The following is a 51,683-nucleotide window of genomic DNA, read 5'->3' as shown; positions in this document are numbered from 1 at the left end:
TTTGTAGAAACACTACAAGTCTGTTTAGGTTCAACTATATCGCGCTTTACTGCATTACGCAGACTTGTAAAGCTGACTATATATCCTGCCGCTATCGCTCCCAGAAATGTCAGTAAAAAATAAATAAAGGCCACTTTGATTCCAAAGGTAGCTGCAATTAATCCAACCACAACAAAGTTTGTTAAAGGAGCTGAAATCAAAAAACTAAATACAGTTCCAGTAGCAATTCCCATTTGCACCATGCCAATCATAACTGGAATCATTGCAGCACTACAAAAAGGGGTTAAAATTCCCATGAGCGCCCCGATTATCGGGCCTTTACTTTCATGCTTGCTTAACTTTTCTTGTAGCTTCTCCTGTGGCACGTAATGCCGGACAAGGCCAGTAATAATTGCGACTGCGGCAATTATCAATAATAGCCCGCTTCCTATATGCAGGAACTCATCCAAAACTATTCCCCAATCACTTTCTTGCATAATAAATTATCTCCCGATTAATGACATCATTCCAACATACGCACACATGCATGTATGCGCATGTTTGCGTATGTTATGGTTGGTTCAGAAGCCTGTCAAGTAGGAAGTTGCTCGATACGCGAATGAGTTGAGGCTTCTAGCCCGGAATTCTCATGGTTACCCAGCCAGTTTTATTGGGTGCCTATGAGAAGTACGGGCTAGAGCGATAATCAACCATATTTTCCGGATACCCCAAAAATCATCGTGGATACTCGACCATGTATCAGGAAGGAAGCCTGACGCTGGGTCTTTTCTTCGCCATCGAGTCCTACCCTGGCGCCATTCCTGAGATGGACATGGCACAGCAGATTCGCACGGCACAATTGGCTGAAGCTCATAACTTTGCAGCCCTTTACTTCAGGGATGTATTTCTCAATGTCCCGTCTTTTGGCGACGTGGGTCACATCCATGACCTGTGGCCATTCATGGGCTACGTCACGGCACAGACGTCGCGCATCGCGCTCGCAACTGGCAGCGTCATCACCACTCTGCGTCATCCCTTGCTTGTGGCCAAAGCAGCAGCCTCGATCGACCGCTTGTCAAATCAGCGCCTGGTGCTAGGTATCGCCACGGGTGATCGGCCAACAGAGTTCCCGGCCTTCGGTCAGACAATGGATGCGCGAGCCACGTTGTTCCAAGAAGCATTGACTGTGTTGCGTCAAGCCTGGCGTGAGGACTTCCCGGAAATCTCCACGCCCCGAGTGAACTTGTCGGGTGCAGATACGCTGCCGAAACCGGCGTTGAGAGACATTCCCGTGATGGTGACTGGTCATTCACGCCAGTCGGTCGAATGGATTGCCGAGCATGGGGATGGCTGGCTTTACTATCCCCAAAATATCGCGCAGCAAGCCATGACAATCAAGAATTGGCGGTCGCTGACACCAAGATTCAAACCCTTCACGCAATCCTTCTATATTGACCTGTCGGAGAATCCCGATGAACCCCCATCGCCCATCTTCCTCGGGTTTCGGGCTGGTCACCGATTCTTTACTGACTACTTCAGCCGCTTGCGCGATATTGGGGTTAATCATATTGGCCTCAACCTGAAATACGCGACACGTCCGGCGCATGAGATTGTTCAGGAACTTGGCGAGCATGTCGTACCGCACTTTCCGGCGCACGCTACTGCCCATTTGGAGGAGGCGCAGGATGCTGCACGGTCATAAAATTTTTGCCTGGGATCTCGCTTTTACTTCTTCGGCTGGTACCTATGCCTTCGATGTCCAATGCGAAATGCTGGCTGACATCGGTTATGACGGCCTGACCTATGCCGTCTGGTCAGGGAGCCGATGGGAAACCGCAAAGCGTCTATCCACCGTGAAAGATCGTTTCGGTTTGGAGGTCTTTAGCGTGTATGTGGTGATCGACCTGGATCAGGGCCCACAGCATCCCATCAACGCAGGACTCTTGCGGATGCTTGAGGAGATGGAAGGCGTGAAGGCTGTCAATCTTGGAATCAGGACGGCAGGCCACGGTTCAAATCATCGAAAGGCACCGGACGACAAGGTATTGCAGGACTTCCTTGGTCGGGCACTTGAGATTTGCGCACGGCGCGGAATTGACATCCTGCTGTATTTTCATCTGGGCTTCTGGATGGATCATTACTCCATTGCGGCACAGATCTGCTCGGTCGTGAACCATCCGAATCTCGGCATCGTGTTTCCAAGCTATCACTGGTATGGCTACGAAACCAATGCAGGCAGCCCGACGGAGGGCTATCAGGCCGTAGACCCGACGCCAGCGTTAATGGCGTCAACACCCTTCATGCGGGAATTGACTCTCAGCGGCGCAACCCGCAGCCCACTTGGCTGGAGTCGTATTGCCACTTTCGAGGCGCTCGATGCAGGAGAACTCGACAACTTCGCACTTCTTGGACTTGCCAAGTCGTTCGGTTATACCGGCCCCGTCGGCTATGATGGCACATTGGTCGGGGGGAATCCATACAGCACGCTCAAACGCTCCTATGACGCGATGGACGAGATGTTGGGTTTGCTGACAAAGCACCCTGGTTGGGCTAAGCGTGAAACACACCCGTAACCCATGATTGAGCACATCTACATGTCCCAACACCCTTTGATTGCTGCCCAATTGAGGCAGGCGATGCGCGGCGTGGCCTCCACGGTGACGCTAATCACGTCGATCGCTCCCGATGGCCACGGACACGTAATGATCGCCAGTTCATTCGCATCAGTCTCACTGGAGCCGCCCACGGTTCTAGTGTGCATTGGTCAGCAAACCCGTATCCATGGGCCGCTGCTGGCTTCTCGACGGTTCTGCATCAATGTACTCCGCGCAGAACAGGAGGTACTTGCGGTGCACTGCCGTAGCGCCACGGGGACCGACCGTTTCGATCATGAAGCCTGGCGATTTGATGAAGTCAATGGGTTGCCCTATCTGCAAGGGGCGCAGGCTTCGCTGTTCTGTGAGCTGATTGAACACCATGCAGTCGGCACCCACTCGGTAATGCTGGCCAGTGTCGAGCGTGTGCTCACATCTGCATATGCCGATCCACTCGTCTATCTGGATGGCCGCTTCCGGGCCATAGATCCAACCCGTTGAAGATATGCAGCGAAGAATTTCACAACTGCCTCGGCATATCTCTAGACAGCCTGCCGGGTTATGTGGCTGAGACTCTTCGAGCATTAGCCAATGCCCATTCCCCGCTGCCGTCCGATTTCCCACGCCACGCCGCCACCGCGCACCGTCGCGGCAAGTCGCTGCCCCAGTCGCTGTTCAATCACCGGCTTCCACGGCACCAGACTGAACCCCATGCCGTCGTCTAGCATCGCGTAGCGCCCGCTGGCGAGCATGAGGCTGCGCCGGTAGATGCCAGCCACGCGCTGCCCGTCGGTGACGGGCCGATGCGCTAGGCCGATTTCGGCGGCAATATCCTTGGCGGCCTTTGCCAGTTCCCGATTCCGCAGCGTCCCCAGCAGGTTCCGGGCGAGGATCACCCGCTGCCCACGCCGCTGGGCCAGCCCCTGTTCTTCAAGGAAGTCGGCGCGCTGCTGCAAGGCTTCCTTCGTCTCGCCGCCAAAGCCCAGATCGCCCAGCCCCTTACCGCCACCGATCAACTGCTGGTCCAGCCAGGTCGCGCCGATCACGCGGGCCTGCCGCTCGATGGGCAAGTGCGATTTCAGCTCCACCGCCACGCCGCCCAGGCGCTGTGCGTCGTTCTGGCGGCCACGTTCGGCCAGGTCGTCCGGCACCTTCCATAGTCCATCAGCCACACGTTCCACGATGCCGGCCCGGCGCAGGGCTTCCAGTCGGCGGACATGGGCCGCGACGACCTCCTGCGGGTCGCGGCCGGGCTTGGCTCGGCCTTGCTCGATCGCCAGGTGATGATCGGCGCGGTACAGGCCATCGCTCGCCAGCGCGGCGATGTTCTTGTCGGCCGCCCGCACCTCGGTGGAACCGCGTACCTCCACCACGGCTCCGGTGGGATAGTTCGCCAGCTCGACGCGGGCGTTCAAAGCGACGTAGTGGGCCTTGCCGTCCACGCCGTCGATGACCAGATAGCCGCGGTCGTGCAGCTCGTCGGCCAGCCCCTTGCCGGCCACGCGGCCGACGATGGTGCGGCCGTCGTCGCCGGGCTCAAACACCGCCAGCTCGCGCGGCTGGCCGCTCATGGCGCGCTGCATGGTGCGGATGATGTCACCACGCTCGCCCAAGGCGCGCAAGGTCTTCTCCGCGTCGGCATGCACGGCCCAGGTGCCGGGCTGCGTCTCGTCAGCCAGGCCCAGGCGCTGCAAGCGTTGGAGTCGGCCGATCAGCAGCAGCCGCTGGCGTTGCAGGCGGGGCTCATTGAAGCGCTCGATCTGCACCCGGCCATCCTCGCCGGCCTCACGCTGCAATGTGCGGTCGAGGCTCGTCCACCGCTCCTGTTCCACCTCGCGCTGCAAGGTCTGCTGAATCTCCAGTTCGGTGCGCGGCCCCAGCCATTCCGTCGCCAGTTCGGCGGCGCGATGGCGGAAGCCGTGGGCGATGTAGTCGCCCGCGATGATGAGGTCTTTGCCGGTGTCGTCGCGCCCGCGCACGATCAGGTGGGTGTGCGGGTTGTCGGTGTTCCAGTGATCGACTGCCACCCAATCCAGCCGCGTCCCCAGGTCGGCTTCCATCCGGTTCACCAGATGCCGGGTGTAGGTGCGCAACTCCTCAAGCTCGGCACCGTCTTCCGGTGAGACGATGAAGCGGAAATGGTGCCGGTCGTCGTCGGCCCGCTCCTTGAAGGCATCGAGGTCGGCATCGTCAATCTGCGGCCCGTAGGCCCGGCCCGGTTCGCCATCGCGGCCGGCGCCGTCGCGCTCGATGTAGCGCAGGTGCTTGGCGAGCGACTGCGGGCTGGCGTTGCGTTGATTGACCAGTAGGGTCTTGATGGTCACGCGCCGCGACATGGACGTCAGCTTCGCCCCGGCGAAGCGCGCCGCCGTATGGCCGCGCCCCAGGCGCGAGCCGGGCCGCTGGCCGGCGCGTGCGCCGCTGCCGCCGGCTGCGGAATGGCGCATCGAGGACTTGCCGCCGCTGGCCTTGCCCGCCTGCTTGAGTACCTTGGAAACGAAGCTCTGGCCCTGGCCTTTGCCCCGGTTCTTCGGGGCGCTCGGACGCACCCGGAAATCGTCGTCGCGGCGGGCGGTCATGGCTGCGCTCCCTGCAAGCTCTGGCGTGTCCTGTCGTGCGAAGCACGGGGACATGCCTGCATTGGCGCGGGCCTCGCGCCCCAAGCGGCACGGTGGCGAAGCCGCTCCGTGCCGCGCCACCCCCATGTGCAGACAGGCTTTCTACGCGGCCTGGTGCCGCGTCCTTTTGTCTTGCCTTCCGCCTTTGCCCTTCGCTGTCGCTCCGGGCGTCGGCGGCCCGGCGGCGCTGCGCTGCTTGCAACCCGCCCGCCGGCGAACGCGCCAATGGCTGCAGGCCGGGCGCGTTCGAGGCAAGACGCCTGCACGTTGGACGGCTGCGCCGGATGTTGCGCGAGGCGCGGCGCGGATGCGCCCGCGCTGCACGCGCGACGACACGGCGGCAGCCACCGGAACGACATGCCCGATGGCACGATGAGATGCACGGCAACGTGCAGCGAATCGGCGGCCATCATGGGCGTGTTTCCAGCCAGACCGGATACGCGACGCCGATCACGGCGGATGCGCTGACCGGCCCGAAATAGCGGCTGTCGAACGACGCTGGATTGGTCACGCTCAACAGGAACAGCTCGCCCGATTCGAGGCGGCGGCAAAGCTGCAAGGATGGCAGCGGCCGGCCCAGCCGGTCGGCAGGCAGCGCGGCGGCCGCAGGCACGCCGTCGATGCGTACCTGCCCGGCGACGATGCAAACGTGTTGCGGCGCGACCGCGCCCACACGTTTGAGCAGCGGAACGCGGGTCGGCAGGTAGCCGCGCTGCGCAGCCAGCATGGCGGCCCTGTCGGGCAGCGGCACCAGCACGATGCTGTCCACGGACAACGGACGTGGCAGCGAGGCGGTGCGCGGGTCGAACGGTTCGATGCGATACCAGCCGACCGCCACGCTGTCGGACGGGTTGTAGGTCAGACGCGGCAGCGGCGACACGAAAGCCGCCCAGGCCAGCGCAGCGAGGCCGACGGCGGCGAAGCCCGCCAGCACGATGCGAACGCGCAGGCGCGAGCGAGGTTGCGGCGCGACTTCGTGCGTGCATGGGGTGTTGGATTGGGTCGTCATGGCAGCGCCTTTCCGGCCAGCCAGGCGGCGTGCCGCTCGGCGGTGTATTCGGGCAGCGCCAGGCGGGCCGCCAGACGGTTGCCCAGCGTGCGCCAGTACGCTGGCGACACGTCGATGGCGGCGATGCCTTGCCCTTCGATGCCGTCGATGCGTTCCAGCACGGCACGCACCGCGTTTTCGCCTTCGGCGTGCAGCAGCAGGCGTGCGCCGGGCCGCACGCCGGGGATGCGCTGCATGTCGTCCAGCGGCGTGGCGGCTTGCATCACCATGAGCTGCCAGCGGATCGTGCCGTAGTCGTTTGCTTCCCAGCGCACGCGGCAGAACATTGCACGCGGCAGGAACACCGCGCAGCGCCGCCAGCGGTCGAGCCGCAACGTGCGTGCCGGTTCGCCGAAACGCAGGTAGAGCTTGAAGCGCGGTTCGATGTAGGCGAGCGATACGCGCGTCAGCGGCACGCTGCCGGCCTGGCCGGCGAGCGTCGAAAGCGAAGGCGGCGGCGCAGCAGCCGGTGCAGCCGTCGCCGCGTGAGCGGCAGGCAAGGCGGATGCGTTCATGGCAGGTTCTCCGGGCGCTTGTCGGGGAACTCCCGTTCCAGCAAGCCGCGCAGCAACTCGGCCACGGTCACGCCCTGGCCGAAGGCGGCGATCTTGATGCGTGCACGTAGCGCGGGCGTCACGTCGAGCGTCAGGCGGGCCGTATAAAGGTCGCCCTTGTTGAGCGCATCGGCATCGCCCTGGCGAATCCACGCCTCGGCGTGCGGATTCGCGGGCGGACGTGCGCCGATGCCGACGCGCTTGCTGCGCGGGCTGCTCATGTCGGCCACCGCAGCAGTTCATCGGTGAGCACGGCGATCTCGCGGGCGGCGGCGCTGTCGGGCGCCGTCTCGCGGGCGAGCCGGCCAGCGGCCACGCTGTCGGCGAAGACGATGCGCTGGCGCACTTCGCTGCGCAGCGCCGGCAGCGGCTGTTCGGCCAGCGATTGCCGCGCTTCCCTGCCGATGATGGTGGTGCTGACGCGCCGGTTGATGACGAAGGCCGCGTGCAGCGCAGGCCGGAACACCTGCGCTTCGCGGATCAGCGCCACCATCTCGGCGCTGGCCCACAGGTCATACGGACTGGGCTGCACGGGAATCAGCACGCGCTCGGCCGCCAGCAGCGCGGAACGCGCCAATGCGGCGATGCGCGGCGGGCCGTCGATGATGACGTGATCGGCGCGGCGGGCCAGCTCCGGCGCTTCCTGATGCAGCGTCTCGCGGGCGAGGCCCACGGTGCTGAACAGCCGGGGCAAGCCCTGCTGGCTTCTGCGCTGCGTCCAGTCCAGTGAGGAACCCTGCGGGTCGGCATCCAGCAGGATGACGTGCAGACCGCGCATCGCCAGTTCGCCCGCGATGTGCGTGGCGAGCGTGGTCTTGCCGACGCCGCCTTTCTGATTGAGAAGCGCGAAGATCATGACGCGGCCCTCCCTGCTGGAAAGCCGGGCTTTGCCTGTCCTGCGAAACGGGGTTCGCCGTGCCGTTTGGCGGTTGTCCACCGAAACGGCGCGCTTCTACTAAAAGTTATGTATTTACTGTTAGGGAAGTTAAGGGGCGAGAAAACCCAGCAACGGCGCGGGTTTGCAGCCGATTTTTTTGCCTGATAGCACGACGATTTGTTGCCTGATAGCACGAGTCCTCTGTTGCCTGATAGCACGAGTGAATTAACAGGTTTTCCCGCAGTTATCCCCGTGCCGTGGGCGGCACGGGCCGGAATGTCAGCAGTTCGGTTTTCTCGCCAGGCATCCGCTCGATGCCCAGGACGTAGCCGGGCAGCGATTGCCGCGCCACCAGCGCGCGCAGGTCGGCGGCGAAGTCGTAGAAGCGCGCCACGCTGCCCGACTTGCGGTACAGGTGCTGGAAATCGAATTGCCAGCCATGTTCCTGCCGGCCGCCATGCTTGCGCACCAGGCGATACAGCCACCGCTCGATGCCGCCCGTGAGCCGGAAATACGTCGGGTGGATGGTTAGCACCAGGGCCGCGTCCACCACGCCCGCATAGAACCAGTCCGGCAGGATCAGCTCGATGCCCAGCGGCGTGCCGCTGGCGTCGGCCAGCTCCTTCCACTCGTTGATCCACGAGAAGCGATGCAATCGCCTTCCCGTGGTTTCTCGAATGGACGTGGCCACCGTGGTCGATTGCAGCCGGTCGAGCGCGGCCTTGAGGCGCTGGTAGTCGCGCAGCGACGTACCGCGCCCGATGAAGCGCAGGATCTCGTAGGGACGCACCTGCATCAGCCGCGAGGTCGGGATGCCCGCGTCGCGGGCTTCCACGATCTGGCTGGCGGCCCAGATCAGGATGTCGGCATCCCATATCGTGGCGATGCCATGTTCCTGTGTGCCTTCCACGCGGATGGTGATGCTCCCGCTGCGGAAATCGATCGGCGCGGTGCGCCGCGACTTCGCCAGCGAGAAGAACGGAAAGGCCATCAAGTCCTGGCTGTCGCGCGGCGCCATGTCGCCCGGCAGCGCGCGGAACAGGTCGAGCTGTTCGCGCTGCGGCAAGGCGTGCCCTGGTGGGCGGAACATGGCGATGGCCACCGACGATGCGCCGATCAGCGCGCACGGCTGTCAGCCGAGTGGTGCTCGGCATATTCGGGGTCGGAAGTGGTCTCGAAGCTGCGCGTTTCCGCCCAGGCATCAAGGTCGGCCACGGCGTACATCACACGGCGGCCGAACTTGCGGAACTTCGGGCCGCCGCCGATCACGCGCTGTTTCTCCAGCGTGCGCGGTGACAGGCGCAGGTAATCGGCAGCTTCATCGTTGGTGAGATAGCGTTGGGGGTGTGCGGGTGTGGCAGCGGGAACGGCGGCAGGCCGCAAGGGAGCGGGTCGCATGGGATGTACCTCCATCGGTAGGTAAAGCCCGGCCACACAGCGCGACCGGATGGAGGCAGTCTCAAGAAACTTGGGGTTCTTGCTCAGGGACGTTCTGCAGGGGATGCGAAACGTCCCCCCTCATGCGGCGGAACGGGGGGAAGTTGCGCCAGACGGCGATAGCCACCGCGCATCAGCCCATTGGCCCGGCGCACCAGCCGCCGCACGCGGGCGCGCAAAGCGCTGTCGGCGTGCCAGTCGGCGGCAACGGCATCCACACCAAACAGCCCTTCGGCCACCTCCCGCAAGGACGCACCCGCCAGGGTCGCGTCCAGCGCCTGAAGCGTGTGCAGTTCCAACAATGCGGACAGCGGCGGACGTGGCCGGACGGTCGCCGCAGGTACGGCACCTGCGGCTACGGCGATCTTGTTCAATTCGCTCACCAGGGCTGCATAGCGTTCGCAAGGTGCGACGCAGGCCCGGATGGCATAGGCGTAAGCCATGCCGTCGGCCAAGCCTGGCGCGAGCACGAAACGCAGGCAGCAGCCGGGCCAGCGTGCCACCAGCACCAGGCGCTTGCCGTCATGGATCAGGTGTTTGTGGCCCGGCAGCTTCCAGAACGCAAAGCACAAGGCATCGGGCGGCGGATCGGCATCCGGGTAGAGCTGCACCACGGCATCGTGATCGGGGAACCAGGCCGGGTGTGCATCCCGCGCATCCAGGGCGGGATCTTCCAGCAGGCGCAGCCCCCAATGCCCGGCGGCATCCGGTTGGCGACGACGGCGCAGCCAGTCGCGCTGGTAGTCTGGATGACGGCGCAGGTACTCCCAGGCCAGCGCCGGGCCATCCAAGTGCAGAACGTAGAGATAGGCCGCCGTGGCATACCACGGCTCGGCACTGCGATCAGCCATACGGCAACCTCCCTGTGCTGGGGATGCGTCGCCACGGCGAAACGGCGTGCTACGAGGCCATCGTCAAAACGTCATGGGTGAAGCGTAAACTGGCAGTGTCAAGACCGATGAACTCCGATACGTTGCTGAAATCGTCCGAGTGCGACGGCGGCAACGCACTCCAATGGCATGCCGCGTCGGTCAGCTTGCCGCAGCCCGCGCCAGGCATCATGACCGTTTCGATCTGGCACGCACCGCTTCGGTGCAACACTGCCAATTCAGACCGAACGGGTCACAGACCAGACCGAAATAGACACAGTGCGCCACCGCTTCGCGGTGGCCCTCAATCGGTGATCGAGCCGTTGTCTTCGGCCAGCCGCAGGTATTCCGACAGCCGCCGCACCGGCTGGAAATAGCGATCCCGCATCACGGACTGCTGCCGCGGCCCGACGATGGCGGCCAGGTCGGACAGCTTCACCGTTCCCAGTGCAGGCATGCCAATCCCCAAGCCGATCAGGCCGTGGGCAGTATCGCCATCGGCTGGGTCGAGCGAAGCCAGCAGCCAGGTGGCATGCGCATCCGGGGTGAACAGGCGCACCACGGGCTGCGGGTCGGTGTCCTGCCCGGCAGCGCGGGCCTGGCCGTTGGCCAGCAGGCGCGTGCGCTCGTCGGCGGTGATGAGCGGGGTCATGGCTGCACTCCCACGCATGCACGAAACATCAGGGACGCTTTACCGCATTCCCTCGAAAGCGCAGATGCGCAAGCCCACGCATCCGCAAAAGCGTAGAAGCACGAAGGCACATGCACGGAAGTCAGGAAAGACACGGATCAGGCTCTCCGCTTTTGCTGAAAGCCGCCAATGCGGATTTCAGTAAAGGCACAAACGGAAAAATGAACACTATAGATTGTAGCCCTATAGGGCGCAACAGGTTGTCATTCTGGATTTTGGGGAAAGTTCAGAATGACAGCATTCAAGCCATCGTTGCCCGATGCACTACGGCGGATCAGAAAGGCGCGTGGCCTGAGCCAGGAGGCGTTCTCGGATGTGTCCAGCCGAACTTACCTCAGCTCTTTGGAGCGAGGGCTGAAAAGCCCAACATTGAATAAAATTGAAGATGTTTGTGCCGTGCTGGATGTTCACCCACTCACGCTGCTGGTCCTTGCGTATGCAGGCAGTGATCCCAAAAACGCCCACGAACTGATGGATCACATTGCTCGGGAAGTTTCATCATTTTCCGAGCATCTGAATAAATAAAAGGAGGTGAGTCGTGTTCAAAATTACCGGACTGGATAAGCTTCAGAAAAACCTGAAAGATGCGCAGCGCGCCTTGAGTGAGTTAGACGGCGAACTGGGGGTCGTAAACTTTGATCCAAATGATCCCGCCAGCATTGAGGGCGCAATTCAATCGGTCAATCGAATGATCGACGACCGCTTAGGAGAATATTCTTCGAACCCTATCGTTGGCCCTCTCGCAGAACAAATGAAGGAAAAGTATCGGGAGAGTATTCTTGAAAAAGCGGCAGAAGCTAGATTGAAGTCGGATGGGGATGATTGATGGCTAAAGACTTATTCTCGGAAATAAACAATGCAGTTCTAGATTTGCAGTCCTCACAGCTTCAAACTTACGAAAGACCTCTCAAAAAATTGGCTCAACTGCTACGACATCCCGACCTTGAGCCATACAACGCCGAGCTCACGGAAGGTCTCGACGTTGAGGCGTTCATCGCTGAAAGTGAAAAGTCTGGGGGCAGCATGATTGGAAGCGCCCAGCTTGCTTGGCCAGACGACCCCAAGCAGGCGCTGGGGTTGACGTTGCTTTTAATCGAGAAGCTGGCGGCAGATCCCGGCTACGCTACCAATTTCGGACACCATTTTTTCTATTCCGGAAAAAAGGTCATTGCTGGAATTCACGCACTTACTGGCCAGCTAATCATTCCCTTTGTGCGGGATTACAAGAGTTATATCCAGACCAAGGGGAGCACGGATACCATGTTAAAAGCTCAATTTTCGCGCAAAGTCTTTATCGTTCATGGTCACGACGATGGTGCTCGTGAAACAGTGGCACGATTTCTTGAGCGAATCGGGCTTGAAGCCGTCATCTTGCACGAACAGGCTAACCAAGGACGAACAATTATCGAAAAAGTGGTTGCTCACAGTGATGTTGGTTTCGCAGTAGTTCTGCTTACTCCAGACGATGAGGGCTGCGTAAAAGGAGGAACACCTGAGCCCAGAGCCCGTCAGAATGTGCTTTTGGAGTTGGGGTACTTCATTGGTCGCCTAGGCAGAGACAAGGTATGTGCTCTCAAACGCGGGGCGGTGGAAATTCCAAGCGATTTCGCCGGTGTTGTTTGGGAGACGATGGATAGCGGCGGGGGCTGGAAACAGGCACTCGCGCGTGAGCTTGAAGCTGCCGGTCATAGCATCGACTGGAATAAGGTCATGCGTGCATAGAGTTGTGCCCCGCCGTAATGGGCGGGGCGCGGTGAGCGACTATCAGGCGGCCTTGGGCTTGCTGCGCGACCAGATCAGGTCGTGCGTGCCGTCCTCGCCTTCGATCAGGCGGGCATAGACCGTTGCAGGGAACGATGGATCGTCAAGGGTCACGGACACATAAGGGCGTCCGGCCTCGCTGGTCTTTTTCCACGCTGCGCCGATGTCGTGGCCAGCCGCTTGCAGGCGGTAGTCGGGTGCGCTTTCGTTGTCACCCTTGTCGTTGGGAACCAGCTTGACCTTGACGTTGAGCGTCAGGGTGCGAAGCGTGCCGGTGAAGCCGTCTTTCTCTGCGGTGAAGGTGCCAATGTTAGCCATGATGATTTCTCCTTTCGGGTTGAACAAGGTCGCGCCAGTGCGTCCTTGTTGTGATCCGCCCGGCGGGGGATGGGCTGGCCGCACCGCGGAGCGGTCGCAACAACGTGGAGAACCTGGAGGCGAAAAGAATTTGTCCCGCGAGGAATGCGCGCAGCGTAGGGGAAATTGTTTTCGCCGCAATGTTGCGGTCATAAAGCCCAATGCGCAGCCGCGCCACCGCCAGGATTCACGACAAGCCAAGGACGCACGGGTCGCCTCTCCCGAATGGAGACATGACCGACTCGGCATCCCCGTATGACAACCTCACCGGCTTGTTCCCTGACGCGGCCAGGTCAATGCCCCAGCAACAAGGTACGAGCGCTCCTGCCACAACTTGCGGCCACATGCTTGATGCGTGGCGTGGAAGCTCCACATCGAGGCCAGGTGGTGTGTCGGTGAACCGTCCTTCGTGACGTACAGGCAACGAACCGCCAGCGTCGAGCACGGCACGCTTTCGTGCAACCTGCCGCAGCAAGCCGGGGCGTAGCCCCACAAGCGCCGCCCATTGCGGCGAGGTGCTGTCGGAATGTCGGCGGCGCGTGCGCCGCTGCACTTGCATGGCTTCAATGGTTTTTGCGCAAAAAGCGACTTGTGCGCGGCCCCTTTGCCGCCTGACCGAAGGCGGTAAAGGGGCGTTTTGGCTTTGAGCCTTGAAACCGGGCGCGGCCACCGCCGCGCCCGGATTTTTGGCATTCCCCGCGCCCAAGACGGAACGGCTTGGGCGCGGAGCTGCTCCCTATTCTTTGGTTTCGATGATCCACCACACGGCACGCGGCAAGGCGCGGCCCGTGATGGGGTGTAGGTCGGTCAGGTCGGCACGGGCTGTCCAGCCGCGAGGCGGACGGTAGCCCCGCACGTCGCTATCGCCATGCCAGCGGCGGGCGCGTACCGTGCCGGGGGCATAGGTCGCGGCCATGCGCGGGCGGTTCGTGGTGTCGTGGCTCATGGGGGAATCCTCGGCATGAAAGCGCCCCGGCCGGAACCGGGGCGCTATCTGTGGTACGGGGTCAAACGGCCAGTGCCTCGGCCTGCGTCTGCTCATCCGCCACGGCGGCGGCTTCCTCCGGCGCTTCGGCTGCCTCGTCCGTCACCACCTCCTGCGCGGCCTGCTGCGTGGCTTCGGCGGCGAAGATTGCGGGCATCCAGCCAGTTCCATCGGCCAGCCGTTCGGCTTCGCTGGCAATGTCGCCTTTTTTCAACTTCGCCAGCCGGGTGACGTGCTCCGGTGCGAATTCGCCCACGGCTTCCAGAATCGCGGCCTTCGGCACATGCTGGAAATAGCCGTCTGCGGTCGGTTGCCACCATGCCGCCATGTCCAGCGCCACGGCCTGCGCCAGTTCAGCGCCGGGCTGGTGCTGCGTGGCGCGGAGCGTCACCACATCGACCGTGGATGCCACGCATACGGCCAGCAGGCGCACCAGTTCATCCTGCGACTTAGCCAGCAGTGCGGCGAACAGTTCGGCGCTGTCCTCCGGCAAGGCTTCACCCGCTACCTGTTGCAGTTCGCGCAGTGCCACGGCGGCGGGCGATTCCGGCCAGTCCGGGGCCATGCCTTCCAGCCGATCCTGCTGGGCCAGCTTCACGCCCAGCGGCAGATCGTGGCCGTAGTGGCTGCCTTGCAAGACAGTCTGCACCATGCCATGCACCAGTGCGGCCAGCGCTACCTGCGGATGCCGGGCTACTTCGATTTGCAGCGCGGCGGTACGGTGGGCACTCAACCGCTGCGCCAGCCGGTCGGACATGGCGGCGGGCTTGGGTGCTTCGTCGGTTTCCTCGCCAGCATCATCGTTCCCGGCATCGCCCTCGCTACCGAAACCTTGCCGCAGCCGTTCAAGCGTGCGCAGTGCCTTGGCCTCGGCTTCGCGCAGCAGGCCACGATGAATCACGACCTCGCCGTTGCGGTCAATGGTGACGATGGCACCGGCGGCAGCTTTGACGGCTTCCCCGTAGTCCTGCAAGCCATCTTCCAGCGTCTGCAACTGTTCGCCCAGGTGTTCGCCTTCCTCCTGCAAGGCGTCGGCCTTTTCTTCATCGTCGGCGTTCAAGGCGGCATCCACGGCCTCGGCCAGCGCCTGCATCTTGGTTTGCAGTTTCTCGATGCGTTGGGCTTCGCGCTTGTTCGGGTTACGGCGCTGCCTCGGGGCGCGCTGGAAGGCTTGCAGGTCGGCATGGGTCGCGCCGGGGGTGGCATCCACCCATGCCCAGCCTTCGGCCTTCACCTCGGCGGCAAGGCTGACCAGCTTGTCCTGCGCCAGCCGTTCCAACAGCGTGGCATCGGTCAGATACACGCCGCTATCGGCTTCCGCGAACAGATCGCGGCGGGTGCCACCGCCTGCGGCCTCGTAAGCATCCAGCCCAACGAAACGCACCAGCGGATGCCGGTGGGCATCAATCTCGCGCTCGGTCAGGCGGTCGCGCAGGTTATGCGGGCTGCGCTGCCATGTCGGCGCATCGTAGAACGCGGCTTCCTGTGCGGCGTGATCGTCGGTGATGGCAAGGGCCATCAACTGGTCAAGGCTCACGGCCTCGGCGCGGTAGTCTTCCAGCAGGCGCGGCGACACGTTGGCGAGTTTCAGGCGGCGCTGCACCACCAGCGGCGTGACGCTGAAATCTGCGGCAATGTCCTCGATGGGGCGGCCTTCGGCCACCAACGCGGCAAATGCCTCGAACTGGTCGGCGGGGTGCATGGCTTCGCGCTGCACGTTCTCGGTCAGGCTGGCGGTGCGGGCGGTGCCATCGGCCACCAGCAGGCAAGGCACCTCCCATTCCTTGCTGATGCGGTGCTTTTTCGCCAGCAGCTTCAAGGCTGCGAGGCGACGACCTCCGGCCACGACTTCATAACGCTCGCCGTCAGCGGTGGCGGTGACGATCAGGTTTTGCAGCAGGCCGACACGCTGGATGCTGGCGGCGAGTTCAGGAATCGACATGCGCGGGGTCTTGCGCACGTTGCGGCCCGTGGGGCGCGATACCAGCCGCGACAGCGGCACCAGAATCAGATTCTTGCTCGGGTCGGCGGCTTCCAGCAGCACGGCAGGCGCGGCACTGGCCGTGGCGTGGATGGCTTGGGCTTCGGTGTGGTTGATGGCGTTCATGGTGAAAACTCCTTGCGATGATGGAATACAGCAGCGAATGACGCGGCAAGGGTTGCTGCCTGCCCCTGCCGCGCAGGGAAATCAGGCTTTCAACTGGCGCAGGCCATCGGCCAGCAGCCACAGAGCGCGATTGAGGCGAATATCGGAATCAATGCCCTGCACCGGGCGGGTCTGCTGACGGCGTCCGTTGGCGCTGCGCCCGTGCAAACCGCCTTTGGTCAGGTTCTCTTGGGTGCGGTTGAACACGCTCCACAAGTCCGGGCGGTGGTCGTCGAACCGGCGCGGCATCAGGATTTGCGACTCGGTGATGGGTGCGGGCTTGTCCGGGTCGTCGTACTTGAGCGACAGCGCGGCGCGGGCGAACACTTCGGCCTCGCCTTCGTCCAGCGTGATGGCCTGCATGGATTCGCGGGATTCCAGCGCACGGTCGAAGCCATGCAGCACCTGATAGGCACCTTCGATCACTTGCCCGGCCACGTCGCCCTTATGCGGCACGCGCACATCGGCCACGGTATCGCCGCACACCAGCCCATTGCTGCATACGAAACGGAACATGCCGGCCAGCATCTGGTAGCTGCTGGTGCCATCGTGCGAGTTCAACAGGATGATTTCGTTGGCTTCGCCTCGGGCGTTGATCTGGCTGGCATGGCGCAGCCGGATCATGTGCTTGGTGTAGTCGCGCCGGTCTTCGTGGCGGGTGCGGGTCTGCGTCACCATGAAGGGCTGAAACCCTTCCTTGCGCAGTTCGGTCAGCACCGTGGCGGTGGGGATATAGGCGTAACGCTGGGAGCGACTTTCGTGGGGCGCTTCCGCAAAAATGGATGGGGCCACGCGGTGAATCTGGTCATCGGACAGCGGGGAATCGCTGCGCAGTACCGGGGAACGGGAAGCGAAACGGGATGCAAGCATGGTCTTTCTCCTGACGAAAAGGGTTTGCTGTTCAAACCGCACACCGGATTCCTAGATTCGGAGCCCAGCCTTTCGGCTGTTCGGTGCGGTTGGCACGAGGAACCCGGTTGGCCCTGTTGCCACCGTCTTTCCTGAGTTCATCGCCCGCGACGGTCAGGAGCCCACGGACGTGGGCCGTCAAGGAGAAAAGCGTCAGGGTGGTGCGGCCCGCAGGCGCAGCCGAGGACACGGCCTGGCGCGCCTTGATGGCACGCGGCCACGGGCTACAGTCGCGAGCAAGGTGATGGAGTCAGGAGAGACGGCTGGACATGGCAACGGCCGCCGTGATGTGCAGACCGCACGCAAGCGAAGCGCGCAGGCCCGAAGCTGGAAGCCGGGCCGTAGGCGTCAGCCGAGCGAAGCGAGGGAACGATGGAAGCCCGAAGGGGCGAGACGCCGCAGGCGGCTCGATGCGCAGCACGACAGCGCGACCGGCCATGCTTCTGGGCCGGGGACGCCCATGAATCAACGGATCAGCAGGCTTTTTGGCACACTGTGATCAAAGAGTCGTTCTTGCAACTTCAACGGGACATTGACGTTCAGCAGAGGTGGCAGGAAGACACCAATGGCCGCCAGCCCCAGGAAAGGCGCAAACGCGCCCGCCCCTTAACACTAGGTCGAGCGCGCGTTCTAAATGCGCTATACATCCGAAGACGAATCACTCCAGGGACAGCATCGAAACATGACCACCGTCTATATTGATGAAAGCGGCCACAGCGGGGACATGGTCAACAGCGGCAGTGCTTACGACTTCAAGGGCCAGCCCTACTTTGCCCTAGCCGGCATTGGTCTTGAGAACGGTCATGACTGGGAAGATCGCATTAATGAGCTGCGAAGCCGTCACCGCATTCCTGCTGGCGAACTCAAGTCCAAGTCGCTGACAGCCAAGCCAAGATTCTCGGCCGAAGTCATCCATGGATTGCTCGATCAACGCGCTCCGCTTTTCATCGAGGTGGTCGACAAGCGCTTCTTTATCTGCACCAGCATCACCTCGTTCCACCTCTTGCCAGCATGCCTCGGCTATACCGAGTCGGTGAAGCTTCACTTCATCAAGAACACGGTGGCAGACTTCCTGTACTTTCACGCGTCCGAAGGCGTCCTCGATACATTCGTCGCCTCGTGCCTGGCGCCGGGTGACGGGACGCTCCGCGCCTCATTCGCCGTGCTGCGCGACATGGCCACAGATCTGGGCTATACCGGCTCGGCCGTGCAAATCGCGGAAGGCATTGCCCACATGGTGCAGGAGGCTGAAGCCGAATACGACGAGCAACGTGTTAGCGGTGGCGAGGCTTGGTCGCGGTTTCTTCCGCCCCCCGACCTTAACAAACATGCGAAACAGGTCTGGATGTTGCCGAACCTGACGTCATTCACGAGCATCTACGCCAGGATGAATCGCTATTACAGCAGGCGCTTGGCCGGCATCCGCTTGGTACACGACCAGCAATTGGAGGTGGAGAACATTCTGCGCCAGGGAAAAATGACGGCCGAAAACCTGAGCCACTCGGTCGATCTGCCCTACACCCCGCAGTCTGACTACCGGTTCGAGGAGGAAGCCAGCATCGAGTTTGCGCAGTCGCATGAGGCCATCGGCGTGCAGCTGGCCGACATCGTCGCGGGTACTGTGATGCGCTACTTTCGCGACACGGACGCCGGCGCACCCGTGTCGAGCGAACTGCGCGAAGCCATGATGCGGCTCATTGACGAGGGCGATGAACGAAGGGGCTACGGCCTTAATCAAGTCGTAGCCACTGCCAACGTCCGGCATGCCGAATAAGTGAATCAGCCGCGGTGACGGCCCCCGTACAGCGAAACGTCAAGGCAGCGAGGCGTCCAGCGCAGCTTTGAAGGTGGACGCGTTGTCCCGCAGAACGTGATCCAGATTTCCGAATACATTACGAAGCTCCTGCCGGTAAGCGTCCTTTGTAGGCAAATCCGATCCGACGATCACGGCCTTCAGGAATGACGCTGCGACATCAGCCATCCTCGGATCGCTCTGGAGCCTTACATAACTGCGAATAGCGATTTCCAGCAGATGCGTCTTGAATGACGCCGATAGCTTCTCACTCGGAATGATGTGTTGCAGCATCGCCCCCATTACCTTGGTGGCTTGCTTGGAGATATAGTGGCGATCGAAATCAACGGCACAACGGGTTGCCTGTGGGATTTCGGAGTCATCTATGCGCGCGCACTGCTCAGCCCAATCCGTAGAGACGCCAACCATGCGGCCGAGAAGGTAGTGAAATGGCGTTGGCCACTCCAGATAGGCCTCCTCGTCGGATACGCCAGACATTTGCTTGAGGATCTTTTCGGCGAAGTCGTCAAAATAGTGCAGCCACATATGGTCTTGCAACCCTTGGTGGATGCCTTCATGGACCATGATCTCAAAGAGCGTTATGCCTGAATTGATCGGGCAACGAAAACGCCCGACCTCTTGGTAGGAGCCCAATGGTTCGTTTAGCGTTTCGGCCAATTGCTTGTCTTCGTCCAATCGGCGGCGTACAGAATCACCTATCGCAGCCTCCACGTCGTTTTTTACCGCCATCGCTGCATCGGCGAAGAAGAAGCGAAGTAGCCGATTGCTTTCAGGCAAGTACAGACGGCTTCCGCCATTGAGATTGCGGTTGTTCTTCAGCTCAACGTAGAGGCGGCTCCCCTTTGCATCCAACAGCGCGTCGATGTAATGCGCAATGAAGTCGGAGCGTATCGCTTCGTCCGCCTCCAGCAGCTTGAGGCAGAAGTGTGGGTGCGCCTGCGCCAAGTGAATGGTTAACTCAGGTGAGGTGACCAGATTCAGGAGGGTCTCCCGGGCTTGTAAGCTAGCTTGGTCTCGCTCTGCACATCTGGATTTCAATGTGTGCAGAGAACGGCGCCACTGCTGGCGCCATGCTGAAGGAGGTTTGGGGGGCTCCCCGCGCAAGAGTGCCGCCAGTTCATCCTTGGAATTACCCCCGTTGTCGATCCAGCACACCAGCCAAGACTGTTGCCGGGTTAGGGAAATAAGAGTGGGCAGTTGGGGTTCGACCAGCAATACCAGTTCGTCATAGCGCTTGGTGAGGTGCAAGTTTTCGATCAATTCACGAAAGACGTGCACTCGCCCCCGGGCCAGCGTCGGAAAGCGTGTTCGCCAAAAGAAGTACAGTGCCACCGAGAGCAGCAGCAGATACACCGCACTTGAACTGTCGAGCCCCCATTTCCAAGGTCCCAAGCTGTAGTACAGCCCAAGTTGCTCCAAGACCGGGGCGTACATCAGGTAGTGGACAAGAAAAAACACCGATCCACCCACGACCCAATCCAACCATGTAGTGCAGAAGCGAAGCCGGAGCCGGTTAGTGGGAGAGATGAGCGCCCACACAGCGGCGATGACTCCCAATATGGTGAGCAGGCCAGTAGTGTCTATAGGAGCGGAGGCCGTCATTGGAGCTATTGCATCCTTCCGTTGGTCGATGGAATCGCACCTAAGTGCAATTTGCGTCCATACCGGCGCAAGGCATCTAGGTGATAAAAACCGATGTTCGTTCCCAAACATCGGGCAATCAATCTAAGCATTGAGCGTTCAATGCTGCCGCAGTTAGCGATCCAGCCTAACCCTCAATCGACGTGCGCGTTCGCGGAAGGCCTCTTCCCCGCCCTCCAGAATGTCGCAAACCGCCTTGCGAATAGCAGTGTTCTCAAGGCCGCCAGATGTGTATTTGAGTGGGGGCAACCCACCAGCAGGATGAGGGCCAGCGTCGGCGACAATGATCTGGTCCGCATCAGTGTTGATGACGAGATTGGCATTGTGCGTGACCATGATTACCTGGCGTTTGGCCTTAGCCGCGATAAACAGGGCGACCAACTCCTCGAACACAGATTTGGGGTCCAAGTTCTCCTCTGGCTGATCAATGATAAGTGGCCGATCGTCAGCATCGTCCAGTGCCAAGTAGAGAAGAAGAAGTACGATACCCCGTGTTCCAGGCGACAGCTTTCGGATATCCATTCCGTCATAGACTATTTCGTATCGCACCGAGATGTGATCGGTGGCGAAAAGCCAGTGAGCGAACTGCTTCAACCAGCCACGAAACTCTGCTTGTTGATTCTGGCCAAAGGGAGCCTGGCTCAGAAGGTCGCGCATGTATTGCGAAATAAAATTCGTCATCGCTGCCTGCACGTCGGCAGCCGAACCTATTTCCCATGCTGATCGTAGGGTTTTGTCCGCCAGAGCGATTAACGCGCCGCGGCCTTGGAATGGCCCTGCCTTCCGTCGGTCGAGAAGGTCTTCTTCAGCTACAGCTCCCCAGGCAGCAACGTCAACGACGCGGCGAACCGAGAAACCGAGCTTGCGAAGGGTGCCGGTGGACGCATTTAAGCGCGCCATCAGGGGGCCATAAAGATCGGCGAGCGAATTCTGCTCGTTGATGATCGCCTGAAATACTCGGCCATAAGCCGCTTCCCGCTCGCTCTGGAGTTCCTTACGACGCGCGCCAGCGCCTTGAGCGTCGGTTAGGCGTGTTTGAAGGCTAATGAGCGCGGCGTTCTCTTGGGCGATGCGCTTTGACAGGGTGGAGTACTGACCGCGAACGACATTGTCGGCGCTTACCAGCACCTCCAGCCGGGCCATTTCAGCCAACAGCGTATTAAGGGTTAATTTAGAGATGTCAGAAGTGTCTGGGAAGAGCGGTGTGTTCGGGTCGCTGGCCGAAATGGCCGGACCTGTGAGTGCTGCGATTTGCTGATCGGACCATGTGACATAGCTGGTCAAACTCGTATCGACATCGCCTTTATAGATCAGCAGGAACTCATCCCATTGCTGCTGATTGAGACCGCTGTGAACATGTCGCTCCTTGGCTTGGCGCAGCAGCTCGGGGGCCTTGGTATTGCGAGTGCTTACCACCTCATCCTGCAGCGCAACGAATGTCCGGCGCTGATTGCCGTAGGCTTGGATCGTTCCGCGCAGCGTCTGCACGGCCTGTCCAAGCTGGGTGTGGCGATTGGCCTGAGCCTCAGTTCCCTTCACGACAAGCTTGGCGAGATCTTCGTTGTAGCTTTTGATCTGGCCGGTCTTTTGCGTGACTTGCAGCGCTAGGCCTGTGGTAGCAGCTTCCTTTTCAATCTCCGTGGCAATGCGCTCGGATAAATCGGCGATTGCCTCAGCCTCCCGTTCTCGGGCCTGCTGAAAACGGGCGGTGCGGAAATCCCTCAATTCAGCAAAGTCGATAGCGCCGTCAAGATCATCCTGTGGATGGGCATCAAAGATCACACGCTCTATCTCCGCGATGAGTCCATCGGAGACGCCAGCAGAGGAGCAAAGCTCCTCTACAAATTGCTGAGATAAGTAGCGCGCTCGGGGAAAGGCAAGATGACCGTTTGCATCGCGCCCGTCGAGGAAGCGTGTGACTGAAGCACCTCCACCCCATGTCAGCGTTGCAGTCGCCTGGCCAAGCAACTGGCGTGCACGGACGAGAAATGACGGGCTGATGTTTGCGCTCGCATTCCAAGCGGCTGGAGTGATTGCGTCACAGCCGGCGGCAATCATGTCAGCAAGTGCGGTCTTGCCTGAGCCGCGCGCGCCGATGATCGCGACAAGCCCAGGATTAAGTGGCATGTCCGGAGTTGATGCCCAACTGGCATCTCCGATAGCTATGTTCGAGATTACTTGGGAAGGCATGGCCGTGGACGGCGATTCGCTTCCGACATAAGCACGACCTTCGGGGTCGATACAAGCCTGGCGCAGGGCGTCGAACTCTAGACCACCCTTGATCCACGAATAACGCTCTTCAACCGGCTCGCCTACGGTTTTCTGGTCGTGGGCATCGCTGCCGTGGAGACAGGGCTTGCAGCCGCCATAACGCTCCTTGAGTTGGTCGAGCGGCACACCCTTGCGACCAGACCAGAATTCGCGCTGTGCCGTACTGCTTGAGAAGATGATGTGGGCGAACTTTTCGATCTCCTGACGCATGGTTGCGTCTGCGGCTTGGCGTAACCCCGAAGTTCCGTCGCCCGTCGCGCCAGCAACCGCGATGAGGATGTTGGTCTTCGCCCAATCGCTCTCTCGCATAACCCGGCGGAGCTGGTCAAAATTCACTTTGAACTGCGTGGCGCCGTGCGAAAGCGCAGCGCGGTCGTCGATGATGCTAGTGTCGGCTTTTCTGCCGAGGGACATCAGATCCAGGCGGGTGCAGTTGAAGGTATCGCCATGCGCCTGGAACTGAAGGCGCTGAAGGATGCGGTGCAGTTCTGCGACGTGGTTCGGATCTTCAGGACTGACTAGGAGATGCACGTTGACAAAGCCAGACTTTGCAGCGACATCTAAACGCAATTCGACGTTGGGAAAAATGAGTTGTATATCTTTTAAACGGCCAGCCGCCTTTTGCCTTAGCACCTCTTCGTACGTGTCGGTAAGGTAATAGTCAGTCACCGCCAACGCCTCAATTTTCGGCGTGACTGTCTCAAGCTTTTTGAGATAGGCATCCCAAGGGGAGTCGCTGCCAAACTGATTATTTAGAACGGTTCCTGGCGCATGGATGTGCGGTTCCCAGCGACGCCATTCAGACCCACGACCAATCATTTGCTCATCCTTTGCGGCCATAGACCGTCCTTGTGACCATCTTGGAAGACTTGCTCGGCGTGACCGAAGCAAGCAAGTTTGTAACACTTTATAAGATTTCTGAAGGGATGAGCACTCAACTACATAAAGTGATGCCGGCTCAACAGGAGCTAGAGCCTGTTATGAACCACTGGCAGAAGCCAGCAGTCGCGCGGCATTGGGCAGCATGAACACGGAAAAGACGAGGAAGTGCAGTCCGCTGAGCACTTCGGGCAGCCGTTCATAGTTCCGAGACAGTCGTCGAAAGCGCGCCTGCCAACCAAAGCTACGCTAGACCACCCAGCGCCTGGGCAGCAGTACGAAGCCTTTCTTCGCTTTAGGCAGCTTCACGATCTGCAGTGTGATGTCATGTTCCTTTTCGGCCTCTCGCGCTTTCTCTCCGGTTAGCTCCGGTCGGCCCATGCCAGCTCGATTGTGTGGCCCGCGGCCGCTGCACTGCGGCGCAGATGTGGTCGACCTGGGCACGCTCGCGTTCTTCGGCCGGCGTAAGGTGCACTGCCAGCAGGTGATAGCCAGCGAAGCCATTCTTCGCCGCTGACGTCCGTCGGGTAGGGCTTGCGGCGCAACACCGCACTCTAGCCTCACTGCTATTGCGGCGCTTAAAGTTCAGAAAACGCTCTAAGTGGCTGATTGTTTCGAACGCTTTAAGCATCGGAAAAGCCGCCAGCGCGAACCGTGGCGGCTTGGTACAACGCTTTGGAGATCAGGCTATTCGTGCGTAGGTTTTTCCTTCCAAGACTCGTTTCACTTGGTCCACGTCTTTCGCCCCGATGCGCACGTAAATTTCCTCGGGCGTGTGGTTTTTGGCGAGCTCGCGTATCGCCTTGACTTGGACCACCGATAAGCGCCCGTCCCGCCCGCAAATCTGCGCTATCGCCCAGTCGTTGTCCTTCCACTTTTCGGCGACCCATGGCGCCGGTAACCCCAAGCGGGGATGGTCATTCAACCACTTGTGCAGAATCTTGTCGCGGTCATCGGGCAGAGGAACGACGCCTTTCAAAAGCAATCCGTTTTCGCGCAGGTAGTGTAGGCCGCTCTTTCCGCCCGGCACCATGTTGAGCCGGCGTTCGTCATCCCAATGCCCTTCCACCAGGAACTCTTCCGCCTCGTAGAGCTGCTCCACATCGTCGGTGATAGCCATCACCTTGTGGTGCACGTACGTGAGACGCCCACCCTCTTGCTCTTCTCGAAATCGGCGATGGAAAAGCAATGGACTGCCCGTCTCAATCGCGCGACGGTGCTCGGACCAGCGCTTTTGCCAGCTACGGGTGGACACACCCACATAAAAGGACCCGTCGTCGGGGTATGACGCACCAGCGCCGAAGATGTGCTGGTAGAGGACATATGCGCGTTCGGGGTAGTGCTTGGGCGATAGCAGGAAGTGCGCGGGCACCGAAAATACAAGGCTAGGGCTCCTGATGGTGCTTTCGTTAATCTGCGTAGCTCCGCGCATGGCCGCAGCCAAGTACGCGGGGTCAGTAACGACTTCCACCGAAATCGTAGGCTGGATAGCTAACTCGCCTTCACCTAGGGCGCCGAGACCGTACTCTGGCTTGCGGTCCACCGTTCTGTGCCCATCCATGAGCTTCCGGAACGGAGAGATGAACCCCGGACGGTCGCCCATGAAAATCATGCGCACCACGGGTATCACTTGGCCTGGCTTGAGCCTAAACACGCCGTGGGGATTCGCAGCCACCCGCGCCCATTCCCGCCCGTATTCGGAGGACCGCACGAAGTCTTCAAGCAGCTGCTCAACCTCGCGCCGCCTTCCGATCATCGACTTCGGCGCAAGATGCTCCCACCAAGCCTTGTTTAGCTTCATCGCGTCACCGCTTATCCTTCAAAATCCGGCCGGCCAATCCCATCGTTGGCGTGCCGTTTGAGAGCCAAGCTTGCACGTGTGTGGCTCCTACTTCCAAACCAGCGCCCAACGCGGCATCGCCTTGCGGGGCATCACAGCACCCCAGCCTCATTACTATTGCGGCGCTCAAAGTTCAGAACACGCTCTAACGCGCACAAGCCATCACTTTGAATGCCAGGAGCATGCCCTGAATAACTACGTGAACCAATGAGGATTGAATTACCATCCTCTCATTTTGAAGATTCGGCCGTGATCCCCCTCATCATGTAGCGTGACGACGATTTCACCCGCTGTAAAAACAGGGGCATCATCTTCTGCTCGTACTGGCAAATCGGAGTCAATCAGCGTGATGACCGGCTGCAACCCTAAATCTGCATAACGACGCACAACTGTCATCAAGTTCTCTTTCTTTCGGTCGTCCAGCGATTCCAGCACACCGTCGTGATACACAAAGCGCGGGAACTTCTCACTCAGGTGCGCACGAAGCACAGCCATATCAAAAGCAACACACAGCAGCTTTCGGTAAGTGTGTCCCAAGTCAGCGCTCGTGGCGTTGCCAGAGCCATCGAGAATTTCCGCCTTGAAATCCAGATGACCTGCCTGATTGAGCGCCACGCTCAATAGCGCCTTGCGATCAATGACTTCCTCAACAATCTCGCTGAAGAAAACGCGAATCGTGGAGAACAGGCTTGCCTGATCAGAATTCTGCTTATCCACGTCGGCTTCGATCCGCGCCTGCAAATGGTCGCGCTCTTCCGTCAAGGCTCTAATCTCTGTACGCAACTCCTGAAGACGATGCAGATGGCCTTTCTGGTGTTCCAGCGATGTGATGTCCGCACGCAGCGTCACCATCTCATCCGAAAGTAACTTGTATTTGGTGAAAACATCCGTTCCGCTTAGGAAGGAGAGCATCTCTGAACGTTTTTTTCCCAAGGAGTTCAGTTCTGCGTTCACTCGCTTCAGTTCCCCCTCGATCTCCGCAAATTCCTCTTGGAGATAGCCGCGCCGCTCATCTGTGATAGCTCGGTTGAAGGCGATCAATTGCTGGAAATCTTTCTTGATCTGTCCCTGGAACAGCACGCCAGCTTCGCCAAACAACCTCTGGGCTTCATCAGGGCTAAACAGAATCTGATCCTCCTGCAATGATGCCTGCACCTTCTTCCTGTTTTGACTCAAAGAATAGCGTTCCGAGTTCAGCGCAGCGATGCGCTCATCAACTTCTTCCACCACCTTCTTGGTGCGATCCTTGTCTAGAGCGCGAAAATCGAAAGCATCCAGCAGCACTTGCTTCTTCTCCGCATCTTTTTGCTTGAGCAGAAGAATGCCCTCAATCTTGCTGATGTCCTCGATCGACCCCCCCAATTCATTCTTGATGGCTTGCGCCGTCTCCTGCTTTTTGGCGAGCTCATGCTCTTTTGCATAGTGCTCGGCAATAAGCTTGGCATCAAAGCCAAGAAGGTGTGCAAGGAATGGCTTCCAATCAGCATGTTTGGAAGCGAACTTGCGAAGTTGGAAAACTTCGCGGAAATCCTCTTGTGACCGCAACAGATAGCCAAGCGCTTTGCGGTACGACCACGGCTTGAGAGCACGCCAGTCGAGCAGGCCATCAAGCAGTTCTCGTGCACGTTCAAAAGGAACGTCCCGATGACCCCATTCCGCGAGCGCCAACGCCGACAAGTCCTGATGGCCTGCCTCATGCTGCTTAAAGGCGATTTTGGTCGCGTCTTCTACGCTGCGTCGGATCGTGATGAAGGAGCCGTCCTCCAGTTCAACTTCAAGGAAAAAGACGAAATCCTTGAACAATTCAAAATGCTTGAAGAGGAAGAACTTAGGGTCTTTTCCTGCCAAGAATCCGAAGTCCAAAAGACGCCCCAGCGTGGTCTTCCCAAGATTGTGTGTGTCCTTGTTCCGATTCTCCGGCAGACGGATTTCCGCCATGACGACATTCAGTCCAAGAGCAAAGTCCACGGGCTCAAACACATCCGGCTTGTTGGAATAGAGTTTAGATAGCTTCATTTGGCCCTACGTATTCGACTGCGTCCGTCTTAGGACGATATTCAATCAGGCCCATCAGATAGAGAAAATTGAGTGCAGGCAGGAAAAGCACGTCGCCGCCGACAACGTGCTTCTTTGCAAATTTGCGCAGCACATCGTATTCATCGACGCGACGATCTTTCAGCCGCGAAAGGAGCAGAAGAGAAACATTAATTACTGTGCGATCAGGATGTGAGTGCTTGGTTGGCCGCAGCATCATCCACCTCCCCGATGTCACAGTTCCAATACATGTAGAAAAGAATGGCTCTCGTCAGTCGCTTGTGGGCGTGTTGCCGAAGAACAGGGTCGCGACTGAACAACAGATCCACCAGATATTCCATGACTTCGTCGAAGGTCTGATAGTCCTTGCGCTTCGCAAGGATCTTGAGCTGAAACTCATCGACCACAGATTCGTACATGCGCAGCAATTCGATATTCTCTGGCGCAGCCAGAAAAGTGCGAATTTGCGCCGTTTCCTTCAGGTATTTACGCCGCTGCTCCTTTGCATATGCTGCCGTCATATTGTTGAGCGCGTTCTTCTCCTCATACGTCACGCGCACGGTGGGCGGGTCGTCGAGTAACGCTGTCAGGTCATCCTTTTGGCGCGCAAGCGCCTGAACAACCTCGGCAAGATCATCTGGACTGACAATCAGAGGCGAGTCCACCGCATCCAAATTCGCCTCCAGGGCCACTTCTGGAAAGCGTTTCAGCCAAAGTTCTAGTTGTTCCAGGCCGCAAAGATAGATAGACGAAGCAGGGACGCCGCATTCGGCGGCGATGTGGTCACGGATTTCTGTCTCGGAATTTCCGGTCAGGCGGCGATTCGCAAACAGCATGTAGTGGTCGAGTTGCTTGGCCTCGCGCAGCTTCTTGATGCGTGGCACTTCTTTGCCGACCACCGTGTTGCTGCTAGATGTACTGTAGAAATCCAGTTCCGAAAAGCTGCGGTTGTACCCGTTGGTATGCTTGGCCTGAACAATGACCGTGCCCACCCACGGGGCGGCCTTACTGGGGTGCAGTTCCGCCGTGCCGACAAATTTTGCGTCGCGCCCGCCATCCGGCCCTTTTGCGAATCCCTGAACGGCGATACCGAGCAAGCGTTGGCACAAGAGCACGATCAGTACCTCGAACTGATCGTCGCTCAAATCTTCATAGGCAAACTTCATTCTCCCCATCTCCCTCTATACAGACGCCACAGACTCATGCGGCAACCGTAATGCACGCCGAATGTGCATGCCGCGCAGGCTGCACCACAATCTCTACGCGCTGGTCCAGTGAAACCAGTGCCTGCATCAGCCGTTCCAGTGAAATGTTCTGGAGCTTGTAGCGGCGGACTTGAGACACTTTCGGTTGAGTCATGCCCGTGATCGCAGCAATCTCCGTCTGGCTCAGGCCGCGATGGTCAATCAATTCATTAAGCTTGAGCGCGAGCGCTGCCTTTGCCGAAAGCTCTTCAGCATCGTCAAAGCCCAAATCTCGCAGCACGTTGTCAGTGCCTTGCGGATGGTCACTACGCTTCATCGTTTATCTCCCGCTCGTCTTATGACGGGCCACCATGGCCTTCAACCGCTTCTCGATCAGTTCCACGTCCGGCTGCGGCGTGGCGATGCCGGACTTGGACTTCTTCTGGAACGCATGTAGTACATGTACCGCATCGCCCATCTTCACTGTATAGACTGCCCGGAAGGTGTCGCTTCGGTGGTCTTCCACCAATTCGTACACACCGGAGCCCAACCCTTTCCAGAGCTTGGCCGAAGGCGGCGTGCTGCCCAACTGGACGATGAACAACGCGACACCCATGTCCTTCTGTACGTCGATGGGAAACTCCTTGAAGTCCTTCTTAGAGGAGCCTTCCCAGTACAGCAGCTTGCGTTCCTGAACCAGGATTATATCCGTTCGGGTATGAATCGCAAGAAGTTGGCCTAGCTAGCCGCTGTTTCCACCGGATCAGTTCGCCGCGCCCCGGTGATGGCTTGGCGTCGGTTGGCCACCAGTTCGGCCGCCTCCCGGACCGGCTTGTCTTCTGTGTGGACGTAGCGCATGAACATCGCCACGGTCTTGTGCGCCGTCAGCGCCATGCCGACCTTGACGGGGATGCCCGAATTGGCAATGTCGGTAGCCGAGCGATGCCGGATGCCGTGCGTCCCCACATGGGTCACGCCGGCGCGCTTGAGGATGCGCGTCCAACCGCCGTAATACTCGCCCGTGGTCATGTGCTTCCCGGGATGGTTCGGGGACGGGAACACATACGGGCAACCGTCCTTCCGGGGCGCGGTAGACAGCAGACGATGGGCTTCCTCGCTCAAGGGCTTGGACATGCAGCCGGTCTTACTGTCGGGCCAGACCACGCGCCGGTTCTCCAGATCAACCCAATCCCATTGCAGCGCGACGACTTCGGAGCGGCGGCCCGCAAACTCGAATTGCAGCCGGATCGCCAGCGGCAGGATCGCGTGATCCTGCCCCAGGCCGTCGGTTTCCAGAAAGGCGAGATACCGGAACAGCTTGCCCATTTCCTCGTCGCTTATGAGGTGGGTGGCCTTGCCGTTGGGATACATCGGGACATGGCGGCACGGGTTGGTGCCGTCAAGCCGATAGCCCCACACCTCGGCCAGATTGAACATCTTACGCATGACGCTGAAAGTACGGTTCGCCTCGGCCGGCTTGTGGACCATCTTCTTCATGGCCGACGCCACGTCGGGCCGCTTCACGTCCTGCACCTTGATGCGGCCGAGCATCGGGACGATGCAACGGTCGATGACCGCCTGGTACCCGCGCTGCGTGCTGGGCTTGTTACGCTGCTTGGAGTGGTCCTCCATGAACTTCTTGCACAGTTCCGCGACCGTGGGGGCGGATCGGGCGGTTGCCTTATCGGCGCTGGGATCGCCGCCCCGGCGCACCTGCGCCAGCCACTCCTGCGCCAGCGAGCGAGCCTGCTCAACGGTCAACTCCCCGAACAAGCCCAAGGCGGGCTTGCGGCGCTCCCCGGCGTTCGTGCGGTACTGGAGCATGAAGACCTTGCGGCCCGCCGGTGTAATCTTGCACAGGAAGCCGGGCACCAGCGTGTCCCTGAGTTCGACGGCCTGCGCCTGGGGTTTCGCCGCCTCCACGGCGGACTTGGTGAGCTTGATTCTTGCCATGATGACTCCTCGGAAGGACCCGATTCCCAGGAGCCTTGTAGGGGCCAGCAGAGGGGAAGCTAGGTCAGGTTTCGGAAAGCACCGGCATATGTTGGACTCGCCTAAGTTATTGATAAACCTGCTGTATGGGGCTTCGGCGTAGTCCAGCGAAGTTCGGTACGGGAGTCATGGTGAAATAAAAAAAGGGGAGCAGACGCGAATCTGCTCCCCTTTCATTTTTTGCAACGCCCTGATCAGGCCGGCGCGGAAGACCGGATCAGGTGATCGAAGGCGCTCAGCGAAGCCTTGGCGCCTTCACCCACGGCGATCACGATCTGCTTGTACGGCACCGTGGTCACGTCACCAGCAGCGAACACGCCGGGGATGCTGGTCTGGCCCTTGGCATCGACGATGATCTCACCGAAACGCGACAGCTCCAGGGTGCCCTTGAGCCATTCGCTGTTGGGCAGCAGGCCGATCTGCACGAAGATGCCTTCCAGCTCGACGGTGTGCATCTCGTCGCTGGTGCGGTCCTTGTAGACCAGGCCGGTGACCTTCTGGCCGTCGCCCTGGACTTCGGTGGTCTGCGCCATCTTCAGGATGGTCACGTTGGACAGGCTCTGCAGCTTGCGTTGCAGTACGGCATCGGCCCGCAGCTCTTCGCCGAATTCCAGCAGGGTCACGTGGGCGACGATGCCAGCCAGGTCGATGGCCGCTTCTACGCCGGAGTTGCCACCACCGATCACCGCCACGCGCTTGCCCTTGAACAGCGGGCCGTCGCAGTGCGGGCAGTAGGCGACGCCACGGCCGCGGTATTCCTGCTCGCCGGGCACGTTCATTTCGCGCCAGCGCGCGCCAGTGGCGAGGATCAGGGTCTTGGCCTTGAGCTCGCCGCCGTTTTCGAACTGCACGCGGTGCAGGCCGTCGTCGCCAGCCGGAATCAGCTTGCTGGCGCGCTGCAGGTTCATGATGTCGACGTCGTATTCACGCACGTGTTCTTCCAGCGCGCGGGCCAGTTTCGGGCCTTCGGTTTCCTTCACCGAGATGAAGTTCTCGATGGCCATGGTGTCCAGCACCTGGCCGCCGAAGCGTTCGGCCGCAACGCCGGTGCGGATGCCCTTGCGCGCGGCGTAGATGGCCGCTGCGGCGCCGGCCGGGCCACCACCGACCACCAGCACGTCGTAGGCGTCCTTGGCCTTGAGCTTCTCGGCATCACGGGCGCTGGAGCCGGTGTCGAGCTTGGCGAGGATCTCTTCTTCGCTCATGCGGCCCTGGGTGAACAGTTCACCATTGAGGTAGATGCTCGGCACCGACATGATCTGGCGTGCTTCGACTTCATCCTGGAACAGCGCGCCGTCGATGGCGACGTGCTGGATGTTCGGGTTGAGCACGGCCATCAGGTTCAGTGCCTGGACCACGTCCGGGCAGTTCTGGCAGGACAGCGAGAAGTAGGTTTCGAAGCGGTAGTCGCCGTCGAGGGCCTTGATCTGCTCGATTACCTCGGGGGCGGTCTTCGACGGGTGGCCACCGACCTGCAGCAGGGCCAGCACCAGCGAGGTGAATTCGTGGCCCATGGGGATGCCGGCAAAGCGCAGGCTGATGTTGCCGCCGATGCGGTTGAGCGAGAACGACGGTTTGCGCGCGTCGTCGCCGTCGGTCTTCAGGGTGATTTTGTCGCTGAGGCTGGCAATGTCCTGCAGCAGGCTCAGCATCTCCTGGGATTTCTCGCCGTCATCGAGGGACGCGACGATCTCGAAGGGCTGGGTGACCTTCTCCAGGTAGGCTTTCAACTGGGTTTTGAGATTGGTGTCCAACATGAGCAGCGGTACCCCGTACGGAATTCAGGAAATAAAACGCCCGGACGGTTCGCGTCCAGGCGTTGGGTTGCCAGAGAGCTTTGAGCAGCCCTCCAGCACGCAGGGCAGATAGGCGAAGCCTTAGATCTTGCCGACCAAGTCCAGCGAAGGAGCCAGGGTCTTCTCGCCCTCTTTCCACTTGGCCGGGCAAACTTCGCCCGGGTGAGCGGCGGTGTACTGGGCGGCTTTCAGCTTGCGCAGAGTTTCCGACACGTCACGAGCGATCTCGTTGGAATGAATCTCGACGGTCTTGATCACGCCTTCCGGGTTGATCAGGAAGGTGCCACGCAGCGCCAGACCTTCTTCTTCGATGTGCACACCGAAAGCGCGGGTCAGCTGGTGAGTCGGGTCACCGATCAGCGGGAACTGCGCCTTGCCAACGGCAGGGGAAGTTTCATGCCAAACCTTGTGCGAGAAGTGGGTATCGGTGGTGACGATGTACACCTCGGTACCGGCCTTCTGGAATTCGGCGTAGCTGTTGGCAGCGTCTTCGATTTCAGTCGGGCAGTTAAAGGTGAACGCTGCCGGCATGAAGATCAGAACCGACCACTTGCCCTTCAGGGATTCTTCGGTGACTTCAATGAACTTGCCATTGTGGAAGGCATTGACTTTGAAAGGTTGAACTTGAGTGTTGATCAGCGACATCTGCTAACTCCTTTGGGGGGTTAAGAAACTTTGACGGGGCCTACGATAGCGCAGCCAGCAGCATACCGTTAATTGATTAAGGGAATAGCGCCGATTGCTTTCATCTATCGATAACACATTCGTATGACCGGCCTACGGCGGCATCGCCAGTGACCCACAATTGCGGGCGTGGTTCAATTCGGCCAGAACGCCCGAATCGCCGCGACGCCCTGCGCACCCGCTCGACGAGCCGTGGACAAGTCAGACGCCTGAAGGCCGCCCAGCAGGTAAACCGGTCGATCGAAGCCTAACAGCAAATCGGCAACACGCGGCCAGCCCAAAGCCGGCGACCGAGGATGGCTGGCAGTAGCCTGCACCGGCGACAACGTGACGAAATCTACTCCCAAAGCCGCAGCAAGTGCCAGCTCCTCGCCGCTATGACAGGACGCTGCCAGCCAGCTACCCGCCGCGATCGGTCGTTCTCCCCCTGCCTGCTCTCGCAGCTGCTTTGCGGTCAGATGCCAGCCTGCAACGGGGTAGTCGCACGCCCACTCTAGAGGGCCCTTGAGCATCAGCTGAGCACGACCCTCGCACAAGGCCAGCACCCGCTCTGCCAACGCACGGTAGTCGGCAGGCGGTAGCGACGGTACACGTAGCTGGATCAGGCGTATGCCGTCATCCAGCGCTCGCGCGAGTCCATCGAGCAACCGTTGCGGGGCGATGCCATCCGGCGTTATCAGGTAGTGCTGAGGCAAGCGCGCAGCAGCGACGATCGGCTGATTCGCAGCCGGGAAGCTGTAGTCCGTCAACTGTTCCGCCGTCACCCACATCAGCGGCTGACCTTCCGCACCGTGGGGTTCACCGGTAAACGCGTGCACCTCCCAGACATCGAGCAGCACCTGCTTGTCCGGATAATCGTGGCGCACCTGGATCAACGGCTGCGCCGCGGTAACGACGATGCCCAGCTCCTCCAGCAGCTCACGCGCCAGCGCCGCCTCGACGCGCTCATCTGCCTCGACCTTTCCGCCGGGAAACTCCCACAGCCCCCCCTGGTGCTTGTCGAGCGGTCGCTTGGCGATCAGCACCCGCTCGTCGGCGTCACGAATAACGGCCGCGGCAACATGGATTCGTTTCACTTTCTCACTTCCTGAAGGGCGCCCTGATGCCAGCGCTGGAAAGCCGGCCACTGATGGATCGTCTCAACATAGCTCGCTGCGGCGGCCGGTAAGGCCACCCGATAACTTCGCAGGCGCGAAGCCACCGGGGCATAAAACGCATCAGCGATACTTGGTTGGCCGAACAGATAATCACCGCTCAGGCCAAAGCGCTCACGGCAATCGATCCAGATGGCGCAGATTCGCTCGATGTCTGCTCGAACTGCATCGGGAACCTCAGGCAAGGCCTGGTCGCGCGCCATATCCATCGGCAGATGGCTGCGCAGCGCCTGAAAGCCACTGTGCATCTCCGCGCAGATACTTCGCGCCAATGCGCGCGCATAGCGCTCGCGCGGCCACAGGTGTGCATCGGGGAACTGCTCGGCAAGGTATTCGGCGATTGCCAGCGAATCCCACACCGGGCCGTCCTCGGTCAGCAGCACCGGCACCTTACCCGTTGGCGAATAACTGAGCAGCCGAGCTCGGCTGTCGGGCCGATAGAGCGACACCGGAATCTGCACGCAGGCAGCCTCGGACAGCTCCAATGCCAGAGCGGCGCGCAGCGACCAGGAGGAGTAGTTCTTGTCACCGACGACCAATTGCAGAGCCATGACCGATGCGCCTCGAGTGTCTTAGGGAAGAGTCAGCGGACGTTAAAGCGCGGCAAGCGCAAATGGCAAATTCCCGTTGCACATGGGGTCATGCACAACGGGAATAGCTAAACGCAGAGTTCGATCAGGTGCGGTATTCGGCGTTGATCTTCACGTACTCGTGGGACAGATCAGTGGTCCAGATGGTCTCGCTGCAGCTGCCACGACCCAACTCAATGCGGATGGTGATTTCCTCGCGAGCCATCACCGCCGCGCCCTGCTCTTCGGTGTAGCTGGGCGAGCGACCGCCCTGGCTGGCGATGCAGACTTCGCCCAGAAACACGTCGATCTTGCTTACATCCAGGTCAGGCACGCCGGCATAGCCCACGGCGGCGAGGATACGCCCCCAGTTCGGGTCCGAGGCGAACAGCGCGGTCTTGATCAGCGGCGAATGCGCCACGGCATAAGCGACGTCCAGGCACTCCTGATGGTTGCCACCACCGTTGACCTGCACCGTGACGAACTTGGTCGCGCCTTCACCGTCGCGGACGATGGCCTGAGCCACCTCCATGAAGACCTCCAGCACTGCCTGCTTGAGCTTGCCGAACAGCTCGCCGGTGGCTTCGGTGATCTCGGGCAGAGCAGCCTGACCGGTGGCGATAAGCATGCAGCAATCGTTGGTGGAGGTATCACCGTCGATGGTGATGCGGTTGAACGACTTGTTCGCCGCATCGCGTACCAGATCCTGCAGCACGCTGCCGGCAACCTTGGCGTCGGTGGCGATGTAACCGAGCATGGTCGCCATGTTCGGCCGGATCATGCCGGCGCCCTTGCTGATACCGGTGACGGTCACCGTCACGCCATCGTGCAGGAACTGCCGACTGGCGCCCTTGGGTAGCGTATCTGTGGTCATGATGCCGGTAGCAGCTTCGGCCCAGTGGTCCGTCGACAGGTCATCGAGCGCCGCCTGCAATGCCGATTCGATCTTCTGCACCGGCAGCGGCTCGCCGATCACGCCGGTCGAGAACGGCAGCACAGCCGTCTCGTCGACCCCGGTGATGGCAGCCAACGCCGCGCAGGTGTGCCGTGCATCGGCCAAGCCCTGCGGTCCGGTTCCGGCATTGGCGTTACCAGTATTGGTCAGCAGGTAGCGCACCGGGCCCTGCAGGCGCTCACGGGTGATGATCACTGGTGCAGCGCAAAAAGCGTTGGTGGTGGTCACGCCCGCAATCCGCGAGCCTTCGGCACAGCGCATGATCACTACGTCCTTGCGCCCCGGTCGCTTGATGCCAGCAGAAGCGATGCCGAGTTCGAAACCGGGTACCGGGTGCAGGGTAGGTAAAGGACCAAGACCAACAGCCATGGATGCGCTCCTTCAGAACAATGGATGGCCAAGAGGCCGAGAACGGGTTTGCGACAAAAACGCCGCGAGCGGCAGAAGCCGGTCGCGGCGCGGAATTAACGGCGAGGTCGGACTTACTGAACCTGCCCGTGGCAATGCTTGTATTTTTTGCCCGATCCGCACGGACATGGCTCGTTGCGGCCGATCTTCGGCTCGGTGCGCACCGGCGCCACGGCGACGTCAGCCTGACCTTCGACCTCGGGCTCCTCCTCCGGCTGATCCAGCGCAGACACCTCGGCGTGCTGGAACTGCATGCGCTTGGCCAACTCTTCCGCCTCGTGGCGCAGACGCGCTTCCTCTTCGGCCGGATCTTCGCGGCGCACCTGGACATGAGAGAGCACGCGGATGCTGTCGCGCTTGATGGATTCGAGCAACTCCTGGAACAGCGTGAACGACTCGCGCTTGTATTCCTGCTTCGGGTTCTTCTGGGCGTAACCGCGCAGGTGAATACCGTGACGCAGGTGATCCATGGTCGACAGATGGTCTTTCCACAGATCATCCAGCACGCGCAGCACGATCTGCTTCTCGAAGGAACGCAGCGCCTCGGCGCCTGCCATGTCCTCCTTCTCGTTGTAAGCATCGAGCAGCGCCTGGAGAATCTTCTCGCGCAGGGTCTCCTCGTAGAGCTTTTCATCTTCGTCCAGCCACTGCTGGATCGGCAGGCGAGTGCCGAAGTCGCTGTAGAGCACAGCTTCAAGGCCGGAAATATCCCACTGCTCGGGCAGAGACTGCGGTGGAATATGAACGCTGATGGCAGCATCCAGCGCTTCCTGACGGAATTCGGCAATCGTCTGGCCGATCTCGTCAGCAGCCAGCAGGCTGTTGCGCATGTGGTAGATAACCTTGCGCTGCTCATTGGCCACATCGTCGTATTCGAGCAACTGCTTGCGCATGTCGAAGTTACGGCCTTCTACCTTGCGCTGCGCCTTTTCGATGGCATTGGTCACCATGCGATGCTCGATCGCCTCGCCGGATTCCATGCCGAGCGCCTTCATGAAATTCTTCACCCGATCAGAGGCGAAGATGCGCATCAGGCTGTCTTCCAGCGACAGATAGAAACGGCTGGAACCCGGGTCGCCCTGTCGGCCGGCACGACCACGCAGCTGGTTGTCGATACGACGTGACTCGTGGCGCTCGGATGCGATTACGTGCAAACCACCCGCTTCGAGCACCTGCTGGTGACGTGTCTGCCAATCCGCCTTGATCTGCGCAATCTGCTCTTCAGTCGCGTTCTCGAGAGCGGCGACCTCCACTTCCCAATTGCCCCCCAGAAGGATGTCGGTACCGCGACCGGCCATGTTGGTAGCGATGGTCACGGCGCCAGGCCGGCCAGCCTGGGCAATGATCTCGGCTTCCTTGTCGTGGTGTTTGGCGTTGAGAACCTTGTGCTCGAAACCTTCCGCCTCAAGCAGGCGCGACACATATTCGGACGACTCGATGGTTGCCGTACCCACCAGCACCGGGCGGCCTTGATTACGGCACTCTTTGATGTCAGCGATGATTGCAGCGAATTTCTCTTCCTGGGTCAGGTAGACCAGGTCATTGAAATCCTTGCGCGCCAGCGGCTTGTTGGTCGGGATGACCACAACCGGCAGGCTGTAGATCTGCTGAAACTCGAAGGCCTCGGTGTCGGCGGTACCGGTCATGCCCGCCAGTTTTTTGTACAGACGGAAATAGTTCTGGAAAGTGGTAGACGCCAGGGTCTGGCTCTCGGGTTGGATCTGCAGCCCTTCCTTCGCTTCGATGGCCTGGTGCAGGCCTTCGGAAAGACGACGGCCAGGCATGGTCCGGCCGGTGTGCTCGTCGATCAGCAGTACCTGATTGTTCTGCACGATGTATTCGACGTTGCGATGGAACAACTTGTGAGCGCGCAGGCCGGCATACACATGGGTCAGCAAACCGAGGTTGTGCGCCGAATAGAGGCTCTCGCCCTCGGCCAGCAGACCGGCCTGAGTGAGTAACTCTTCGATGTACTGGTGACCCTGCTCGTTAAGCTCGACCTGACGGGTCTTCTCATCGATGGAGAAATGCCCCTCCTGGGTGACGACGCCCTCCTCTTCCTCGATATGCTGCGTAAGCCGGGGAATGAGCAAGTTGATCTGCTGGTACAGCTTGGAGCTGTCTTCGGCCTGACCGGAGATGATCAGCGGCGTACGGGCCTCGTCGATCAGAATCGAGTCGACTTCGTCGATGACAGCGAAGTTGAGTTCGCGCTGGTTCTTCTCCTGCAGGCTGAACGCCATGTTGTCGCGCAGGTAATCAAAGCCGAACTCGTTGTTGGTGCCGTAGGTGATGTCGGCGGCGTAGGCGGCGCGCTTCTCTTCCGGTGGCTGGAAGGGCGTCACGATACCAACCGAAAGGCCAAGGAATTCGTACAGCGGGCGCATCCAGTTGGCGTCACGACGAGCCAGGTAGTCGTTGACCGTGACTACGTGCACACCCTTGCCGGCCAGTGCATTGAGGTAGACCGCCAGAGTTGCTACCAGGGTCTTGCCTTCACCGGTGCGCATCTCCGCGATGCGGCCTTCATGCAGGGTCATGCCGCCGATCAGCTGAACGTCGAAGTGACGCATGCCCATGACGCGCTTGCCGGCTTCGCGGCAGACAGCGAACGCTTCGGGGAGGATCTGGTCGAGGGTTTCGCCTTTCTCGAGACGGGCCTTGAACTCTTCGGTCTTGCTGCGCAGTTGCTCGTCGGAGAGCGACAACATCTGCTCTTCGAGCGCATTGACGGACTGCACCGCCTTGAGCATGCGTTTGACCTCACGCTCATTCTTGCTTCCAAAGAGTTTCTTCAATAAAGGCGCAAACATATCGACAAAGACTTCCATGCTGGGGATGGAGGCACGTCCGTGGGGTCACGGCTGCGTGCAAAAGGGCCATTCTACTCGGAAACGGCAGTGAGGAAAGGTGCCTAACTGCGCAGCGCAGTGACTCAGCGTCACTGATGATGCCGTGCTAGTCGATCTTGCCGAAAGCCAGACACAGCGCATTTTTCGGTACTCGACCCCGGCCTCGAAATGGCCCATCGCACCTCCGCATAGGCAGCGCCAGGGCGCGCAGGCTTCTGCTACGATGCAAGCGTCACCACTGAACCTACGGACCATCATGGCCTTTCGCCCGTCACCAGCCCGCGCACCCGCGGCCCTGTTGCGCGAAGTAAAGCCGCTCAGAGCGCTATTCGGCGAAGCCCTTCGCCTTGATCGCCTGCAACAGTTGCTGGAAAGCCAATTACAGCCCGCCGCCCGCGAGCATTGTCGTGTGGCATCTTGGCGCGAGGGCTGCCTGCTGCTGATTGTCACCGATGGCCACTGGGCCACGCGCCTGCGCTATCAGCAGCGTCGGCTGCAGCGCCAGCTGGAAGCACTCGAAGCATTCGCGGGCCTGACTCGCATCCAATTCAAGGTGCAGCCCCCGCCTCCACCGAGGCACACTCCGGCCCGCACGCAACCGCTTTCAAGCAACGCCGCCGATAGCATTCAGGCCGCAGCTGATGGCATCCGCGACCCCAAGCTGCGTGCTGCACTTGAGCGCCTGGCCAGTCGCAGCAAACAGAAAGACTGACATCCTGCTACAAATGCCTGCGCCATGGTTGCGCAACAATCGCTAGCACGGGTTAGCATGAACCACGTCGTTACGGAGGACTTTCATGCTGCTCTGCCACCTGTTCGCCGGTATTCGGCCATGTTGATTGGCGCCCTGCTTATCCTCACCTGGCTTGTGCTGCTGATTCGCTACCCATTCAGAGCCGTGCCCATTTCGCTGGGCGCCGTACTAGGCCTCGTACTTGTCGCCGGCTGGGTACTCTGGCAGGAGCATCGCGAGGAACAACTGCTCAGTCGCATCGAGATCCAGCTGTCCCACGACCCCCGACGCTGCACCGGTGCTCAGCCACTTCACGTAAGCGTGCATAATCACACCGACAAAGCGTTACAGAGCCTGCGATGGGAAGTGGCGGCCTACTCGCCAGGATCACGTACAAACCTCGCGCGAAGTGCCTTCGACGCCCCGATCTATCAGGGCCCCGGAGACCTCCAGCCAGGAGCCCGATGGGAATCCTGCCTCCCACTGCCGTTACTACGCAGTGGCTATCGCGCAGCCACTCTGGAATTTCATGCCGAACGCCTGCAGGGGCATTTCGCCGACTGAAGCGACCAGGGACAGAGCACTATCAATCTTTGCCCCACCCGCTTATGCTGTACAGATAAACAGTATTAATCTGCCAATGACCGAGGTGGTAAATGGCCGTCGAAGTGGTGTACCGCAGCAGTCGGGACCTGGAGCGTTTGTTCATGGATAAAGCCGAAGCCGATCGTCACGACAAGATGCTTGAGCTGGCCGAAGCGCTGGCGGCAGTCCTGCAGCAAGCCTCTCCATCGCTGAGTGAGCAGCAGGCCGAGGATATTGGCATCTACATGGCAAGGCATCGCGACTTGTTCGCTAAGGCCTTCAAGAGCAGCCCTGAGGCTTTAGCGGAGCTGACAGTACAAGCCTGACGGTATAAATGAGCCGAAAACACGTTGGCCGTGAGCAGACCAATGAGCACCGCAGCCTGGAAACTTGTCATTGCCTTGCCGGGTCCATAGCTGGCAACCCCTCACACAGGTAATTAGGCATGACGAGTCCATTCCAGAAGATCAGTGATGTATTTCGTCCTCGCTACAATGTGAACTTCTGCATCGAGAAGCCGGACGGCAGCATACTGCTGACACTAACAGGCGCAGAAGGTGTTGCAGTGAAGCGTTTCATCAGCGCCGAGCAGTGGAGTGATCAGCAGAAACTGCAGCGGCTGATTACCAGCCTGCAGGTCAGCCTCGCCATCGAACGCGGCGACCAGATGCCATCACGCGCAGCTCGCGGAGAGTTGCACCCCGCCCCGCTGTAGTGTCATCAGCCTGACTGCCTACAGGTTGCCGTCGCTTCGTCTCGAACCATCGAAAACAACAACAAGAACCCACTCCCCATCTGCCGGTCTTTCGACTCGCAGCACATCGTTGTGTCCGAACATCGCGCGTCCATACGCAACGATGGGTGAATCCTGCAGCCCTCCCTAAAGCCAGGCAAGCGCCTTGGCCTTGGCCACCGCCTGCGTTCGGCGCGCCACACCCAGCTTGGTATTGATCCTGCGCGCATGCGTCTTGACCGTATGCAGGGAAATGAACAACTGCTCGGCGATCTCCTGATTCGAACAGCCTTGGGCAATCAGACGCAAAACAGTCAGTTCACGATTACTAAGTACTGTTTCCTCCGCTGAAGGAAGCGACATTTCCGGCTCGCGCTCGTACTTCAGCAGCCTGTATCGCAACGACTCGCCCTTCACCGCGGGCAATACACGGGTAAGCCATTGCGGCTGTCGGTGATGCAACTCGTAAAGCGGCTTTACCAGTTGCTGCCGCGCCGCTTCACCTAGCGCTAGGCGTAGCTCCATCTCCGCCTCGGCGATTTGGCCATCAGCCTGAAGCGCTTCGGCCAGACTGAAACGGCATTCACACGCAAGACCCAGCCGCTGAACCTGCAAGTTCTGCTCGACCTGCTCGCGCAAGGCGATGATCGCTTTCGCCGTCTGCCCTTCGAGAATATCGATCACCGCCAGATAACGCCGGACCCTGGGCAGCAACTCATAAAAGCCGGACGGTGATAAATAGCCCTGCCCTTCGTACAGATCTCGCACCTGACACAGCGCACCGCGAGCCTTGCGAAGCTCTCCCTGGTGCAACCAGGCCACGCCGTTTATTAGCAGCAAGATGCCTCGAAATCTTGCCTCCGGGACGTGTCGCCACTGCGACAACCGCTCAGCGTCGCGCAGCCAGTGATAGGCGCAGGCAAACTCCTGACTGCGCGCAGCGAGCTCAGCCAGCCCAACATAGCCAAAGAAACAGTAGGAATCACCGCAGGTTTCGGTTTCGACCTTTCCTAGCTGGTAAGCCTCCTGTGCCGGCTCATCAAGTCCCTGGTAGGCCAAAAGATGGCCCTGCAGAAGCTGAAGCCGCCCGATGAGCGGGCTATGCCGAACCGTCTCGCGCAGAGCCTGAAGCGCCTCATTCAGCACGCCGACGGCACGCTCGAACTCACCCGTCAGCTCCAGCAACTGGATGCGATCAACGCTGAGCATCACTTCGTAAAGCACGCTGCCTTTGAGCCGCGCGAGTTTCATGCCTTCGCTGTTGTAGCGCTGAGCGAGCTCCAGTTCACCCTCTGCCATCGCCTGCTGAGTCAGCACCTGATAACAGAGCACACGTTGCGCCCAAGCATGGTCGGACAGTATCTCCAGGGCCTGAAGGCAGTTCTCGCGTGCCTCGGGTTCGCCACGCAGGCGCGCCAGAAACCCACGCAATGCCTGCCATTGCGCCAGCAGCTGGGCTTGCCGGCGCGCATCGGGCTGGGGGAAGAACTTAGCCAGTTCGGCCAGGCAGTCATCCACTTCATCGAGGCGAGCAGAAATGATCAGCGCCCACCCCTGCAATACGATCAGTCGAGTGGTGCTGGCGAACAGGTCCTGAGGTAATTCGCTGCGCCATTTCAGAAAGCGCGATACGTTATCGCCGATCAGGAGCTGCTCCTGGCCGTAACGCTGCAGATAGTTGGCGGCCACCTCTGGCTGCCCCGCCCAGAGCGCGTGCTCCACCGCCTCACGCATTTCGCCGCGACTGGCGAACCACTGGCAGGCACGCAGATGCACTTGGGTCGGCGTCGCGGTTTCCGAACGCTGCAGCATCAGCGCAAGCGGCTTCCACAACCGAAACCACTCGCCGCAGTTGTCGATCTGCCGGATGAACAACTGCTGTGTCTTCAGAATACCGAGAATCTCGCGGCCGACACCGTCAAGCACATGATCGCAGAGCTCCGCAGAGAAACGAGGCATACGCGCCAGGGCAACCAAAGCACGCCGCACGTCTTCGCTTAACCCTGCCATCACTTCGCGCTGGACATAATCACGAAGCAAAGGCGTGCCGGCAACCAGCCGCTCGCGCAGCGCCTGTTCGTCGGCGCTAAGCAGCATCAGACAAACGCCAGCAGGCCACCCCTCGGTACCCAGATGCAACTGCTGAAAGCTCTCCGGCGAAAGGGTCAGCCGGTGAACCTGAAGTAATAGCTCAAGCTCCTCCGCGGTAAACGCAAGCGACTCGGCCTCCAGCTCGAACAAGTGACCTTGCAACAGCAATCGCGGCAACTTCCAGGCTGGCTGGCGGCGGCTGGTGACCCACCAGCTGATCGGAGTCGGCCCCATATCCAGTAGCATGTCGAGGCATGCATCGAGCTCCGGACTGTAATCACGCGGATAGTCATCAAGCATGATCCACAGCGGCTGGCGGACGCGTCGCAGCATGCCGAGCATGTCGTCTTCGCTGCCGCCGTCGCTGTTCAACGGCTCTGCCAGCGCGCTGGCCAGCTGTCTATACAGCGCCTGCACGGTACACATTCGCCCGCCAAGGTCCAGCCATACCAGCTGCGTGCCCTCGGGCACCAATCGTGCACATTCACTCATCAGCACCGTCTTGCCGAAGCCAGCCGGCGCACATATCAGGCGCAAACGGCAATCAGAGCCAAGCAATGATTGAACTAGCCGCGGGCGTGCTATGTGCACAGGAGGCAGGCGAGGAATCGACGCGAGTTGCCCTGCAGCGCTTGCCTCTGCACTTAGCGCATCAGGAATGAAGCGTACGGACATGGCAACGTTCTCTTGTTCGAGTCAGTCCATTGAAACACAGCGCGGCATCTGCCTGGCGTTACGCTCAGCTAACACGCCAGGCCGCCGAAGCGATCCCACTCCTAACCTTGAGTGGGGGTAACGCTCCCCAGTATTCACTCGTATTCGATTTACCTAGAGTCGAGAGCAGCAGACGGAAATTATCATCCACTGGTTTGAAACAAAAAAAAAGGCGGCCAACTTGGCCGCCTTATTCACCAGCGAAATGCTCGGAGATCAGCGCACCCCGGCGTTTCGCAGAGCGGCCGGCGTGAAGTCCCTAGCCGATGCACGATAGCCGTACTCGTGAGGCTTCTCTTCGTTGCTCATGCCGATCGCGATGTAGCGACCGGAAATGATGTCGTACAGCGCTTCGAAGGCGTAGGCCGGCACCTTGTGCTGGTAGTACTGCAGCGAGTGGGCTTCACCTACGCGCCACAGCTGTCCGCGTCCGTCATACAGCTCAGATTGAACGATGGTCCAGCTATCCTCGTCGACGAAGAAGCGGCGCTTGGCGTAAATGTTGCGCTCGCCGCTCTTGAGCGTGGCCTCGATCTCCCAGACGCGGTGCAGCTCGTAGCGCGCCAGATCCTGATTGACGTGACCTGCCTTGATGATGTCCTTGTACTTCAGGTCGCTGGAGGCAATTTCGTAGCTGTTGTAAGGCACGTACAACTCTTTCTTGCCTACCAGCTTCCAGTCGTAGCGATCCGGCGCGCCGCTGAACATATCGAAGTTGTCGGTGGTACGCATGCCGTCCGACGCGGTACCTGGCCCATCGTAGGCAACCTGAGGCGCGCGGCGGACACGACGCTGACCGGCGTTGTAGATCCACGCCTGGCGAGGCTCTTTCACCTGATCCAGAGAATCGTGCACCAGCAGGACGTTACCGGCCAGACGTGACGGCGCAGTCACACGCTGCTTGAAGAACAGCAGCGCGTTCTTGGCGCGCTCCGGATCCAGATCGGTCATGCCCAGAGGGAACGCCACCTCGTCCTCGAAGTGGACCATGGTGTAGCTGCCGTTGGTTTGCGGAGTAGCCTGCACGATGTTGCGGCGAACGTTGCCGCCGCGATACCGAGTAATGTGGTTCCACACCACTTCAAGCCCGTTCTTCGGAATCGGGAACGCGTAGTAGCGGCTGTCGGTGAAGTTGGCAACGCCGTTACCACCGCCGACGAGCTCTGTGTTCACTGCGCTCCGCTTAGCCGCTTCGTAGATCTCGTCCGGAACGGCGACCGTACGATGGGTAGGGAATACCCGAATCTTGTAGGTTTCAGGATAGCGCTTGAACATGGCCATCTGGCCGGCAGTGAGCTTGTCCTTGTACTCCTCGGCATTCTGCGCGGTGATGACGAACTTGGGCTGCTCATCCTTGAAAGGATTGGTCAGGTGCCCATTCTTCAGGGGCGCTGCGTCGGTCTTGAGACCACCGGTCCACTCGGGAATGCTGCCGTCGGCGTTGCCAGCCTTTTCGGCGCCCAGCGGCGTCAGGGAGGTGCCGAGCTTGGCGGCTTCTTCGGGGGATACGGCAGCCATCACGCTGCTCGCAAGCAGAGAGAAGGCCAAGACACTGAATAGCTTTCTTGTTGTTTTCATACGATTCCAGTTCCTCTTGATCTTGTTATACGGCCGGATGCGATGCCTATCGCTATTGTCCGACCGGCGCTTCCTCGCCAGCCGGACATCAGGGCAACGCTCCTTAGAAGTTCACGCCCACGCTGAACGCGAGGAAGTCGCGGTCAACCAGCGTGTTGAAGTCACCCCCGAAGAAATCGGTGTAAGACAAGCTGGCGGTGTAGGTATTTTGGTACTCGGCGTCCAGACCAACGCTAACGGCCTTGGCACCTTCGTTGAACAGACCATTCGGACCGTAACCATCAACGTCATGGGAAAACGACACGTTAGGTTTGAAGTTAATGCCAGCGAAGACGTTGTTGTAATCAGCAACTGCGCGCAGGCGGTAGCCCCAGGAATTTGCAGTTACAAAGCCGTGGCGGCCGTAGTCGGCGAGTGCTAACGGATCGTCCGGCGTGCCATAAATAGCATCGCGTCCGTAACGAAGTTCGCTAGTACTCTCCAAACCGCCTACGTGGGCATAACCAATTTCACCGACGACCGTGACACGACCGGCACCAAGCACCTGATCAAAGAAGTGCGTGAAAGTGGTCTGAATCTGGGTGATCTCTTTACGGTTATAGCCGCGGTTTTCTGCTCCAAAGGAACTCTCGATGGGCGAAGTTCCGGGCGCAATGGGGTTTAGCAGCGCTCTTGTGACATCTTGAGTATTGAGCTGTACAGGCGCATTGGGACGGTAGCTGATTTCCCCCGACCATGCGGTACCTGTGGGTAGCGTCGTAGAGAAGCTGAGTCCATAGAGCTGGATATCTTCAGGGTACTCAAGGTAGTAGCTGCCATTGCCAAGCATGACGCTCTGCGCCAATCCAGCACCAGAACCTGGCACGATCCCGTTAGCTGCGCCGATAATGCCAGGCAGCTGCGCTGCGGTAGCCAAGCCAGCAGATTGCGTACTGACGTTTGGCGTCCGACTGTGGTAGTTCATGAAATACGCGCCATACTCGGTGGCATCACCAAGCCAGCGCAACGCAAGCCCATACTGGCCGGAATCACGTGCATCACGGTCGCCAGCTCGCGGCAAAATCACCCCTTCAGGAGTAACTTCAAACCCCTGCCCGAACGCAGCGGCGACAGGTTGAAGTGGAGCGATTGCTGGGTTGCCCACGTGGTAGTTGTTGTTACAACCATCCTGGACCACGTCTACCGCGAAGAACGTGCCGCAATTATCAGCAATGGTCTGGTCCCACTCGATCTGATAGAACGCCTCCATGCTCAGGCGATCACTTAGACTTTGCGAAACGTAGAACATGTTGACTGGAATCAGACCCTCTTTGATCTCAGCCCCAGGCCGGCGAAATGCCGCCGCATCGAGCGGGTTGATGGAGTTGATGCTGTTACCGATGAAGGTGCTTTCACCCCAACTGACAACCTGCCGGCCAACGCGGACAGTGCCTGGCAGGTCACCAAGCGCATAGTTGTGATAGAAAAACGCGTCGAGAATCTGCGCGCCCGAAGATTGGGCGGCTTCCTTACGATTGCTGTCGCTGATGTCTTTGAACAGACGGCTTTCGTCCTTCAGCTCGAAGTCGTACCAGTATTTGCCGCGAATAAAGGCACCACTGTCCCGATAACGAAGCTCGAGGTCATGAACACCTTTGAAAATCTTGGAGAAGGTTTCACCCTTCTTGAAGTTGAGCCGTCCGTCATCCCCAGTTTGTGTGTACCCGGTTCCACCATTGTTGATACCGACTAGATCCATATCGCGGTCGGTGGTCGACCAGCTGGCGCCGATGGACATGGAAGAATCGAATTGACCTTCGATTTCACCGATATTGAAGTTCACGGCGTAGGCCGGGGCAGCGGTGCCCAGCGCGACGGCGAGAGCTAGAGACTTCGGCTGGAAGATTCCTTGCCTTGTTGTTTTTGTCATGAGGCGCTCCTGGTTGGTTCGAAGTGCGTCAACCCTACCCAGACGCCGAGGGAGGGTTAAGCGCACTAAGGTTTGATTTAGCTTGTAATCCTTTAGTGTTAATAGCCTTTCCAGCAGTGGCTTCCAGCGTGATTACGTTAGGCCATGCGTATTAAGGACTTTCTGAGCTTAGCCGTGATTGCAAAGGGCGCAAAGCCCGCCGCAGAGCGTTTCCGGCACCAAGCGTGAAGAAATGTCGGTCAGTTATCCTAAAGTTCAATTCATGACGGCGATATCACCCGCCAACCCTGTCGAATGACTCACCATCTGGACGCACGAGTGCGAGCCGACATCAGGGCATGAACGGCGTCCGCCGAGGGCACAATCGATCAGAGACGTTACTTTCATGGGCAAGATGGGGCGAAACGAAACAGCGTTCTGGGCAAGCTGTGCTTACGATGAGCTCGACCTGGCAGTCGAGCCTGCTGCATCCCCACGGTCGCCCGATAACACGCTAACGAACATTTCACCTGCGCACCCATTGCAGGTGCGCATGGCCGCGGGTTACAGCCCCGCAACAAACGCTATTACAGCCCTTTCACCGCATAGATGCCCGGCGCGTTACGCCAGTAACCTTTGTAGTCCATGCCGTAGCCGAAGATGTAGCGATCGATGCAGCTGAGGCCGACGTAATCAGCCTTCAAATCCGGACGAGCCTTGCGCTGGTGGTCTTTGTCGATGAGCACCGCGGTATGCACCGCTGCTGCGCCGGCGTGCCGACAGAAATCGATGATCGCGCCCAGTGTATGCCCCTCGTCCAGGATGTCGTCGATGATCAGCACGTCACGATCGATAAAGGAGATTTCCGGCTTGGCCTTCCAGAACAGTTCACCGCCACTGGTTTGGTTGCGGTAACGAGTCGCATGCAGATAGGACAGCTCAAGCGGGAAACTCAGCTTCGGCACCAATTTACCGGAGAAAATCAAACCGCCGTTCATGACACAAAACACGACAGGGTTGCGATCCGCCAACTCGCCATTGATCGTATCGGCAACCTTGGTAATCGCTGCTTCGACTTGCTCTTCGGTGTACAGGCAGTCTGCCTCGGCCATGACTTGGCGGATATGTGCGAGATCGACGGACATGATGCGATTCCCCAGAAGGATGAGTGATAGAGCGCCAGCAGAGGTGACAACTCGTGCGGTTGAATCGCATTGAAGCCAGACAACCCTGTGCGACGAAGAACCTGACCGAACAGACTACTTTCTGCCGCTTGCGAAAGGGCGTGGAAGATACCCACCCACGCCGGCTGCAGCAAGTCCGCCGGCTGAATGACACGCGAATAGCCGCTGACCCGGCGATGCTTTAATCTAAGCCGGTTTATTTGCCCGCCGGAGCCCACAATGCCCATTCGAGAGATCCGCCATCCGCTGATCCGTCACAAGCTCGGCCTGATGCGCCGCGCCGATATCAGTACCAAGAACTTCCGCGAACTGGCTCAGGAAGTGGGCTCGATCCTCACTTATGAAGCAACCTCGGATCTGCCGCTGGAACACTACAACATCGATGGTTGGTGCGGCCCGGTGCAAGTGGAAAAGATTTCCGGCAAGAAGATCACGGTAGTACCGATTCTGCGTGCCGGTATCGGCATGCTCGACGGCGTGCTCAGCCTCATCCCTGGTGCCAAGGTCAGCGCGGTTGGTATCGCGCGCAACGAAGAAACCTTCAAGGCACAGACGTACCTGGAGAAGCTGGTACCTGAGATCGAGCAGCGCTTGGCGATCATCATCGACCCCATGCTCGCAACTGGCGGCTCGATGGTCGCCACCATCGACATGCTGAAGAAGGCCGGCTGCAAGGAGATTCGCGCCCTGGTGCTGGTCGCGGCGCCAGAAGGCATTGCGGCAGTGGAAGCAGCTCACCCGGACGTGCTGATCTTGACCGCATCCATTGACGAGCGTCTCGACGAACACGGCTACATCGTCCCTGGCCTGGGCGATGCCGGCGACAAGATCTTCGGCACCAAACAGAAGGACATCTAAGCATGTCGCACACCGACGAGCCGCTTGGCCAGCAGGTACTGGCTGGCGCGCAAATGCTATTTGTCGCCTTCGGCGCACTGGTACTGATGCCGCTGATTACCGGCATGGACCCTAACGTCGCATTGTTTACTGCAGGGTTGGGCACGCTGTTGTTCCAAGTGGTCACGCGGCGCCAGGTTCCGGTTTTTCTGGCATCCAGCTTCGCTTTCATCGCGCCGATCATCGCTGCCAAGGGCGAGTTCGGCTTACCCGCCGTCATGGGCGGCGTGGTAGCGGCAGGCTTCGTCTACATCCTGCTCAGCTTTGCAGTACGCCTGAAGGGCCCGGGGTTCATCGATCGATTGCTGCCGCCGGTAGTCATCGCCCCAGTGATCATCTCCATTGGCCTGGCCCTCTCGCCGGTGGCAGTCAACATGGCCATGGGAAAAGCAGGCGACGGCAGTGCGCAGCTGATCCCCTACCAAACAGCGATGCTCATCTCCATGCCCGCCTTGGTCACTACATTGCTGGTGGCCGTGCTGGGTAAGGGCTTGTTCCGCCTGGTGCCAATTCTTGCTGGCGTTGCAGTCGGCTATGGGCTGTCCTTCGCCTTTGGCGTAGTCGACACCAGCGGAATCGCCGCAGCGCCCTGGTTGGCGATACCCAACTTCGTTACACCCGAATTCAACATTGGCGCCATTCTGTTCATGGTACCGGTAGCACTTGCTCCGGCCATCGAACACATCGGCGGCGTGGTCGCCATCGGTAGCGTTACCGGCAACAACTATGTCAAAAACCCCGGCCTGCACCGCACCTTGCTGGGCGATGGCGTGGCCACCTCGGCGGCCGGTCTGTTCGGTGGGCCGCCGAACACGACTTATGCCGAGGTTACCGGGGCCGTCATGCTGACCAAGAATTACAACCCGAAGATCATGACCTGGGCGGCTGTGTTCGCCATCACCCTTGCCTTCATTGGCAAGTTCGGCGCCGGACTGCTCAGTATTCCGATCCCGGTAATGGGCGGCATTCTCTGCTTGCTGTTCGGCTCGATCGCCGTGGTCGGCCTGAGCACGCTGATTCGCCACCAGGTGGACCTGTCCGAAGCCCGCAACCTCATCATCGTTTCGGTGACACTGGTGTTCGGCATCGGCGGCATGGCAATCGGCTACGGTGAGTTCACCTTGTCCGGCATCTCGCTGTGCGCGATCGTCGCGCTACTGCTCAACTTGCTGCTGCCTGGCGGCCAAGGCTGGCGCAACAAACAGCTGAACGACGAGCTGTGACGCACGGGCCAACAGCCGGGAGGCTGCTACCTCTTTGCTGCTCGCAGCGCTCCCGTCCGGTTGATCATATCGACTAGACTGGCGCAATGAACGACTCGACCATCCCCCATCAGCAACTCGAAGACGCCACCGTGAGCTGCGCGACCTGCGCAGCCTGCTGTTGTCGCCTTGAGGTTCTGCTGTTCAGCGACACCGGCGTGCCAAAGCGCTTTATCGATACAGATGAGTGGGGTGGCGAAGTCATGCATCGCCTGGATGACGGCTGGTGCGCCGCACTCGACCGAAACAGCATGCGCTGCACGATCTATGAGAATCGGCCACTCATCTGCAGAGAATTCGAATTGGGCTCGGACGATTGTCACGAGGAACGCAAGGGCAGCGCCACCGCCTACTGCTAGCCCAGCGTTGTGAGAAGCTGCAGGGCCGGTGGGCAGCCCTGCAGCGCAGACAGCGTCTTAGAACGCCATCCGGTAATGCAGCGCGTAGCTTTCGATACCGTCATTTGGCTTCTTGATGCCGGCATTGGAATAGTGAATCGCGCGGATACCCACTTCATGACCGCCGGCGAACCGCAAGCCAGCCCCGAACCGATCCTCGAACTGGAACGAGGAACCCAGGCGATTGCCCTCGACCTCGGTATTCTCGAACGCAGCCACGCCGATACCTGCCTCGACATAGGGTTTGACCGATTCTCCGGCGAATTCGTAGACGAATACCGGGGCCAGCGACACGCTGTGATTGCTGGACGAGTCGTCCCCCTCCCAGTAGGTGTAGCCCGCATCCCAGTAGCCGGTCAGCCGCCCCACACTGGTCTGGAACCAGCTGGTACCGAAGTCGAACTGCGCACCCAGGCGATAGGTCATGGTCGACTCATCGGTCTGACCAACCGCGACAGTAAAGTCTACGGCATGGGCGGCTGCCATTTGCCCTACGGAGAGTGCCGCTACTGCAGCTAGCGAGAACAGTTTTTTCATGGAAACTTCCTTATCAAACACTGCATTTGTTTGGTTATTTGTTGCCAGCAACAATTGAGGGGTATCCGGAATTTCTGGTTGATAAAATGCCAAAGATGTAAAGAAGAAAATCTTTCTCAGCGGATTATCTGATTGATCCTCTTCAGCCTACTCTACTGCCAATTTTCTGTTTCCACCTTCGCCTGA

The 51,683-nt window shown here is 59.8% G+C and carries 48 protein-coding genes and 1 pseudogene; 14 read left to right on the top strand and 35 right to left on the bottom strand.

Going from position 1 to position 51,683, the window contains the following annotated elements; all coding sequences use genetic code 11:
* Nucleotides 1-476 (bottom strand): permease (locus CXK91_RS22400; RefSeq protein WP_181004006.1); only part of this gene is annotated, 476 nt, incomplete at its 3' end.
* Nucleotides 477-733: 257 nt separating this feature from the next.
* Between CXK91_RS22400 and CXK91_RS22395 the strand changes: the two genes are divergently transcribed.
* Genes CXK91_RS22395 through CXK91_RS22385 form a run of 3 tightly spaced genes read left to right on the top strand, consistent with a single transcriptional unit; the run spans nucleotide 734 to nucleotide 3,074 of the window.
* Nucleotides 734-1,681 carry an LLM class oxidoreductase gene (locus CXK91_RS22395; RefSeq protein WP_008294927.1) on the top strand — a complete coding sequence of 316 codons (948 nt, stop codon included), beginning with the start codon at nucleotides 734-736 and terminating at the stop codon, nucleotides 1,679-1,681.
* Nucleotides 1,665-2,552, top strand: a complete 888-nt coding sequence (locus CXK91_RS22390; protein WP_004350834.1) for a sugar phosphate isomerase/epimerase family protein — start codon at nucleotides 1,665-1,667, stop codon at nucleotides 2,550-2,552. Before CXK91_RS22395 ends, CXK91_RS22390 begins: the two co-directional genes overlap by 17 nt.
* A 3-nt stretch (nucleotides 2,553-2,555) precedes the next feature.
* Nucleotides 2,556-3,074, top strand: coding sequence for a flavin reductase family protein (locus tag CXK91_RS22385; RefSeq protein ID WP_023660031.1), 519 nt, complete (start codon nucleotides 2,556-2,558; stop codon nucleotides 3,072-3,074).
* Between the two features lie 83 nt (nucleotides 3,075-3,157).
* Here the strand turns inward: CXK91_RS22385 and CXK91_RS22380 are convergent, their stop codons facing one another.
* From CXK91_RS22380 to CXK91_RS22330, 9 genes are all read right to left on the bottom strand, one after another.
* Nucleotides 3,158-5,152 (bottom strand): relaxase/mobilization nuclease domain-containing protein, encoded by a 1,995-nt coding sequence (locus tag CXK91_RS22380; RefSeq protein ID WP_008294925.1) that lies wholly within the window; start codon nucleotides 5,150-5,152, stop codon nucleotides 3,158-3,160.
* A 448-nt stretch (nucleotides 5,153-5,600) separates the two neighbouring features.
* Complete coding sequence (locus CXK91_RS22370) at nucleotides 5,601-6,200, bottom strand: S26 family signal peptidase (protein WP_023112221.1); 600 nt, start codon at nucleotides 6,198-6,200, stop codon at nucleotides 5,601-5,603.
* Nucleotides 6,197-6,754 (bottom strand): DUF2840 domain-containing protein, encoded by a 558-nt coding sequence (locus tag CXK91_RS22365; RefSeq protein ID WP_021204046.1) that lies wholly within the window; start codon nucleotides 6,752-6,754, stop codon nucleotides 6,197-6,199. The genes CXK91_RS22370 and CXK91_RS22365 overlap by 4 nt, the downstream gene beginning before the upstream one ends.
* Nucleotides 6,751-7,014 carry a hypothetical protein gene (locus CXK91_RS22360; protein ID WP_023094609.1) on the bottom strand — a complete coding sequence of 88 codons (264 nt, stop codon included), beginning with the start codon at nucleotides 7,012-7,014 and terminating at the stop codon, nucleotides 6,751-6,753. The genes CXK91_RS22365 and CXK91_RS22360 overlap by 4 nt, the downstream gene beginning before the upstream one ends.
* Nucleotides 7,011-7,649: a ParA family partition ATPase gene (gene parA / locus CXK91_RS22355; protein WP_021204048.1), complete on the bottom strand. Its 639-nt coding sequence runs from the start codon at nucleotides 7,647-7,649 to the stop codon at nucleotides 7,011-7,013. The genes CXK91_RS22360 and parA overlap by 4 nt, the downstream gene beginning before the upstream one ends.
* Before the next feature lie 265 nt (nucleotides 7,650-7,914).
* A complete protein-coding gene (locus tag CXK91_RS22345; protein WP_034000471.1) occupies nucleotides 7,915-8,760 on the bottom strand; it encodes a replication initiator protein A in 846 nt (281 codons plus the stop codon).
* A 26-nt stretch (nucleotides 8,761-8,786) separates the two neighbouring features.
* On the bottom strand, nucleotides 8,787-9,068 hold the full coding sequence (locus CXK91_RS22340; protein ID WP_028624778.1) for a helix-turn-helix domain-containing protein: 282 nt from the start codon (nucleotides 9,066-9,068) through the stop codon (nucleotides 8,787-8,789).
* Nucleotides 9,069-9,151: 83 nt separating this feature from the next.
* Nucleotides 9,152-9,958 carry a DUF2285 domain-containing protein gene (locus CXK91_RS22335; protein ID WP_028624777.1) on the bottom strand — a complete coding sequence of 269 codons (807 nt, stop codon included), beginning with the start codon at nucleotides 9,956-9,958 and terminating at the stop codon, nucleotides 9,152-9,154.
* 322 nt (nucleotides 9,959-10,280) lie between these two features.
* The gene (locus CXK91_RS22330) at nucleotides 10,281-10,628 is read right to left on the bottom strand and encodes a DUF2958 domain-containing protein (protein ID WP_028624776.1); all 348 of its coding nucleotides are present in this window, start codon (nucleotides 10,626-10,628) and stop codon (nucleotides 10,281-10,283) included.
* A 270-nt stretch (nucleotides 10,629-10,898) separates the two neighbouring features.
* Here CXK91_RS22330 and CXK91_RS22325 point away from each other — a divergent pair, with 270 nt between their 5' ends.
* Genes CXK91_RS22325 through CXK91_RS22315 form a run of 3 tightly spaced genes read left to right on the top strand, consistent with a single transcriptional unit; the run spans nucleotide 10,899 to nucleotide 12,389 of the window.
* The gene (locus CXK91_RS22325; RefSeq protein ID WP_028624775.1) at nucleotides 10,899-11,192 is read left to right on the top strand and encodes a helix-turn-helix domain-containing protein; all 294 of its coding nucleotides are present in this window, start codon (nucleotides 10,899-10,901) and stop codon (nucleotides 11,190-11,192) included.
* 13 nt (nucleotides 11,193-11,205) lie between these two features.
* Nucleotides 11,206-11,493: a hypothetical protein gene (locus CXK91_RS22320; protein ID WP_028624774.1), complete on the top strand. Its 288-nt coding sequence runs from the start codon at nucleotides 11,206-11,208 to the stop codon at nucleotides 11,491-11,493.
* Nucleotides 11,493-12,389, top strand: a complete 897-nt coding sequence (locus tag CXK91_RS22315; protein ID WP_028624773.1) for a TIR domain-containing protein — start codon at nucleotides 11,493-11,495, stop codon at nucleotides 12,387-12,389. Before CXK91_RS22320 ends, CXK91_RS22315 begins: the two co-directional genes overlap by 1 nt.
* Before the next feature lie 42 nt (nucleotides 12,390-12,431).
* Here CXK91_RS22315 and CXK91_RS22310 read toward each other — a convergent pair whose 3' ends face one another.
* The 4 genes from CXK91_RS22310 to CXK91_RS22290 form a co-directional block, all read right to left on the bottom strand.
* A complete protein-coding gene (locus tag CXK91_RS22310) occupies nucleotides 12,432-12,746 on the bottom strand; it encodes a DUF736 domain-containing protein (RefSeq protein ID WP_028624809.1) in 315 nt (104 codons plus the stop codon).
* Between the two features lie 775 nt (nucleotides 12,747-13,521).
* Complete coding sequence (locus tag CXK91_RS22300; RefSeq protein WP_028624810.1) at nucleotides 13,522-13,731, bottom strand: hypothetical protein; 210 nt, start codon at nucleotides 13,729-13,731, stop codon at nucleotides 13,522-13,524.
* A gap of 61 nt (nucleotides 13,732-13,792) precedes the next feature.
* On the bottom strand, nucleotides 13,793-15,877 hold the full coding sequence (locus CXK91_RS22295) for a ParB/RepB/Spo0J family partition protein (protein ID WP_103458174.1): 2,085 nt from the start codon (nucleotides 15,875-15,877) through the stop codon (nucleotides 13,793-13,795).
* Nucleotides 15,878-15,958: 81 nt separating this feature from the next.
* The gene (locus CXK91_RS22290) at nucleotides 15,959-16,786 is read right to left on the bottom strand and encodes a DUF932 domain-containing protein (RefSeq protein WP_029043638.1); all 828 of its coding nucleotides are present in this window, start codon (nucleotides 16,784-16,786) and stop codon (nucleotides 15,959-15,961) included.
* 721 nt (nucleotides 16,787-17,507) lie between these two features.
* Here CXK91_RS22290 and CXK91_RS22285 point away from each other — a divergent pair.
* Nucleotides 17,508-18,599: a DUF3800 domain-containing protein gene (locus tag CXK91_RS22285; protein WP_103458173.1), complete on the top strand. Its 1,092-nt coding sequence runs from the start codon at nucleotides 17,508-17,510 to the stop codon at nucleotides 18,597-18,599.
* 39 nt (nucleotides 18,600-18,638) lie between these two features.
* Here CXK91_RS22285 and CXK91_RS22280 read toward each other — a convergent pair whose 3' ends face one another.
* From CXK91_RS22280 to secA, 16 genes and pseudogenes are all read right to left on the bottom strand, one after another.
* Nucleotides 18,639-20,108: a hypothetical protein gene (locus CXK91_RS22280; RefSeq protein WP_256055805.1), complete on the bottom strand. Its 1,470-nt coding sequence runs from the start codon at nucleotides 20,106-20,108 to the stop codon at nucleotides 18,639-18,641.
* A gap of 285 nt (nucleotides 20,109-20,393) precedes the next feature.
* A complete protein-coding gene (locus tag CXK91_RS22275; RefSeq protein ID WP_103458176.1) occupies nucleotides 20,394-23,369 on the bottom strand; it encodes a TrlF family AAA-like ATPase in 2,976 nt (991 codons plus the stop codon).
* 159 nt (nucleotides 23,370-23,528) lie between these two features.
* Nucleotides 23,529-23,913 (bottom strand): annotated as a pseudogene (locus tag CXK91_RS22965) (transposase); the annotation flags it as partial.
* A gap of 198 nt (nucleotides 23,914-24,111) precedes the next feature.
* Complete coding sequence (locus tag CXK91_RS22265) at nucleotides 24,112-25,230, bottom strand: hypothetical protein (protein ID WP_103458171.1); 1,119 nt, start codon at nucleotides 25,228-25,230, stop codon at nucleotides 24,112-24,114.
* Nucleotides 25,231-25,488: 258 nt separating this feature from the next.
* A complete protein-coding gene (locus tag CXK91_RS22260; RefSeq protein WP_103458170.1) occupies nucleotides 25,489-27,285 on the bottom strand; it encodes a DUF2326 domain-containing protein in 1,797 nt (598 codons plus the stop codon).
* Nucleotides 27,272-27,520, bottom strand: coding sequence for an ABC-three component system middle component 8 (locus CXK91_RS22255; RefSeq protein ID WP_103458169.1), 249 nt, complete (start codon nucleotides 27,518-27,520; stop codon nucleotides 27,272-27,274). Before CXK91_RS22255 ends, CXK91_RS22260 begins: the two co-directional genes overlap by 14 nt.
* Nucleotides 27,489-28,469: an ABC-three component system protein gene (locus CXK91_RS22250; RefSeq protein ID WP_103458168.1), complete on the bottom strand. Its 981-nt coding sequence runs from the start codon at nucleotides 28,467-28,469 to the stop codon at nucleotides 27,489-27,491. The genes CXK91_RS22255 and CXK91_RS22250 overlap by 32 nt, the downstream gene beginning before the upstream one ends.
* Before the next feature lie 34 nt (nucleotides 28,470-28,503).
* A complete protein-coding gene (locus CXK91_RS22245; RefSeq protein WP_103458167.1) occupies nucleotides 28,504-28,824 on the bottom strand; it encodes a helix-turn-helix domain-containing protein in 321 nt (106 codons plus the stop codon).
* A gap of 3 nt (nucleotides 28,825-28,827) precedes the next feature.
* The gene (locus tag CXK91_RS22240) at nucleotides 28,828-29,187 is read right to left on the bottom strand and encodes a type II toxin-antitoxin system RelE/ParE family toxin (protein WP_103458166.1); all 360 of its coding nucleotides are present in this window, start codon (nucleotides 29,185-29,187) and stop codon (nucleotides 28,828-28,830) included.
* A gap of 38 nt (nucleotides 29,188-29,225) precedes the next feature.
* Nucleotides 29,226-30,440, bottom strand: coding sequence for a tyrosine-type recombinase/integrase (locus CXK91_RS22235; RefSeq protein ID WP_103458165.1), 1,215 nt, complete (start codon nucleotides 30,438-30,440; stop codon nucleotides 29,226-29,228).
* A 233-nt stretch (nucleotides 30,441-30,673) separates the two neighbouring features.
* Complete coding sequence (gene ahpF, locus CXK91_RS22230; protein ID WP_103458164.1) at nucleotides 30,674-32,236, bottom strand: alkyl hydroperoxide reductase subunit F; 1,563 nt, start codon at nucleotides 32,234-32,236, stop codon at nucleotides 30,674-30,676.
* Between the two features lie 120 nt (nucleotides 32,237-32,356).
* On the bottom strand, nucleotides 32,357-32,920 hold the full coding sequence (ahpC, locus tag CXK91_RS22225) for an alkyl hydroperoxide reductase subunit C (RefSeq protein ID WP_003284760.1): 564 nt from the start codon (nucleotides 32,918-32,920) through the stop codon (nucleotides 32,357-32,359).
* Nucleotides 32,921-33,093: 173 nt separating this feature from the next.
* A complete protein-coding gene (locus CXK91_RS22220; RefSeq protein ID WP_103458163.1) occupies nucleotides 33,094-34,035 on the bottom strand; it encodes a Nudix family hydrolase in 942 nt (313 codons plus the stop codon).
* Nucleotides 34,032-34,664, bottom strand: a complete 633-nt coding sequence (locus tag CXK91_RS22215; RefSeq protein WP_103458162.1) for a glutathione S-transferase family protein — start codon at nucleotides 34,662-34,664, stop codon at nucleotides 34,032-34,034. Before CXK91_RS22215 ends, CXK91_RS22220 begins: the two co-directional genes overlap by 4 nt.
* A gap of 124 nt (nucleotides 34,665-34,788) precedes the next feature.
* The gene (argJ, locus tag CXK91_RS22210; protein ID WP_103458161.1) at nucleotides 34,789-36,006 is read right to left on the bottom strand and encodes a bifunctional glutamate N-acetyltransferase/amino-acid acetyltransferase ArgJ; all 1,218 of its coding nucleotides are present in this window, start codon (nucleotides 36,004-36,006) and stop codon (nucleotides 34,789-34,791) included.
* A 113-nt stretch (nucleotides 36,007-36,119) separates the two neighbouring features.
* On the bottom strand, nucleotides 36,120-38,858 hold the full coding sequence (gene secA / locus CXK91_RS22205; protein WP_103458160.1) for a preprotein translocase subunit SecA: 2,739 nt from the start codon (nucleotides 38,856-38,858) through the stop codon (nucleotides 36,120-36,122).
* 295 nt (nucleotides 38,859-39,153) lie between these two features.
* Between secA and CXK91_RS22200 the strand changes: the two genes are divergently transcribed.
* The 4 genes from CXK91_RS22200 to CXK91_RS22185 all read left to right on the top strand — a co-directional run bounded on the left by CXK91_RS22200 (nucleotide 39,154) and on the right by CXK91_RS22185 (nucleotide 40,930).
* A complete protein-coding gene (locus CXK91_RS22200) occupies nucleotides 39,154-39,609 on the top strand; it encodes a DciA family protein (protein ID WP_103458159.1) in 456 nt (151 codons plus the stop codon).
* A 120-nt stretch (nucleotides 39,610-39,729) separates the two neighbouring features.
* The gene (locus CXK91_RS22195; protein WP_103458158.1) at nucleotides 39,730-40,194 is read left to right on the top strand and encodes a multidrug transporter; all 465 of its coding nucleotides are present in this window, start codon (nucleotides 39,730-39,732) and stop codon (nucleotides 40,192-40,194) included.
* Nucleotides 40,195-40,286: 92 nt separating this feature from the next.
* Nucleotides 40,287-40,541 carry a YebG family protein gene (locus CXK91_RS22190; RefSeq protein ID WP_103458157.1) on the top strand — a complete coding sequence of 85 codons (255 nt, stop codon included), beginning with the start codon at nucleotides 40,287-40,289 and terminating at the stop codon, nucleotides 40,539-40,541.
* 119 nt (nucleotides 40,542-40,660) lie between these two features.
* Entirely contained in the window at nucleotides 40,661-40,930 is a 270-nt protein-coding gene (locus CXK91_RS22185) for a DUF3509 domain-containing protein (RefSeq protein ID WP_103458156.1), read from the top strand.
* Between the two features lie 165 nt (nucleotides 40,931-41,095).
* On the opposite strand, the gene CXK91_RS22180 is transcribed toward CXK91_RS22185, so the two are convergent.
* The 4 genes from CXK91_RS22180 to CXK91_RS22165 all read right to left on the bottom strand — a co-directional run bounded on the left by CXK91_RS22180 (nucleotide 41,096) and on the right by CXK91_RS22165 (nucleotide 48,364).
* Nucleotides 41,096-43,714 carry a LuxR C-terminal-related transcriptional regulator gene (locus tag CXK91_RS22180; protein ID WP_103458155.1) on the bottom strand — a complete coding sequence of 873 codons (2,619 nt, stop codon included), beginning with the start codon at nucleotides 43,712-43,714 and terminating at the stop codon, nucleotides 41,096-41,098.
* A gap of 255 nt (nucleotides 43,715-43,969) precedes the next feature.
* A complete protein-coding gene (locus tag CXK91_RS22175; RefSeq protein ID WP_103458154.1) occupies nucleotides 43,970-45,331 on the bottom strand; it encodes a DUF1329 domain-containing protein in 1,362 nt (453 codons plus the stop codon).
* 103 nt (nucleotides 45,332-45,434) lie between these two features.
* Nucleotides 45,435-47,240 (bottom strand): DUF1302 domain-containing protein, encoded by a 1,806-nt coding sequence (locus tag CXK91_RS22170; protein ID WP_103458153.1) that lies wholly within the window; start codon nucleotides 47,238-47,240, stop codon nucleotides 45,435-45,437.
* Between the two features lie 566 nt (nucleotides 47,241-47,806).
* Nucleotides 47,807-48,364, bottom strand: coding sequence for a hypoxanthine-guanine phosphoribosyltransferase (locus CXK91_RS22165; protein WP_103458152.1), 558 nt, complete (start codon nucleotides 48,362-48,364; stop codon nucleotides 47,807-47,809).
* 258 nt (nucleotides 48,365-48,622) lie between these two features.
* Between CXK91_RS22165 and upp the strand changes: the two genes are divergently transcribed.
* From upp to CXK91_RS22150, 3 genes are all read left to right on the top strand, one after another.
* On the top strand, nucleotides 48,623-49,261 hold the full coding sequence (gene upp, locus CXK91_RS22160; RefSeq protein ID WP_011914258.1) for a uracil phosphoribosyltransferase: 639 nt from the start codon (nucleotides 48,623-48,625) through the stop codon (nucleotides 49,259-49,261).
* Between the two features lie 2 nt (nucleotides 49,262-49,263).
* Entirely contained in the window at nucleotides 49,264-50,523 is a 1,260-nt protein-coding gene (locus CXK91_RS22155; protein ID WP_058065169.1) for a uracil-xanthine permease family protein, read from the top strand.
* 86 nt (nucleotides 50,524-50,609) lie between these two features.
* Nucleotides 50,610-50,921: a YkgJ family cysteine cluster protein gene (locus CXK91_RS22150; protein ID WP_103458151.1), complete on the top strand. Its 312-nt coding sequence runs from the start codon at nucleotides 50,610-50,612 to the stop codon at nucleotides 50,919-50,921.
* Between the two features lie 57 nt (nucleotides 50,922-50,978).
* Here CXK91_RS22150 and CXK91_RS22145 read toward each other — a convergent pair whose 3' ends face one another.
* Nucleotides 50,979-51,497, bottom strand: coding sequence for an acyloxyacyl hydrolase (locus tag CXK91_RS22145; RefSeq protein WP_103458150.1), 519 nt, complete (start codon nucleotides 51,495-51,497; stop codon nucleotides 50,979-50,981).
* Between the last annotated feature and the right edge of the window lie 186 nt (nucleotides 51,498-51,683).

Source organism: Stutzerimonas stutzeri (assembly GCF_002909485.1).
GTDB lineage: Bacteria > Pseudomonadota > Gammaproteobacteria > Pseudomonadales > Pseudomonadaceae > Stutzerimonas > Stutzerimonas stutzeri_AH.
This window is presented reverse-complemented; position numbering and strand designations above follow the sequence as displayed.

Bases quoted from the DNA above. Each gene is read 5' to 3' on its own strand.
- CXK91_RS22395 (WP_008294927.1), top strand. From the start codon at position 734: ATGTATCAGGAAGGAAGCCTGACGCTGGGTCTTTTCTTCGCCATCGAG.
- CXK91_RS22390 (WP_004350834.1), top strand. From the start codon at position 1,665: ATGCTGCACGGTCATAAAATTTTTGCCTGGGATCTCGCTTTTACTTCT.
- CXK91_RS22385 (WP_023660031.1), top strand. From the start codon at position 2,556: ATGATTGAGCACATCTACATGTCCCAACACCCTTTGATTGCTGCCCAA.
- CXK91_RS22380 (WP_008294925.1), bottom strand. From the start codon at position 5,152: ATGACCGCCCGCCGCGACGACGATTTCCGGGTGCGTCCGAGCGCCCCG.
- CXK91_RS22370 (WP_023112221.1), bottom strand. From the start codon at position 6,200: ATGACGACCCAATCCAACACCCCATGCACGCACGAAGTCGCGCCGCAA.
- CXK91_RS22365 (WP_021204046.1), bottom strand. From the start codon at position 6,754: ATGAACGCATCCGCCTTGCCTGCCGCTCACGCGGCGACGGCTGCACCG.
- CXK91_RS22360 (WP_023094609.1), bottom strand. From the start codon at position 7,014: ATGAGCAGCCCGCGCAGCAAGCGCGTCGGCATCGGCGCACGTCCGCCC.
- parA (WP_021204048.1), bottom strand. From the start codon at position 7,649: ATGATCTTCGCGCTTCTCAATCAGAAAGGCGGCGTCGGCAAGACCACG.
- CXK91_RS22345 (WP_034000471.1), bottom strand. From the start codon at position 8,760: ATGTTCCGCCCACCAGGGCACGCCTTGCCGCAGCGCGAACAGCTCGAC.
- CXK91_RS22340 (WP_028624778.1), bottom strand. From the start codon at position 9,068: ATGCGACCCGCTCCCTTGCGGCCTGCCGCCGTTCCCGCTGCCACACCC.
- CXK91_RS22335 (WP_028624777.1), bottom strand. From the start codon at position 9,958: ATGGCTGATCGCAGTGCCGAGCCGTGGTATGCCACGGCGGCCTATCTC.
- CXK91_RS22330 (WP_028624776.1), bottom strand. From the start codon at position 10,628: ATGACCCCGCTCATCACCGCCGACGAGCGCACGCGCCTGCTGGCCAAC.
- CXK91_RS22325 (WP_028624775.1), top strand. From the start codon at position 10,899: ATGACAGCATTCAAGCCATCGTTGCCCGATGCACTACGGCGGATCAGA.
- CXK91_RS22315 (WP_028624773.1), top strand. From the start codon at position 11,493: ATGGCTAAAGACTTATTCTCGGAAATAAACAATGCAGTTCTAGATTTG.
- CXK91_RS22310 (WP_028624809.1), bottom strand. From the start codon at position 12,746: ATGGCTAACATTGGCACCTTCACCGCAGAGAAAGACGGCTTCACCGGC.
- CXK91_RS22300 (WP_028624810.1), bottom strand. From the start codon at position 13,731: ATGAGCCACGACACCACGAACCGCCCGCGCATGGCCGCGACCTATGCC.
- CXK91_RS22295 (WP_103458174.1), bottom strand. From the start codon at position 15,877: ATGAACGCCATCAACCACACCGAAGCCCAAGCCATCCACGCCACGGCC.
- CXK91_RS22290 (WP_029043638.1), bottom strand. From the start codon at position 16,786: ATGCTTGCATCCCGTTTCGCTTCCCGTTCCCCGGTACTGCGCAGCGAT.
- CXK91_RS22285 (WP_103458173.1), top strand. From the start codon at position 17,508: ATGACCACCGTCTATATTGATGAAAGCGGCCACAGCGGGGACATGGTC.
- CXK91_RS22275 (WP_103458176.1), bottom strand. From the start codon at position 23,369: ATGATTGGTCGTGGGTCTGAATGGCGTCGCTGGGAACCGCACATCCAT.
- CXK91_RS22265 (WP_103458171.1), bottom strand. From the start codon at position 25,230: ATGAAGCTAAACAAGGCTTGGTGGGAGCATCTTGCGCCGAAGTCGATG.
- CXK91_RS22260 (WP_103458170.1), bottom strand. From the start codon at position 27,285: ATGAAGCTATCTAAACTCTATTCCAACAAGCCGGATGTGTTTGAGCCC.
- CXK91_RS22255 (WP_103458169.1), bottom strand. From the start codon at position 27,520: ATGCTGCGGCCAACCAAGCACTCACATCCTGATCGCACAGTAATTAAT.
- CXK91_RS22250 (WP_103458168.1), bottom strand. From the start codon at position 28,469: ATGAAGTTTGCCTATGAAGATTTGAGCGACGATCAGTTCGAGGTACTG.
- CXK91_RS22245 (WP_103458167.1), bottom strand. From the start codon at position 28,824: ATGAAGCGTAGTGACCATCCGCAAGGCACTGACAACGTGCTGCGAGAT.
- CXK91_RS22235 (WP_103458165.1), bottom strand. From the start codon at position 30,440: ATGGCAAGAATCAAGCTCACCAAGTCCGCCGTGGAGGCGGCGAAACCC.
- ahpF (WP_103458164.1), bottom strand. From the start codon at position 32,236: ATGTTGGACACCAATCTCAAAACCCAGTTGAAAGCCTACCTGGAGAAG.
- ahpC (WP_003284760.1), bottom strand. From the start codon at position 32,920: ATGTCGCTGATCAACACTCAAGTTCAACCTTTCAAAGTCAATGCCTTC.
- CXK91_RS22215 (WP_103458162.1), bottom strand. From the start codon at position 34,664: ATGGCTCTGCAATTGGTCGTCGGTGACAAGAACTACTCCTCCTGGTCG.
- argJ (WP_103458161.1), bottom strand. From the start codon at position 36,006: ATGGCTGTTGGTCTTGGTCCTTTACCTACCCTGCACCCGGTACCCGGT.
- secA (WP_103458160.1), bottom strand. From the start codon at position 38,858: ATGTTTGCGCCTTTATTGAAGAAACTCTTTGGAAGCAAGAATGAGCGT.
- CXK91_RS22200 (WP_103458159.1), top strand. From the start codon at position 39,154: ATGGCCTTTCGCCCGTCACCAGCCCGCGCACCCGCGGCCCTGTTGCGC.
- CXK91_RS22195 (WP_103458158.1), top strand. From the start codon at position 39,730: ATGTTGATTGGCGCCCTGCTTATCCTCACCTGGCTTGTGCTGCTGATT.
- CXK91_RS22190 (WP_103458157.1), top strand. From the start codon at position 40,287: ATGGCCGTCGAAGTGGTGTACCGCAGCAGTCGGGACCTGGAGCGTTTG.
- CXK91_RS22185 (WP_103458156.1), top strand. From the start codon at position 40,661: ATGACGAGTCCATTCCAGAAGATCAGTGATGTATTTCGTCCTCGCTAC.
- CXK91_RS22180 (WP_103458155.1), bottom strand. From the start codon at position 43,714: ATGTCCGTACGCTTCATTCCTGATGCGCTAAGTGCAGAGGCAAGCGCT.
- CXK91_RS22175 (WP_103458154.1), bottom strand. From the start codon at position 45,331: ATGAAAACAACAAGAAAGCTATTCAGTGTCTTGGCCTTCTCTCTGCTT.
- CXK91_RS22170 (WP_103458153.1), bottom strand. From the start codon at position 47,240: ATGACAAAAACAACAAGGCAAGGAATCTTCCAGCCGAAGTCTCTAGCT.
- CXK91_RS22165 (WP_103458152.1), bottom strand. From the start codon at position 48,364: ATGTCCGTCGATCTCGCACATATCCGCCAAGTCATGGCCGAGGCAGAC.
- upp (WP_011914258.1), top strand. From the start codon at position 48,623: ATGCCCATTCGAGAGATCCGCCATCCGCTGATCCGTCACAAGCTCGGC.
- CXK91_RS22155 (WP_058065169.1), top strand. From the start codon at position 49,264: ATGTCGCACACCGACGAGCCGCTTGGCCAGCAGGTACTGGCTGGCGCG.
- CXK91_RS22150 (WP_103458151.1), top strand. From the start codon at position 50,610: ATGAACGACTCGACCATCCCCCATCAGCAACTCGAAGACGCCACCGTG.
- CXK91_RS22145 (WP_103458150.1), bottom strand. From the start codon at position 51,497: ATGAAAAAACTGTTCTCGCTAGCTGCAGTAGCGGCACTCTCCGTAGGG.